This window comes from Pantoea sp. GD03673, from assembly GCF_029844725.1.
Classification (GTDB): domain Bacteria; phylum Pseudomonadota; class Gammaproteobacteria; order Enterobacterales; family Enterobacteriaceae; genus Pantoea.
This window is the reverse complement of sequence record NZ_JAOCKJ010000003.1, coordinates 170,817-228,140: the sequence shown is the minus strand read 5'-3', so window position 1 is coordinate 228,140 and position 57,324 is coordinate 170,817. Positions and strand designations below refer to the sequence as shown.

Annotated in this window: 51 protein-coding genes, 1 pseudogene and 1 riboswitch (1 of these 53 cut by a window edge); of the genes and pseudogenes, 26 read left to right on the top strand and 26 right to left on the bottom strand. The window is 56.8% G+C overall.

Annotated elements, in window-relative coordinates:
• Positions 1-541: the 3' end of a malate dehydrogenase (quinone) gene (mqo, locus tag N5J69_RS06985; RefSeq protein WP_279769090.1), read on the top strand. 1,109 nt of this gene lie to the left of the window's left edge; the window shows 541 of its 1,650 coding nt (coding positions 1,110-1,650); its start codon lies off the left edge, out of view; it ends in the stop codon at positions 539-541.
• Positions 542-609: 68 nt separating this feature from the next.
• Here mqo and N5J69_RS06980 read toward each other — a convergent pair whose 3' ends face one another.
• Entirely contained in the window at positions 610-921 is a 312-nt protein-coding gene (locus N5J69_RS06980; RefSeq protein WP_279769089.1) for a VF530 family protein, read from the bottom strand.
• 207 nt (positions 922-1,128) lie between these two features.
• On the opposite strand from N5J69_RS06980, the pseudogene N5J69_RS06975 reads away from it, so the two are divergent.
• A pseudogene (locus N5J69_RS06975) lies at positions 1,129-2,442 on the top strand (MFS transporter).
• A 182-nt stretch (positions 2,443-2,624) separates the two neighbouring features.
• On the opposite strand, the gene N5J69_RS06970 reads toward N5J69_RS06975, so the two are convergent.
• The 4 genes from N5J69_RS06970 to N5J69_RS06955 form a co-directional block, all read right to left on the bottom strand.
• Positions 2,625-2,759 (bottom strand): hypothetical protein, encoded by a 135-nt coding sequence (locus N5J69_RS06970; RefSeq protein WP_279769088.1) that lies wholly within the window; start codon positions 2,757-2,759, stop codon positions 2,625-2,627.
• Between the two features lie 346 nt (positions 2,760-3,105).
• The gene (locus tag N5J69_RS06965; RefSeq protein ID WP_279769087.1) at positions 3,106-4,572 is read right to left on the bottom strand and encodes an aspartate aminotransferase family protein; all 1,467 of its coding nucleotides are present in this window, start codon (positions 4,570-4,572) and stop codon (positions 3,106-3,108) included.
• Positions 4,573-4,586: 14 nt separating this feature from the next.
• Positions 4,587-5,972, bottom strand: coding sequence for a diaminobutyrate--2-oxoglutarate transaminase (locus tag N5J69_RS06960; protein ID WP_279769086.1), 1,386 nt, complete (start codon positions 5,970-5,972; stop codon positions 4,587-4,589).
• A gap of 474 nt (positions 5,973-6,446) precedes the next feature.
• Positions 6,447-7,022 (bottom strand): TetR/AcrR family transcriptional regulator, encoded by a 576-nt coding sequence (locus N5J69_RS06955; RefSeq protein WP_279769085.1) that lies wholly within the window; start codon positions 7,020-7,022, stop codon positions 6,447-6,449.
• 104 nt (positions 7,023-7,126) lie between these two features.
• On the opposite strand from N5J69_RS06955, the gene N5J69_RS06950 reads away from it, so the two are divergent.
• The 4 genes from N5J69_RS06950 (at position 7,127) to N5J69_RS06935 (ending at position 10,428) form a co-directional block, all read left to right on the top strand.
• On the top strand, positions 7,127-8,020 hold the full coding sequence (locus tag N5J69_RS06950; RefSeq protein ID WP_279769083.1) for an ABC transporter six-transmembrane domain-containing protein: 894 nt from the start codon (positions 7,127-7,129) through the stop codon (positions 8,018-8,020).
• Between the two features lie 214 nt (positions 8,021-8,234).
• Positions 8,235-9,431 (top strand): MFS transporter, encoded by a 1,197-nt coding sequence (locus N5J69_RS06945; protein ID WP_279769080.1) that lies wholly within the window; start codon positions 8,235-8,237, stop codon positions 9,429-9,431.
• A 422-nt stretch (positions 9,432-9,853) separates the two neighbouring features.
• On the top strand, positions 9,854-10,066 hold the full coding sequence (gene cspA / locus N5J69_RS06940) for an RNA chaperone/antiterminator CspA (protein ID WP_279769079.1): 213 nt from the start codon (positions 9,854-9,856) through the stop codon (positions 10,064-10,066).
• Positions 10,067-10,194: 128 nt separating this feature from the next.
• Complete coding sequence (locus N5J69_RS06935) at positions 10,195-10,428, top strand: hypothetical protein (protein WP_279769077.1); 234 nt, start codon at positions 10,195-10,197, stop codon at positions 10,426-10,428.
• Positions 10,429-10,607: 179 nt separating this feature from the next.
• On the opposite strand, the gene N5J69_RS06930 is transcribed toward N5J69_RS06935, so the two are convergent.
• Positions 10,608-10,745: a hypothetical protein gene (locus tag N5J69_RS06930; protein WP_279769076.1), complete on the bottom strand. Its 138-nt coding sequence runs from the start codon at positions 10,743-10,745 to the stop codon at positions 10,608-10,610.
• Between the two features lie 148 nt (positions 10,746-10,893).
• On the opposite strand from N5J69_RS06930, the gene N5J69_RS06925 reads away from it, so the two are divergent.
• The 5 genes from N5J69_RS06925 to N5J69_RS06905 all read left to right on the top strand — a co-directional run bounded on the left by N5J69_RS06925 (position 10,894) and on the right by N5J69_RS06905 (position 16,185).
• Positions 10,894-11,805 carry a DMT family transporter gene (locus tag N5J69_RS06925; protein WP_279769075.1) on the top strand — a complete coding sequence of 304 codons (912 nt, stop codon included), beginning with the start codon at positions 10,894-10,896 and terminating at the stop codon, positions 11,803-11,805.
• 145 nt (positions 11,806-11,950) lie between these two features.
• A complete protein-coding gene (locus N5J69_RS06920) occupies positions 11,951-13,177 on the top strand; it encodes an MFS transporter (RefSeq protein WP_279769073.1) in 1,227 nt (408 codons plus the stop codon).
• 25 nt (positions 13,178-13,202) lie between these two features.
• Positions 13,203-14,267, top strand: a complete 1,065-nt coding sequence (locus N5J69_RS06915) for a sugar phosphate isomerase/epimerase family protein (RefSeq protein ID WP_279769071.1) — start codon at positions 13,203-13,205, stop codon at positions 14,265-14,267.
• 64 nt (positions 14,268-14,331) lie between these two features.
• Positions 14,332-15,312 carry a LacI family DNA-binding transcriptional regulator gene (locus N5J69_RS06910; RefSeq protein WP_279769069.1) on the top strand — a complete coding sequence of 327 codons (981 nt, stop codon included), beginning with the start codon at positions 14,332-14,334 and terminating at the stop codon, positions 15,310-15,312.
• A 147-nt stretch (positions 15,313-15,459) separates the two neighbouring features.
• Positions 15,460-16,185, top strand: a complete 726-nt coding sequence (locus N5J69_RS06905; RefSeq protein WP_279769068.1) for a pirin family protein — start codon at positions 15,460-15,462, stop codon at positions 16,183-16,185.
• A gap of 58 nt (positions 16,186-16,243) precedes the next feature.
• On the opposite strand, the gene N5J69_RS06900 is transcribed toward N5J69_RS06905, so the two are convergent.
• Genes N5J69_RS06900 through N5J69_RS06885 form a run of 4 tightly spaced genes read right to left on the bottom strand, consistent with a single transcriptional unit; the run spans position 16,244 to position 21,033 of the window.
• On the bottom strand, positions 16,244-17,065 hold the full coding sequence (locus N5J69_RS06900; protein ID WP_279769066.1) for an alpha/beta hydrolase: 822 nt from the start codon (positions 17,063-17,065) through the stop codon (positions 16,244-16,246).
• Positions 17,066-17,115: 50 nt separating this feature from the next.
• A complete protein-coding gene (locus N5J69_RS06895) occupies positions 17,116-18,744 on the bottom strand; it encodes an MFS transporter (RefSeq protein WP_279769063.1) in 1,629 nt (542 codons plus the stop codon).
• Entirely contained in the window at positions 18,731-19,153 is a 423-nt protein-coding gene (locus N5J69_RS06890) for a DoxX family protein (protein WP_279769061.1), read from the bottom strand. The genes N5J69_RS06895 and N5J69_RS06890 overlap by 14 nt, the downstream gene beginning before the upstream one ends.
• Positions 19,154-19,155: 2 nt before the next feature.
• On the bottom strand, positions 19,156-21,033 hold the full coding sequence (locus N5J69_RS06885) for an amidohydrolase (protein ID WP_279769060.1): 1,878 nt from the start codon (positions 21,031-21,033) through the stop codon (positions 19,156-19,158).
• Between the two features lie 287 nt (positions 21,034-21,320).
• On the opposite strand from N5J69_RS06885, the gene N5J69_RS06880 reads away from it, so the two are divergent.
• From N5J69_RS06880 to N5J69_RS06860, 5 genes are all read left to right on the top strand, one after another.
• A complete protein-coding gene (locus tag N5J69_RS06880; RefSeq protein ID WP_279769059.1) occupies positions 21,321-22,013 on the top strand; it encodes a hydrolase in 693 nt (230 codons plus the stop codon).
• Between the two features lie 63 nt (positions 22,014-22,076).
• Entirely contained in the window at positions 22,077-22,298 is a 222-nt protein-coding gene (locus N5J69_RS06875; RefSeq protein ID WP_279769058.1) for a DUF1427 family protein, read from the top strand.
• A gap of 2 nt (positions 22,299-22,300) precedes the next feature.
• On the top strand, positions 22,301-22,555 hold the full coding sequence (locus N5J69_RS06870; protein ID WP_279769057.1) for a DUF1427 family protein: 255 nt from the start codon (positions 22,301-22,303) through the stop codon (positions 22,553-22,555).
• Positions 22,556-22,598: 43 nt separating this feature from the next.
• The gene (locus N5J69_RS06865) at positions 22,599-22,982 is read left to right on the top strand and encodes a response regulator (RefSeq protein ID WP_279769055.1); all 384 of its coding nucleotides are present in this window, start codon (positions 22,599-22,601) and stop codon (positions 22,980-22,982) included.
• Entirely contained in the window at positions 22,982-28,519 is a 5,538-nt protein-coding gene (locus tag N5J69_RS06860) for an AAA family ATPase (RefSeq protein ID WP_279769053.1), read from the top strand. The genes N5J69_RS06865 and N5J69_RS06860 overlap by 1 nt, the downstream gene beginning before the upstream one ends.
• Before the next feature lie 16 nt (positions 28,520-28,535).
• On the opposite strand, the gene N5J69_RS06855 is transcribed toward N5J69_RS06860, so the two are convergent.
• Positions 28,536-29,156 (bottom strand): response regulator, encoded by a 621-nt coding sequence (locus N5J69_RS06855; protein WP_279769050.1) that lies wholly within the window; start codon positions 29,154-29,156, stop codon positions 28,536-28,538.
• An 818-nt stretch (positions 29,157-29,974) separates the two neighbouring features.
• Between N5J69_RS06855 and fdhF the strand changes: the two genes are divergently transcribed.
• Together fdhF and N5J69_RS06845 are read left to right on the top strand one after the other, a co-directional pair.
• Positions 29,975-32,947, top strand: coding sequence for a formate dehydrogenase subunit alpha (gene fdhF, locus N5J69_RS06850; protein ID WP_279769048.1), 2,973 nt, complete (start codon positions 29,975-29,977; stop codon positions 32,945-32,947).
• Complete coding sequence (locus N5J69_RS06845) at positions 32,947-33,432, top strand: DUF1641 domain-containing protein (protein ID WP_279769046.1); 486 nt, start codon at positions 32,947-32,949, stop codon at positions 33,430-33,432. Before fdhF ends, N5J69_RS06845 begins: the two co-directional genes overlap by 1 nt.
• A gap of 1 nt (position 33,433) precedes the next feature.
• Here N5J69_RS06845 and N5J69_RS06840 read toward each other — a convergent pair whose 3' ends face one another.
• The gene (locus N5J69_RS06840) at positions 33,434-33,844 is read right to left on the bottom strand and encodes a GFA family protein (protein WP_279769044.1); all 411 of its coding nucleotides are present in this window, start codon (positions 33,842-33,844) and stop codon (positions 33,434-33,436) included.
• Between the two features lie 199 nt (positions 33,845-34,043).
• Here N5J69_RS06840 and N5J69_RS06835 point away from each other — a divergent pair, with 199 nt between their 5' ends.
• Positions 34,044-34,901: an alpha/beta fold hydrolase gene (locus tag N5J69_RS06835; protein WP_279769043.1), complete on the top strand. Its 858-nt coding sequence runs from the start codon at positions 34,044-34,046 to the stop codon at positions 34,899-34,901.
• A gap of 98 nt (positions 34,902-34,999) precedes the next feature.
• Here N5J69_RS06835 and N5J69_RS06830 read toward each other — a convergent pair whose 3' ends face one another.
• Positions 35,000-35,770 (bottom strand): DeoR/GlpR family DNA-binding transcription regulator, encoded by a 771-nt coding sequence (locus N5J69_RS06830; protein WP_279769041.1) that lies wholly within the window; start codon positions 35,768-35,770, stop codon positions 35,000-35,002.
• Between the two features lie 122 nt (positions 35,771-35,892).
• On the opposite strand from N5J69_RS06830, the gene N5J69_RS06825 reads away from it, so the two are divergent.
• The gene (locus N5J69_RS06825; RefSeq protein WP_279769040.1) at positions 35,893-37,041 is read left to right on the top strand and encodes an MFS transporter; all 1,149 of its coding nucleotides are present in this window, start codon (positions 35,893-35,895) and stop codon (positions 37,039-37,041) included.
• Positions 37,041-37,427: a VOC family protein gene (locus tag N5J69_RS06820; protein WP_279769038.1), complete on the top strand. Its 387-nt coding sequence runs from the start codon at positions 37,041-37,043 to the stop codon at positions 37,425-37,427. The genes N5J69_RS06825 and N5J69_RS06820 overlap by 1 nt, the downstream gene beginning before the upstream one ends.
• Positions 37,428-37,445: 18 nt before the next feature.
• On the opposite strand, the gene N5J69_RS06815 is transcribed toward N5J69_RS06820, so the two are convergent.
• From N5J69_RS06815 to N5J69_RS06800, 4 genes are all read right to left on the bottom strand, one after another.
• Positions 37,446-38,087, bottom strand: a complete 642-nt coding sequence (locus tag N5J69_RS06815) for a DUF1109 domain-containing protein (RefSeq protein WP_279769035.1) — start codon at positions 38,085-38,087, stop codon at positions 37,446-37,448.
• Positions 38,074-38,628, bottom strand: a complete 555-nt coding sequence (locus N5J69_RS06810) for a sigma-70 family RNA polymerase sigma factor (protein ID WP_279769033.1) — start codon at positions 38,626-38,628, stop codon at positions 38,074-38,076. The genes N5J69_RS06815 and N5J69_RS06810 overlap by 14 nt, the downstream gene beginning before the upstream one ends.
• 71 nt (positions 38,629-38,699) lie before the next feature.
• Positions 38,700-39,941 (bottom strand): thioredoxin family protein, encoded by a 1,242-nt coding sequence (locus tag N5J69_RS06805; RefSeq protein ID WP_279769031.1) that lies wholly within the window; start codon positions 39,939-39,941, stop codon positions 38,700-38,702.
• Positions 39,942-39,965: 24 nt separating this feature from the next.
• The gene (locus tag N5J69_RS06800; RefSeq protein WP_279769029.1) at positions 39,966-40,529 is read right to left on the bottom strand and encodes a peroxiredoxin; all 564 of its coding nucleotides are present in this window, start codon (positions 40,527-40,529) and stop codon (positions 39,966-39,968) included.
• Positions 40,530-40,888: 359 nt separating this feature from the next.
• Between N5J69_RS06800 and N5J69_RS06795 the strand changes: the two genes are divergently transcribed.
• The 3 genes from N5J69_RS06795 to N5J69_RS06785 all read left to right on the top strand — a co-directional run bounded on the left by N5J69_RS06795 (position 40,889) and on the right by N5J69_RS06785 (position 44,712).
• Entirely contained in the window at positions 40,889-42,097 is a 1,209-nt protein-coding gene (locus N5J69_RS06795) for an aldose 1-epimerase family protein (protein WP_279769435.1), read from the top strand.
• Positions 42,098-42,830: 733 nt separating this feature from the next.
• A complete protein-coding gene (locus tag N5J69_RS06790) occupies positions 42,831-43,601 on the top strand; it encodes an ABC transporter substrate-binding protein (protein WP_279769028.1) in 771 nt (256 codons plus the stop codon).
• A gap of 37 nt (positions 43,602-43,638) precedes the next feature.
• Entirely contained in the window at positions 43,639-44,712 is a 1,074-nt protein-coding gene (locus N5J69_RS06785) for a DUF2817 domain-containing protein (protein WP_279769027.1), read from the top strand.
• Positions 44,713-44,714: 2 nt separating this feature from the next.
• Here N5J69_RS06785 and N5J69_RS06780 read toward each other — a convergent pair whose 3' ends face one another.
• Positions 44,715-45,488, bottom strand: coding sequence for a 2OG-Fe(II) oxygenase family protein (locus tag N5J69_RS06780; protein WP_279769026.1), 774 nt, complete (start codon positions 45,486-45,488; stop codon positions 44,715-44,717).
• 99 nt (positions 45,489-45,587) lie between these two features.
• Between N5J69_RS06780 and N5J69_RS06775 the strand changes: the two genes are divergently transcribed.
• Entirely contained in the window at positions 45,588-46,496 is a 909-nt protein-coding gene (locus N5J69_RS06775) for a LysR substrate-binding domain-containing protein (RefSeq protein ID WP_279769025.1), read from the top strand.
• Between the two features lie 109 nt (positions 46,497-46,605).
• Here N5J69_RS06775 and uca read toward each other — a convergent pair whose 3' ends face one another.
• From uca to N5J69_RS06745, 6 genes are all read right to left on the bottom strand, one after another.
• Positions 46,606-50,214, bottom strand: a complete 3,609-nt coding sequence (uca, locus tag N5J69_RS06770) for an urea carboxylase (RefSeq protein ID WP_279769024.1) — start codon at positions 50,212-50,214, stop codon at positions 46,606-46,608.
• Between the two features lie 128 nt (positions 50,215-50,342).
• Positions 50,343-50,978: an urea amidolyase associated protein UAAP2 gene (locus tag N5J69_RS06765; protein ID WP_279769023.1), complete on the bottom strand. Its 636-nt coding sequence runs from the start codon at positions 50,976-50,978 to the stop codon at positions 50,343-50,345.
• Positions 50,979-50,988: 10 nt separating this feature from the next.
• Entirely contained in the window at positions 50,989-51,717 is a 729-nt protein-coding gene (locus N5J69_RS06760; RefSeq protein WP_279769022.1) for an urea amidolyase associated protein UAAP1, read from the bottom strand.
• Positions 51,714-52,499, bottom strand: coding sequence for an ABC transporter ATP-binding protein (locus N5J69_RS06755; RefSeq protein ID WP_279769021.1), 786 nt, complete (start codon positions 52,497-52,499; stop codon positions 51,714-51,716). Before N5J69_RS06755 ends, N5J69_RS06760 begins: the two co-directional genes overlap by 4 nt.
• Positions 52,496-53,311: an ABC transporter permease gene (locus N5J69_RS06750; RefSeq protein WP_279769019.1), complete on the bottom strand. Its 816-nt coding sequence runs from the start codon at positions 53,309-53,311 to the stop codon at positions 52,496-52,498. The genes N5J69_RS06755 and N5J69_RS06750 overlap by 4 nt, the downstream gene beginning before the upstream one ends.
• A 24-nt stretch (positions 53,312-53,335) precedes the next feature.
• A complete protein-coding gene (locus N5J69_RS06745; protein WP_279769017.1) occupies positions 53,336-54,391 on the bottom strand; it encodes a putative urea ABC transporter substrate-binding protein in 1,056 nt (351 codons plus the stop codon).
• Positions 54,392-54,451: 60 nt separating this feature from the next.
• Positions 54,452-54,550, bottom strand: a riboswitch (guanidine-I (ykkC/yxkD leader).
• A 293-nt stretch (positions 54,551-54,843) separates the two neighbouring features.
• On the opposite strand from N5J69_RS06745, the gene N5J69_RS06740 reads away from it, so the two are divergent.
• Complete coding sequence (locus tag N5J69_RS06740; protein ID WP_279769015.1) at positions 54,844-55,893, top strand: ABC transporter substrate-binding protein; 1,050 nt, start codon at positions 54,844-54,846, stop codon at positions 55,891-55,893.
• A gap of 74 nt (positions 55,894-55,967) precedes the next feature.
• Here the strand turns inward: N5J69_RS06740 and N5J69_RS06735 are convergent, their stop codons facing one another.
• Both N5J69_RS06735 and N5J69_RS06730 read right to left on the bottom strand, forming a co-directional pair.
• Positions 55,968-56,549 (bottom strand): DJ-1/PfpI family protein, encoded by a 582-nt coding sequence (locus N5J69_RS06735; RefSeq protein WP_279769013.1) that lies wholly within the window; start codon positions 56,547-56,549, stop codon positions 55,968-55,970.
• 166 nt (positions 56,550-56,715) lie between these two features.
• On the bottom strand, positions 56,716-57,099 hold the full coding sequence (locus N5J69_RS06730; protein WP_279769011.1) for a cupin domain-containing protein: 384 nt from the start codon (positions 57,097-57,099) through the stop codon (positions 56,716-56,718).
• Positions 57,100-57,324 lie beyond the last annotated feature (225 nt).

Genomic DNA, 57,324 nt, shown 5'->3' with positions numbered 1-57,324 from the left:
GACCGATGTCGGTATGGATAACTTCGACCTGGTGAAATACCTGATCGGACAGGTGATGCTGAGTGATGAAGATCGCTTTGAATCGCTGAAAGAGTACTATCCTGACGCGAAGAAAGAGGACTGGAAACTGATTCAGGCCGGTCAGCGTGTGCAGATCATCAAGAAAGATGCTGAAAAAGGTGGCGTGCTGAAACTGGGTACAGAAATTGTGACCGATCAGCAGAAAACTGTGGCCGCCCTGCTGGGTGCTTCTCCTGGTGCATCGACCGCCGCGCCTATTGCGTTGAGCGTGATGCAGAAACTGTTCCCGGAAGAGTTCAAGTCCGCGGAATGGCAGGCCAAGATCCATAAGATGATCCCAGGCTACGGTCAGAAACTGAATGACAACGTGCCGTTGCTGCAGCAGGTCTGGAATGAAACCGCTGCTACCCTGCAGCTGACCACACCGCCTGTCATCAACATGGAAGGTAAAGCCACAGACGCGCCAGCCGCACAGCCGCAGCAGGCCGCGCCTTCAGCGAAACACGACATGGCGCTGTAATGACAGCCTGACGTAAAAAAAGCCCGCACAGGTTAGCCTGCGCGGGCTTTTTTAGTGCCTGTTCAGCGTTACTGCGGTGTGTTACCGCGCCAGTTGCCCCACGGATCGCAAGCGGGTGGCTGTTCGGCCTCTTCAGCCGATGCGTCGCGTGATGCCGGATGCGCGTTTAACGAGGCCAGGTAGAGTGCTTCGACTTCAGCCCGCGCCCACGGGGTACGGCGTAAAAACTTCAGGCTCGACTTCACGCTGGGATCGCTTTTAAAGCAGTTAATGTTGATCCGTTTTCCCAGCTCCGCCCAGCCATACTGCGCCACCAGACTGTTTATCTGCATTTCCAGCGTAACGCCATGCAGCGGATCTTTTGAGGTGTGTGCGTTCATTATCTCTTCGCCTGATTCATTCAATGCCGCACATCCTGACAACCGTAAAGCGGTTGTGCAAGGACTCAGGATGAAAAAGGGCGTGTAAGGGCGCACAACCCTGAATTTTTGTGTCGGCGTTAACGCGACCGGCAGAAGTTTGCGCAGTTATTCAGCGATTGTGCTAATCATAAGCAACTGATGAGGCGTTAAAAAGGATCGCCTGCCATGACGTTACCCGCCGAAACTCTGCTCTCCTCCGCCAGCCGAAAACGTGCCCTGCTTGCCGGGTCGGTGGGTAATTTCATTGAATGGTATGAGTTTGCGGTCTACGGCTTTCTTGCCACGGTAATTGCGCAGAATTTTTTCCGGCTGGAGGGCGAATCCGCGCTGACCGGGCTGCTCCTGACCTATGCGTCGTTCGCCATCGCCTTTTTCTTTCGTCCTCTGGGTGCGATTATTTTTGGCAGGATGGGGGATCGCATCGGGCGTAAACCCACGCTGATTTTTGTGTTGATCATGATGACCCTGGCGACAGCAGCTATCGGGCTGGTGCCTACTTACGCCAGCATAGGTATTCTGGCCCCGCTCATCATTACCGGTCTGCGTATCCTGCAGGGGCTGTTCGCGGGAGGCGAGTATGGCGGGGCGGTTTCGCTGATGACCGAGTTTGCACCGCGTGGCAGGCGTGGCCTGTATGGTGCCTGGCAATCCTTTACCGTGGCGCTGGGTTTGCTGGCAGGCGCGGGCATCGTGGCGCTGCTCCCGGTGCTGCTCACGCCGGTTCAGATGCTGAGCTGGGGCTGACGCATCCCGTTCTTTATTGCGCTTCCCCTGGGCGCACTGGCGCTCTGGCTGCGGGTTCAGATGGAAGAGACCCCTGCGTTTGTTCAGCAGCAGGCGCAGACCCCGGCAAAAGTGGACGCCAGCCTGGGTGACACGCTGAAAACGATTCTGCTCGGTATCTGCCGCCTGATGGTGTGGTCAGCAGCAGGTTACACCTGGCTGGTGATCATGCCCACCTACCTGCAGGCATCGCTGCATACCGGTTTTAATCAGGCACTGCTGATTGCGGTGATATCGAACCTTGGCTTTGCCGCGACCATCATCCCGGCTGGCATGCTGAGCGACAGAATTGGCCGCCGTGCGGTCATGGTCTCTGCGGCGGTGCTGTTACTGGTGCTTTCTCTGCCGCTGTTAAACATATTGCAGGCAGAGAACACCGGCCTGCTGCTTAAAGCGCTGGTGGTCTTTGTCGCCGGTGGCGTGGTCGGCTTGCTGGCGGGGCCAGGGCCCGCAATGCTGGCCGAGATGTTTCCCACGCGCGTTCGTTACACCGGGTTGGGTCTGGCCTATTCGCTTTCTAACGCGGTGTTTTCCGGCTGCGCCGGATTGATCATTACCAGCCTGATTAAAGAGACCGGCAACCCGGATATTCCCGCCTGGTATGTGATGGCGACTGCGCAGGTCAGTATTATTGCACTGATGACGCTGAATAAAGATGACCACCTGCGGCTGCTGGATGAGCCACCGTCGCGCTGAGTTCAGGATAAAGGAATGACGTCCGGCAGGCTGCATGTCGGTTATGCGGCCCTTGATATTATTTGCCTGACCCGAATGACACGCGACAGCCATTATTAAGTGAGGATTAAACCACTGCTTCCACGGCAACAGGAACAGGGCAGCATCCTGCGTGAGTGCGGTCGGGCATGCGCTAGGGCAGATCAGTGGTCCTGCGATGAAAATAAACTGAAAATATGATCACGGGAATGCACTTTATGAGCGTGGTTGTCGGCAATAATAATGACCACCGCCATAATCAGACCCAGAATAATGATAATTAATTTACGCAGCAGCATAAGCAATAACTCCTGTGGAATTTATAAACCCTGATGACTTGCCGTAATTAACGGCTAATCAATACGTTAATTTGAGTATTATGACTGAAAAAGAGGTGTTATTTTTTGATCGTGATGCGGTTAATTAATATCAGATAAAAAGGTAATGCGGGTTCACGATTAAACGCGCTTAATAAGCAGATTTATCACGCGTGATGTTGACGGAACACAACGTCACGTATTGGGGGCGCTGTGATGGGTAAAGCCGGGCAGGTGCGCGTGGTAAAGGTGCCTGGGTTATCCGTAGCGGCAGAGAAAGAAAAAGGCGCCCGAAGGCGCCTTTAGGGGTGTAGTCAGACGCGCTGAATTACACCAGCTGCTGTGCCGTGGTTTCCACCAGGGTCAGCAACACTTTGATATCGTCCAGCGTTACTGTCGGGTTCAGCAGGGTCATCTTCAGGCAGGTGACACCGTCGTGCTCGGTCACACCCACGTTGGCGCGGCCTGACTCCAGCAGGGCATCGCCGATACGCTGGTTCAGCAAGGCGATATCCGCGCTGCTGAGGTGCGCCAGGTGTGCCGGACGATAGCGGAACAGCACGCTGGCGAGCTGCGGTTTCATCACCAGCTCCAGCGCGGGCTGCTCATCAACGTACCCGGCAACCTGCTGCGCCAGCGTCACGCCGTGATCGATGATTTCGGCATACTGCTTCTGACCCAGCGCTTCCAGACCCATCCACAGTTTCAGTGCATCAAAACGGCGGGTGGTCTGAAGAGACTTCGATACCAGATTCGGCACGCCCTGCGCTTCATCAAACTCAGAGTTCAGGTAGGCCGCCTGATAACGCATCAGCTCATAGTGACGCGCTTCCTTCAGCAGGAAAGCACCACAGCTGATGGTCTGGAAGAACTGCTTGTGGAAGTCCAGTGTGATGGAATCGACCAGCTCAATGCCGTCCAGATAGTCACGGTACTTTTCAGAAAGCAGCAGCGCGCCGCCCCATGCCGCATCAACGTGAACCCAGATGTTCTCTTCAGCTGCCAGCGCCACGATGTCGCGCAGCGGATCGATCGCACCAGCATCAGTCGTACCTGCGGTGGCAACAATCGCCAGAATGTTTTCACCGTTGGCTTTGGATGCCGCCAGCTTGTGGCGCAGGTCATCCATATCCATACGGGCAAAACTATCGCATTTCACCTGCGTGACAGACTGATAGCCCAGACCCAGCAGCGCCATGTTCTTCTGCACTGAGAAGTGCGCGTTCTCTGAGCAGAAGACTTTGATCTTCTTCAGATCGCCGGTTAAGCCATCCTGCTGTACAGAATGACCCTGACGGGCAAACCAGGCGTCACGCGCCAGCATCAGACCCATCAGGTTGCTCTGGGTGCCGCCGCTGGTGAAGACGCCCGCGTCGCCGGGCTGATAACCCACCTGCGTACGCAGCCACTCAATCAGCTTCATTTCAATCAGGGTGGCAGAGGGTGCCTGATCCCATGAATCCATGCTCTGGTTGGTGGCGTTGATCAGGACTTCTGCCGCCTGGCTAATCACCAGGCTCGGACAGTGCAGGTGCGCCACACACTGTGGGTGATGCACCGACAGGCTGTCTTTGAGAAAGTACTCGATGGCGCGTTCAATCGCGGCCTGGTTACCCAGGCCCTGAGGATTGAAGTCCAGCGTGATGCGCTCGCGCAGCTCTGCGACGGTTTTTCCCTGATACATCTCAGGTTGTTCCAGCCACTTAACGACGGCCGCGCTACTCTGGGCAATCGCCTGCTGGTAGGCCTCGGTACTCTGTGCTGAGGCCGCCAGAATCGGGTTTAACCGGGACATTGCATTCACTCCACTCAAACTGCTTTCACGCCAGCGGACAGCAGGGCGTTTTCAAATTTATCCATGAAGACGTCCAGTTCTGCATCTGTGATCAGCAGGGAAGGCAGCAGACGTAAAACGCTGCCGTGACGTCCGCCACGCTCCAGAATCAGGCCGTTCTCAAAACATTTTTTCTGTACCAGAGCAGAAAGCTCACCGTCTGCCGGGAAGCTGCCCATATGGTCAGCAGGCTCGTCAGGTTTCACCAGCTCAATACCGATCATCAGACCCAGACCGCGCACGTTGCCGATGACCGGGTAGCGCTGCTGCAGCTCGCCCAGTTTGCCTTTCAGCCATTCGCCCTGTGCGGCGACTTTGTCTGCGATATTGTTCTCTTTCAGCAGCTTCAGCGTCGTCAGGCCGGTAGCCATGGCGAGCTGGTTGCCACGGAAGGTGCCGGTGTGGTGGCCAGGAGACCAGGCATCGAACTCTTTCTTAATACCCAGTACCGCCAGTGGCAGACCGCCGCCGACCGCTTTGGACATCACGATGATGTCTGGCTCAATACCCGCGTGCTCAAAGGCGAAGAATTTACCGGTACGGGCAATACCCGCCTGGACTTCGTCGATGATCAGCAGAATGCCATGCTCTTTGGTCACTTTGCGGATGCGCTGCAGCCATTCAGCCGGTGCCGGGTTAACCCCGCCTTCACCCTGAACCGCTTCCAGAATCACTGCTGCCGGTTTGCGGACGCCGCTTTCAACGTCGTTGATCAGGTTTTCGAAGTAGTAAGTCAGTGCTTTTACGCCTGCTTCACCGCCAATGCCCAGCGGGCAGCGATAAAGGTGCGGGTAAGGCATGAACTGCACTTCCGGCATCATGCCGTCTACGGCTTCTTTCGGAGACAGGTTGCCCGTGACCGACAGTGCGCCGTGGGTCATACCGTGATACGCACCCGAGAAGCTGATGATACCGGAGCGACCGGTGTGCTTTTTCGCCAGTTTCAGCGCCGCTTCAACGGCATCTGCGCCGGACGGACCGGTAAACTGCAGGCAGTACTCTTTGCCCTGGCCCGGTAATAAAGAGAGCAGGTACTCAGAGAACGCATCTTTTAACGGCGTAGTTAAATCGAGCGTATGTAACGGCAAGCCGCTGGTAATGACATGTTGAATGCTCTGCAGAACGTCTGGATGGTTATGACCCAATGCCAGCGTTCCCGCACCCGCAAGACAGTCGAGATACTGATTGTTCTCAACGTCGGTGATCCAGACACCCTGAGCTTTCGCAATCGCGAACGGCAATTTACGAGGATAACTTCGAACGTTTGATTCAAATTCAGCCTGACGGGCTAAATACGTTGCGTTGGTTGCGTCTAAGTTCTGTGCATTCAAACTATCAATACGGACTTTATCCGTCATCATATCTCTCCTACAACCGGGACGGGGGCGTAGCGTCACAGTTGAATAAATGAATTAAAATGGGTGGCTATGTGAAAAGCGCGGCCAATATAGGTGTTTTTCAGGTCCGACTCAATGATTAATTTTATCGGGCGATAACAGATTCTTTGCTATATGAATCAATCAGTTGGTGGGTTTGTGACCGCATGCATTATTGCCGCTTCGGTAACGGCTTTCTAATAAATGGCGTAAAAACACCAGCTTACCTGTCTTAACATGCGCTAAGTCAATGATAATAATCTGTGTAAATAGCTGTTTCCGGCTAAAAACGCTATCAAAAAGGGGGCTTCTCAGACATAAAAAGCATAAGTCAGTTTTACTGACGAAGCTGCATTAATAGCCACTGAAAACCGCAGACCAATTAAAATAATAAACCTTTCTTTAACATTTAATTAATATATGGCCACAGGCTGAGGGTTAATAAGCAGGTAACCGGCATCATGAGAGGACACACTCAATAAACTGGTTCAGGTCTGCCAATGCTTCGCGAGCTTTGGACGCCGAAGGATTTATTGTCAGTAAATCCGCATAGCCATTAAGCATGGCGCTGATTTGCCTGGCGGTGCGGGGCACATTCTCACACCGCAGCGTGCCGTCAGTGACGCCGTCACGAATTATCCCCTCTACCAGTGCCTGCCACACGTCTGTCATCTCTTCTGCCAGCGCCGCATAAGCGTCATTGTGCGCTGCCATCTGCCAGAACGAGGCATAGAGTTGCCAGGTGGCATCCGGCGCATCCGGCAGATGGCTTTCAAACAGGGTATGCAGCCGCTGACGGGGCGTGAGCACGGCCAGTTCAGCGGCAAAATCTTCAAAATCGACCCGCATAAAGCGTTCCAGCGCCGCCAGGCAGAGCGTCTGCCAGTTACTGAAGTAGTGGTAAATGTGGCTGCGTGAAATACCCACGGACTCGGTGAGCTCCCGGGTGGTGACTTTTTCAATCCCTTTCTCAATAAACAACGCAATCGCTGCATCCAGGATTCGGGTTCTCAATGCTTCCGCTGACTCTTTCATTATTCTCTCTATCACCGTCGTGTTGACTTTGAGCAATTGCTCAAATAGACTGCTTTTCGTACTTGAGCAACCGCTCAAGAATCACTATATCAGAAACAGAAACTATGCTTCCCCTGAAAACGATCCTGCCGGTCGCACAACCCCGCAGCGCCATTCTGACATTAAAAATGCTTGGCCGCCGCCATAGCCGCAAGCTGTTCTTCACGCTGCTGCTGGTGGTGGCTGAAAACGTCATGTATCTGCTTTATCCGCTGCTGGCGGGCTTTGCGATCAATGCCATCCTCTCCGGCAAAACCTGGCATGCGGTACTCTATGCGGCCATGGTCTTTACCATGTGGGCCATTGGCGCGGCACGGCGCAGCGTCGATACCCGCACTTTTGCCCGCATTTACGCAGAACTGGCTGTGCCGGTGATTGTGGCACAACGCAGCGAAAAACAGAGTGCGTCTACGATTGCCGCGCGGGTAGCTTTATCCCGCGAGTTCGTGGACTTTTTTGAAAAGCATCTGCCGGTGCTGATTACCTCGCTGGCCTCCATGACCGGTGCCGCAGTAATGTTGCTGGCTATTGAGTTCTGGACGGGCGTGGGATGTCTGGCGATCCTGCTGTTCTTCGCCTGTTTCCTGCCGGGCTTTACCCGCAAAAACGATGCGCTGTTTGGCCGCCTGAACAACCGGCTGGAGAAAGAGGTGCGTTTTGTCAGCAACGCAAACGCCGCGTCACTCAGCCGTCACTACGGCGTGCTCGCCAGTCTGCGGATTCGCCTGTCGGATCGGGAAGCGTGCGGTTATCTGGCTATCGGTAGCGTGGCAGCGCTGCTCTTTGCGGTCACCATCGCGGTGATGTCGAACCGGAGCGGCCTGAGTGCGGGTCACATCTATTCGGTGATGACCTATATGTGGATGTTTGCCATGAGCCTGGATGATGGCCCTCAGCTGCTGGAGAAATATTCGCAGCTGAAAGACATTGGCCGCCGGGTAAGCACCGGCGCACACTGATTTGCCCGCATCCGCGCCCTGAGTCCGGGATGCCGTCTCTGGGGTTACTCACGCGTCACAACCTGCAAACGAAGGTGTGCGCCAGATCACAAAATGGGTTGCTTACTGCGGCCTGACTTTCTATAGTCTGGCCGCTTCATCCGGACGGGAACCTGTTCTGCTTTCTCCCGCCGGCTCACGTCCGCTTTTCAGTTCAGGTCATTGGGAATCAATTTTGTTAAAAAATAAGCATAAAACCGACGATGCCGGTTTTGTCCGCTGGGCGTTAATGGCGCTTGCGCTGGGCGGGTTTGGTATCGGGACGGGTGAGTTCATCATGATGGGCCTGCTGCCCGATGTTTCACGCTCTCTGGCGATTACTGAACCGCAGGCGGGCAACGCCATCGCCAGTTACGCGCTGGGTGTCGTGGTGGGCGCACCGGTGATTGCCGTGCTGGCGGCACGGATGGCGCGTAAATCCCTGCTGCTGATCCTGATGGCGCTGTTCAGCATCGGCAATGTCGCCAGCGCACTGGCCGACAGCTATCACGGCCTGCTGGTGGCGCGCTTTCTCACGGGCCTGCCGCATGGCGCTTACTTTGGCGTGGCATCGCTGGTGGCGGCATCACTGGTGCCGCCTGAACGACGCGGTCGTGCGCTGGCGTCGCTGATGCTGGGACTGACGGTAGCGACCCTGATAGGTGTGCCGCTCGGCTCCTGGATTGGGCAGCTCTTCAGCTGGCACGTGGTGTTCACCTTTGTGGGCGCGATTGGTCTGCTGACCTGCCTGCTGATTGGGCGCTATGTGCCTTATACCCCCGGCGATGCGGATGCACATCCGCTGCGCGAGCTGGGCGCACTGAAAAACGTACAGGTGCTGCTGACCCTGCTGGTCGGCGCGGTCGGCTTTGGCGGCATGTTCGCCATCTTCAGCTATATCGCACCGACGCTGATCAATATCGCTGGCATCTCTCCTTCGCTGATCCCCTGGGCGATGGTGGCGTTTGGACTGGGGATGATCATCGGTAATCTGGCGGGTGGCCGACTGGCAGAGGGTGCGGTGCTGAATATCATTGGCTGGACGCTGTTATGGAACGTGCTGGTGATGCTGGCCTTCCCGGTGCTGGTTCAGCATGTGGCGACCGGACTGCTGGCGACCTTCCTGATTGGCACCTGCTCGGTACTGCTGCCGTCGTTGCAGATTCGCCTGATGGATGTCGCCAATGATTCGCAAACGCTGGCGGCGGCGATGAACCACTCGGCGCTGAATATCGCCAATGCGATGGGCGCTTATCTGGGTGGGCTGACGGTGTCGCTGGGCTATGGCTGGATCTCCACTGCCTGGGTCGGTGTGGCGCTGGGTGTAGCCGGTCTGATGGTGTTTGTGATGACGGCGCGTCACGCTGCCCGTCAGCAGGTTCAGCCAGTCTGACCGAACCCTTACAGGGCGTAGCGACAGGGATGATCGCTGCGCCTCATTTGCCCGGATCTGTCGTAACATTTTCTGCGACGCTAATAAGTTCGTTTTAAATAATCTGACCGTTCAGCAATCATTATCCATCCGACAGCCCTGAAAACTGAAAAGACGTTAAAAATCAATCAGGTCGCTCCGGGCGTCTGGATGTTAAAATTAAATTAAAATAATGTTTGCTTAAGTTGTTCAGGCATGACTTAATAGCGACCTCGGTTTGGAACACAGACCTTATCAAAGCAGTTTTAGTCAAGCAGTCCTCAGTGCAAGCGATATCTCAAGATACCCCTTCTTCATGAGTCTCCTCCTAAAATCCTGGTAAGTAACCTTCTGGAAGACAGGCCATCTCTGCCACTTGTGGCTCATAAATTAAGGAAATATCGATGTCTGGTAAAATGACTGGTTTAGTAAAATGGTTTGACGCGGGTAAAGGCTTCGGTTTTATCTCTCCTCAGGACGGCAGCAAAGATGTATTCGTACATTTCTCTGCCATCCAGAGCAACGATTATAAAACTCTGGACGAAGGCCAGCAGGTCGAATTCACTATTGAAAACGGCGCGAAAGGTCCTTCAGCGGCAAACGTCGTACCTATGTAAGCCTCTGTTATCAATAACGCTTACGATCGCGATGACGGTAACAGCCTGAGCAGTTAAGCCTGAATTGATAATAAAAGAACCCGCCTTGTGCGGGTTTTTTGCGTTGCAATAATATGCAGGCCGGAATAATGATTAAAAAGAATCGTAACGCATCACGCATGAAAAACGTTTTTTCACTTTTGCTTATTGAGGGGGGCTTTCTTTTGCTCTGTATTCCTCTGGGGATCATGTGTGGAAGGCTGGATGTATCTGAAGGATCCCTGTACAGCCTCATCGTTGCCTATGTTTTTTTAACAATGGCGATCGTGCCTGTCATTCACAAGCGCTTTATTTTAAAGCAAAAAATTGAGAGCGGGACTTAAGTGAAATGAGCAGGGCATCTGGTGGTCATGCGAATTCGCACTTTGAGCGAGGCTGTCCTTCTTGCGTATCGCACGATGCAGCGCGTGGTGCATGCCAGCGCAGGTGCCGTAAGGGAGGCGTTTTCAGGGATGGGCAGGTGGCCCTGAAGGTGTAGCAGCCGGTGCGGCTCCTGGTGGCATCAAAGGCGCTGCAACAGGCGCTGCAACAGGTTCTGCCATTGCAGGCGCAGCATCATCGGTGACTCCCGTTCCTTATGAGACGCGGCCCGTAAACCGGGCAGCACGCAGAGTCTGCCAGCATGGACAGGGACCCACATGCCTCTTCATGCCGAACTGCGGCGCTAAAAAAAGATAATCTGCCGTCTGCGGCGCAACCACGGCAGATTGCTGCACAGCATTATGCCAGTATGGAGTCTGAGTCTGCTGATTTTGCTGCTTATTTCCCCCACTGAGATTAAAAACCGTATGAACGCGTCCGCTGGCATAGCGATGAAGATCACAGCTGCGTTGAGCTCCACGCTGATGCTGGCCTGTGTTAAAGGACTGGATGGGGCCATTCCGGTCGGTGAAGTAATTTTTTTCCGCTCGCTGCTGGCTCTGGTCCCGCTGATAATCTGGCTGCGCATTCAGGGCAGCGTGCTGGATGGCATCCGCACCCGCAATATTCGCGGTCACTTCGTGCGCGGCCTGGCCGGAACCGGCGGCCTTTATTTCAGTTATCTGTCGCTGCTCTACATTTCCCTGACCGATGCCACCGCCATTAACTATGCCGCGCCGCTGTTTACCGTGCTGCTGGCGGCGCTGCTGCTGCGTGAAAAAGTGCGTCATTCTCGCTGGGTGGCGGTCTTTACGGGGTTCAGCGGCATTCTGGTGATGTTTTCCGGGCACCTTTCGCTGACGAGTCAGGTCACGTTTTCACTCTCTGCCTCGGCGGGCATTCTGCTGGCGCTGATGGCGGCCTTCTGTACCGCCTGCGCGCTGGTCCAGATTCGGTTTCTTAACGGCAAAGAGAAGCCGGGCGCTATCGCCTTCTGGTTCGCCGTGACCACCGCGTTAACGTCGCTGGTCACGCTGCCGGGCGGCTGGAAAATGCCGCACGGAAATCAGATAGCGCTGCTCGTTGGGTGCGGGCTGCTGGGGGGCATCACGCAGATTCTGATGACCCTGAGCCTGCGCTATGCCGAAGCCTCGTTGCTGGCCCCGTTCGACTATACGACGCTTATCTGGTCCGTCGCGGTGGGATACCTGTTGCTGGGTAACCTGCCGACCACTACCACGGTCATCGGCGCGGTGCTGGTGGTGACGGGCGGCCTCTATTCGGTGCTGTATGAGCGTTACCGCTTTCGTAAAGCGCGGGTAGGGGACATGACGACCTGATCCTGTCGCGGCATCCCGACTCTGGCATTTAAAAGATGATAACGCAGGGTTAACAATCTGTGATCGCGGCGAAAGAAAGCCCGGTTGTAATCGATTACTTTTGACTCATCCAGAAAGTAATCGATTACTTATTCGTGAGGTTCCCATGATTGCAACGGTGCAGGAGAGTGCAGGTCAGCGGGTGCAGCATAAGCTACTGGTGCCGCGTCTTTCTCTGATGATGTTTATGCAGTTCTTTATCTGGGGCAGCTGGTCGGTCACGCTGGGGCTGGTGATGACCCGTCACAACATGCCGTTGCTGATTGGGGATGCGTTTTCGGCCGGTCCTGTCGCGTCCATCCTCTCGCCGTTTGTGCTCGGCATGCTGGTGGATCGCTTTTTTGCCTCGCAGAAAGTCATGGCGGTGATGAATCTGGCGGGCGCAGCGATGCTCTGGTTTGTGCCTCAGGCGCTGATCCCAGAAAATGGGGCGCTGCTGATTGCGCTGTTATTTGGCTATACGCTCTGCTTTATGCCGACGCTGGCGCTTTCGAATAATATCGCTTTTCACAGCCTTGCCAGCAGACTGAGTTTTCCCATCGTCAGGGTCTTCGGCACCATCGGCTGGATTGTGGCGGGAATCTTTATCGGCGTCACCGGCATTGCAGACAGCGTGGCGGTGTTCCAGCTGGCGGCACTCTGTTCGGTCCTGCTTGCCCTCTACAGCCTGACGCTGCCACACACCCCGGCACCGGCTAAGGGCTCGCCGTTAAAACTCCGCGATCTCTTCTGTGCCGACGCCTTCGCGCTGCTGCGCCTGCGGCATTTCATGATCTTTGCGCTGTGTGCCACCCTGATCTCAATACCCCTCGGCACCTATTACGCCTTTACGGCCTCCTGGCTGGCCGATGCCGGTATCCGCGAAGTGAGTACGCTGATGTCGCTGGGTCAGATGTCTGAAATTGCCTTTATGCTGATTATCCCGCTGCTGTTTCGCCGTCTGGGCGTGAAGTACATGCTGCTGACTGGCATGACGGCGTGGTTTGTCCGCTATGCCCTGTTTGCGCTGGGCATGAGTGATGAGACGCGCACGCTAATCTACCTCGGCATTCTGCTGCATGGCATCTGCTATGACTTTTTCTTTGTGGTGGGCTTTATCTACACCGATCGCGTTGCCGGTGAAAAGGTAAAAGGTCAGGCACAGAGCATGGTGGTGATGTTCACCTACGGCGTGGGCATGCTGCTGGGATCGCAAATCTCCGGGGCGCTCTATAACCAGCTGGTAGCCGGTCAGGTCAGCGCGCAGAGCTGGGCACTGTTCTGGTGGATCCCCGCCGTTGCGGCCGCGCTGATTGCGATGCTTTTCTTCTTCTCGTTTAAATACCGTGATTAACGGTTGCGGAACCCCGGAGTTACTGATGAAAACAGTTAAGGGACCAGGCATCTTTCTGTCGCAGTTTATCACCACCGAGCCGCCTTTTAACACGCTGGCAGGTCTGGCGGAATGGGCCACAGGACTGGGATACCGGGCACTGCAAGTCCCCTGTCACCAGCCCGCTATTTTCGACCTGGAAAAGGCCGCGGTCAGCCAGACTTACTGCGACGAGGTGCGGGGCACCCTGGCCGGTTTCGGGCTGGAGATCAGCGAACTGTCCACCCATCTTGAAGGTCAGCTGGTGGCGGTGAACCCGGCGTACGACCTCGCATTTGATAATTTTGCCCCGGCGGCCTTGCGAGGCGATCCCGCCCGGCGCACCGACTGGGCTATCGCCACGTTGAAGCGGGCGGCAGCGGCCTCGGAAAAACTCGGTCTGCGCGCACACGCCACTTTTTCCGGCTCGCTCGCGTGGCCCTGGTTTTACCCCTGGCCCCCGCATCATGAAGCGATGTTCCGTGAGGCATTTACCACGCTGGCACGGCGCTGGCTGCCGGTTCTGGACGTGTTTGATCATCACGGCGTTGACCTCTGCTATGAGATTCACCCCGGCGAAGACCTGCATGACGGTGTCACGTTTGAGCGTTTTCTGACGGAGGTGAATGACCATCCGCGCTGCAATATCCTGTTTGATCCCAGCCACCTGCTGCTGCAACACATCGATTATCTGCAGTTCATCGACCTCTATCATTCCCGCATCAAAGCCTTTCACGTTAAGGATGCCGAATATCAGATGAACGGGCGCAGCGGCGTGTATGGCGGTTATCAGCCCTGGCTGGCACGTGCCGGACGCTTTCGCTCACCGGGCGACGGGCAGATCGACTTCAGCCGCATCTTCAGCAAGCTGGCGCAGTATGACTTTGACGGCTGGGCGGTGCTGGAGTGGGAGTGCTGCCTGAAGGAGGGCGAAACGGGGGCGCGTGAGGGCGCAGAATTTATCCGTCGGCATATCATCCCGGTGGCCGATCGCGCTTTTGATGATTTTGCTGCGTCAACAGAGAACGCCCCATCAGTACGCCGTCAGCTGGGTCTGGAGTGCGACGCCTGAGGGACAGCGTGGAATCAGCGGAACGCTGTGTGGGCTTCACAGGAATTAAAACAGAGGGATCGTTATGTCAATTCAGAACATCGCCCGGATGGCGGGTGTTTCAGTTGCCACAGTTTCACGGGTGTTGAATAACAGCGACAGCGTAAAACCGGCTAACCGTCAGAAGGTGCTCGCGGCAATTGAAGAGAGCCACTATCAGCCCAACCTGCTGGCACGCCAGCTTCGTACGGCGCGCAGCTCGATGATTCTGGTGCTGGTTTCAGATATCTCCAACCCCTTTTGCGCCGAGGTGGTTAAGGGCATTGAGGCCCACGCTGAGAAAAATGGCTATCGCATCCTGTTGTGTAATTCGGGGGCGGATACAGAACGTTCCCGCTCCAGCCTGCAACTGCTTTCCGGCAAAATGGTGGATGGCATTATTACGATGGATGCCTTCAGCAAACTGCCGGAGCTGAGCCAGCGGATAGGTGCAGCCCCCTGGGTTCAGTGTGCCGAACATGATGACACTGGCCAGGTCTCCTGCGTTGGCATTGATGATGACGCAGCTGCACAGTCAGTGGTGCAGTATCTGGCCGGGCGGGGACGTCAGCGTATCGCCCTGATCAATCACGATCTCAGCTACCGGTATGCCCGCCTGCGTCAGGCGGGCTATGCACAACAGCTTACAGCACAGCGCCTGGCGTGGCAGGCGATTGCGTATGCCAGTGAGCTGAGCTTCAGCGCTGGTAAAGCCGCCATGAATCAGCTGCTGGCGGGCGAGCAGCGGCCTGACGCGGTGTTTGCCGTTTCCGATACGCTGGCAGCCGGTGCGATGGCGGCGATTCAGCAGGCGAATCTGCGGATTCCTGAGGATATTGCCGTGGTGGGATTCGACGGCAGTGAACTGGCTGAGATGGTATCGCCCCCGCTGACAACCCTGGCGCAGCCCTCAAAAGAGATAGGCCGCCGGGCCTGTGAACTGGTCCTGCAAAAAATTGCCCGGCCCGACGCCCCTTCCCAGTGCGTGATCATGCCGGGTGAGCTGGTGGTGCGTGCCAGCAGCTGACAGTGTAATCCCCCATCCCGCGCTTAATTGTCTACCAGAATGCGACAGTGATTGCCTTTTCGCGGCATTGTGTGGCTGTCAGGTTTACTTATATGCTGTTTCCATCGAAGGGCATTCGCACTTCCCGAATCAACGAAGGGGCAGAATATGATTGAGCAAAGATTGTCAGAGCAACGCGGCGTGGGCGATCACGGCTGGCTGCATTCACGTCACACCTTCTCTTTTGCAAACTACTGGGACCCAGACCAGGCAGGCTTTTCCGATCTGCTGGTGATCAATGATGATCGTGTCGCCAAAGGGCGGGGTTTTGGGGCTCACCCGCACAGCAATATGGAGATTATCTCCTATGTGCTGGCGGGGGCGCTGGAGCACAAAGACTCAATGGGAACCGGCTCGGTGATTGTTCCCGGCGATGTGCAGCTGATGAGTGCGGGCAGCGGTGTTACCCACAGCGAGTTCAACCACTCCGGCACGGAGGGCGTTCATTTCCTGCAAATCTGGGTGGTGCCCGCCGAGAAAAATACGCCTCCCGGCTACCAGCAGATCTCCGTCAGCGAAGCGGATAAACGCGGTAATCTGCGACTGATTATTTCGCCGGAAGGGGAAAACGGCGCATTGCGGGTGCGTCAGGATATTCGCATTTATGCGGGCCTGTTCCAGGGTGATGAGCAGCAGACAATCACTCTGCCGGACGATCGCTATGCGTATATTCATGTGGCGCGGGGCAGTGTCAGCGTCAACGGCCTGCAATTTAATGCCGGAGACGGTGCGCGGGTGCGCGATGAGAAAACGCTGTCATTCAGTCACGGTGACGGGGCAGAGGTGCTGTTGTTCGACCTGCGGCCAAATGAAGTGAATCATCCTACCCGCTAAAATGAAAACGGCGCGGTTTCCACCGCGCCATTTTTGTTCAGGGCCGTTTCCGCGCGCATCACTGCGCGTTTAAGAACGCCAGCAGATCCTGATTCAGCTGATCCTGATGCGTGACGGCGAAACCATGCGGCGCATTGTCATAAACCTTCAGCTCAGCCCCTTCAATCATCTCTGCCGCCACTTTGCCGGTGGATTCAAACGGCACGATCTGGTCGTTACTGCCATGAATCACCAGCGTCGGCACGTTCACTTTCGCGACGTCCGCACGGAAATCGGTCTCCGCGAAGGCGGTAACACAATCGACCGTGCTCTTCAGGGAAGCCAGCAGCGCGATATTCAGCGTCTGCGTCATCACGCCATCTGAAACGGTCTGACCGGCATTGGTGCCATAAAACGGCGTGGCAAACTCTTTAATAAACTGCGCACGATCCTTAAGCAGACCATCACGAATGCCCTCGAACACCGACATATCGACACCCTGCGGGTAGTCTGCCGTCTTACCAAAGATAGGCGTGACGGCACCGAGCAGCACCAGCGCCGCGACGCGATCGCTGCCGTAGCTGCCGATGTAGCGCGTGACGTCGCCGCCACCCATCGAAAACCCGACCAGCGTGACGTTCTGCAGGTCGAGGTGCGTGATCAAATCGTTGATATCCGACGCGAAGGTATCGTAGTTATTACCGATCCAGGGCTGATCAGAGCGACCAAATCCGCGACGGTCAAATGCAATGACCCGATAGCCGTTATCGGCCAGGAATTTCATCTGGCTGTCCCACATATCGGCATCCAGCGGCCAGCCGTGGCTGAACAACACAGGTTTACCGGTGCCCCAGTCTTTGAAGTAGATCTGTGTGCCGTCGGTCGTTTTAAAGGTGCTCATAGTATTGCCCTCTGTATGACGTGATGGATGTAAAGATGGTATTGCGCCAGTCACACTGGCGCCACCAGATAGCGAACCTCAGGTAAATTCTCGCCCTGATGGAAGGCGAAAACCCGCTGCTCTATTTTTTTGTCGTTAATGGTATAGCGTTCTATCTGACGCAGATGCCCGACCCAGGAATCAACCACAAACGTCTCAACGAAGATGCCGGGCTGCATAATATCTTCATAAAGTGACCAGTTAATGGCACCCCCACGGCGTCTGACCCGCCGCATATCCTGCATACACACCGTAAAGGCATGTGCATCATCAAGCATAATCCGATATTCGTAATTTACCCGGACCGGCCCGCGTTCGTGACGGATAGCCAGCGCAGGCACGCTGAGGCCATCACCGATCATGTCAAGATTGAGATCGGGGTCCTGATCGAGCCGCCAGCGCCAGACGGTGCTGCTGGCCAGCACCATACCCAGCGCTGCGATGCAGAGCGACAGCGGAATGCTGAAATGCGAAGCGACCTGTCCCCAGAGCGCACTGCCTGCGGTCATGGAGCCAAAAAACACCGTCAGATATACCGCCAGCGCACGCGCTTTTACCCACTTTGCGGCACTGCGCTGTGCGCCAAGGTTGAGGGTTGAGAGCACCGCGATCCAGGAAAAACCGGTCAGGAATTGACACGCATTCAGCAGCCAGAAGTGCCGTACAAAGGCCAGCGACAGCATGGTCAGGGCAAAGATGAGACTGGCGAGCACCATCAGGCGATCGGAACTCAGGCGACGACGCAGGCGCGGCAGCAGCACCGCGCCGGTTATCGCGCCGACGCCGATGCAGGCCAGCATAATGCCATACCCGCCTGGGCCCAGACCGAGCTCCCGACGCGCTACCAGCGGCAGCAGTGCCCAGCCCGCGCTGCCGAACAGGAAGAATGCGAAGGTCCGCACCAGGACGTTACGCAATACCGGTGCCGCGTGTACATAGCGCAGTCCGGCACGGACTGCCGGAAAGAAATGCTCGGGCGGAAGTCGCTGTATGCCCGGCTCTGCTTTCCAGCGGTAGAGCACCCAGGTGACGCCCAGCACCGACAACGCATTGAGCAGGAAGACCATCCAGGGGCCGGTGAATGAGAGGATCAGGCCACCCAGCGCCGGTCCGATGGCACGGCTGATATTAATGCCAAGCGAGTTAAGCGCGATGGCAGGACCCAGCTCCGGTTTCGTCACCAGATCCGGCACGATCGCCTGGAAGGGGGGCGAACTCATGGCCGCACCCGCACTCAGCAAAAAGGCGGCGATGAGCAGCACGTCGGGTGTGACATGGCCGGTCCAGGCCAGCACCGTCAGCCCGCTGGCGGCGATAAACGTCCAGAGCTGAGAAAACAGCAGATATTTGCGCCGGTCAACAATATCCGCCATCACGCCGGACGGCAGTGCAAACAGAAACATCGGCAGACTGCTGGCTGCCTGCACCAGCGCCACGGCCAGCGGATCGGCACTTAACGTCAGCATGCTCCAGTTCACGCCCACATCGTTCATCCATGAACCGATATTGGAGACCACCGTGGCAATCCACAGCATGCGAAACACCGGCTGGCGCAGGGGCTGCAGCGGCGAAACCTCCTGAGCGGAGCGCGCTTCGGGCTGCTCCTGCTCCAGCTGGTGGATATCATTAACCTGCGCCATGCCGAACCTCCTGAGCGTGTGCCGCGCCGATTCGCCAGCCGCCCGGCCCGGTGATCGCCAGCGTGGTAAAGATAATCAGCAGCAGCCAGCCGAACTGGGCTTCTGCCAGTGTCCAGCCAGGGTGGACCACCAGCATCGCCACCAGTAACACCGCAATGATCGGCAGGCAGGCGACCCGGCTCCCCCAGCCGGTCAGAATAAACACCGGACAGATAACTTCCGCGACGATCGCGGGCAGCAGGCTCATCATTGGTCCCAGTCCGAAGGGGTCTTCAATACGCGTCAGTTCCTCACTGAAATGCAGAATTTTCGGCAACCCATGCACCTGTAACAGCAGCATGCTGCCGGTCAGCCGCAGGAAGAACAGCCCCGCGCTGATGCGGGGCGAAAGAGCGGTAGCCATATTCATGATTAAAACGCGAAGCAGCTGCAGCCGAGCGCGCCCCAGAAGGCGTTGTCTTCGGCGACCGGTACGCTGGCACCCCGGGCGATCTCATGGGAATGGCGATGCACCCCACACGGGCCGCTGCAGTGGTGGACAGCAGGCATCATCCCTGCACGGTGCTGCGCAACCGGCGGGGCGCTGCGATAGTGACCCGGCACATTTACCACTGGCGACCACGCGGGCAGAACCGGAATCGCGGGCGGCGCATCCGCGCTGAATGATCCGGCGGCGTAGACGATATTGCCATCCACCACGGTCAGCACCGACTCGATGCCTTTGATTTCTTCTTCCGGCACGCTGAAAAAGTCTTTGCTCAGCACGGCCAGATCGGCCAGTTGTCCGATCTTAATCTGCCCTTTTTTACCCTGTTCGCTGGAGAACCAGGCGCTGCCCTGGGTCCAGAGCATCAGCGCCGTTTCACGATCGAGGCGGGCATTGACGTCATACATCTGCATACCGCCCACCGTGCGGCCCGAAACCAGCCAGTAGAGCGCGGTCCAGGGGTTGTAGCTGGCGACGCGGGTTGCGTCAGTGCCGAGCCCGACCGGGACGCCGGTTTCCAGCATTTTCTGAACCGGCGGGGTGTGACGGGTGGCTTCAATGCCGTAGCGCTCAGCAAAGTACTCCCCCTGAAAGGCCATACGATGCTGCACCGCAATGCCGCCGCCCAGTTCTTTAATCCGATCGATATTGCGCTGCGTGACGGTCTCCGCATGATCAAAGAACCAGTGCAGGCCATTAAACGGAATGTCGCGATTCACTTTTTCAAACACGTCCAGCATCCGGCTGATCGACGCGTCATAGGTTGCATGCAGACGGAAAGGCCAGCGGTGTTCCACCAGATGACGCACCACGCGCTCCAGCTCGTCCTCCATACCGGGCGCTAAGTCGGGACGCGGCTCCAGGAAATCTTCGAAGTCAGCAGCCGAGAAGACCAGCATTTCACCTGCACCGTTGTGACGGAAATAGTCGCTGCCCTGGCCTGGGGTCAGCATGTCCGTCCACTTTTCAAAATCTTCCAGTTCGTGCCCCGGCCGCTGCGTGAAGAGGTTATAGGCGATACGCAGCGTCATCTGCTTTTTCTGATGCAGCTCAGCAATCACCTCGTAATCTTCGGGATAGTTCTGGAAGCCGCCGCCCGCATCAATTGCGCTGGTCAGACCCAGACGGTTCAGCTCCCGCATAAACTGGCGGGTGGAGTTGATCTGCTGTTCCAGCGGCAGCTTAGGGCCTTTGGCCAGGGTGGCGTAGAGGATCATGGCATTGGGACGGGCGATCAGCAGGCCGGTGGGATTCCCCTTGCTGTCGCGCTGAATTTCCCCGCCCGGCGGATTCGGCGTCTCTCTGGTGTAACCCACCACCTCTAATGCTGCGCGGTTGAGCAGGGCGCGGTCATAAAGGTGCAGCAGGAAAACCGGTGTGTCGGGTGCTGCGTCGTTGATCTCGTCCAGCGTCGGCATCCGGCGCTCGGCAAACTGGAACTCGGTCCAGCCGCCCACCACACGCACCCACTGGGGTGACGGGGTACGCAGCGCCTGCTCTTTCAGCATCCTCAGCGCATCGGCAACCGACGGCACGCCTTCCCAGCGCAGTTCAAGGTTGTAGTTCAGCCCTCCGCGTATCAGGTGAAGATGCGAGTCGTTCAGCCCCGGCACGACGGTGTGACCTTTAAGGTCGATCACTTTCGTATCGTCGCAGTGAAACGCCATGGCCTCTGCCAGCGTGCCCACCGCCACAAATTTACCGTCACGAATCGCGACGGCTTCTGCCAGCGGATTGCTGCGGTCAACAGTATGAAATTTGCCATGGGTCAGTATCAGTTCAGCGTTACCCAGCGTAACCATAGATCCTCCAGAACGGGGTTGTCCGGCGCATGGCAGGACAGGAAATGCCGCAGACAACAGGGCACGAATAGGGCGGATTATGGTGAGGGGCCTGGCAGAGCGTCTAGTTATACGAAGGGATACCTATACGTTCGTATAGTTATACGCAGAGATAATAGTTTGCCCCAGCACGTCGCCCTACACTGCGACCAGACAGCCAGCAGCAGGTCAGCAAACCTGCCCTGACCGTCTTTTTGCTCCGCGCCGGTTGGCGGAAATTCCGTTACTTAACCTCTATGGGTGAACGTATGTCCAACGCTAAGCTTGAAGTCCTCACGCCACATAACAGCCAGATTATCTTCATCGACCAGCAGCCACAGATGGCCTTTGGTGTGCAGTCCATTGACCGCCAGGTGCTGAAAAACAACGTCGTTGCGCTGGCGAAGGCGGCGAAAGTCTTCAATATCCCCACCCTCATTACCACGGTCGAAACGGAAAGCTTCTCCGGTCATACCTACCCGGAGCTGCTGGATGTGTTTCCGGGGCTGGATATTCTGGAGCGCAGCTCGATGAACTCCTGGGACGATCAGAAAGTGCGTGATGCGCTGGCGGCGAACGGTAAGAAAAAAGTGGTGGTGTCGGGACTGTGGACCGAAGTCTGTAATAACAGCTTCGCACTGTGTGCAATGCTGGAAGGCGGTTACGAAATTTACATGGTGGCGGACGCCTCAGGCGGCACGACCAAAGAAGCGCACGACTATGCAATGCAGCGCATGATTCAGGCGGGTGTGGTGCCGGTCACCTGGCAGCAGGTGATGCTGGAGTGGCAGCGTGACTGGGCCAACCGTGATACCTACGATGCGGTGATGAACATTGCCAAAGAGCATTCCGGTGCCTATGGCATAGGTGTGGACTACGCCTACACCATGGTACACAAAGCGCCGTCACGTCAGAAAAGCGAACACCGGACTCTGGCACCGGTTCACGCGCCGGTGCGCTAAGCGGCGTCCTGCTGATCGGCACCGCACCGCCGGTCAGCAGCGTGGTACAACAGGAGTCCGGTCATGAACCCCTTACTTCAATCCCTGGCGGCCGGGGTGCTGATTGGCCTGCTTTATGGTCTGCTCAGGGTTCGTTCACCCGCGCCGCCCGCCATTGCGCTGGTGGGGCTGCTGGGAATGTTGCTGGGCGGGGCGCTGGTGCATGCGGTTTTGCCTGCGGCACAGGCGACCGTCCCGCAGTATCTGAATGTTCAGCCTGTTACACCCCTGTTACGGATGAACTGAACATGTTGAAATCCTGTGTTATTTCTCTCACGGCAGGCCTGCTTGCCGGGGTAATCTATGCGCTGATTGACGTTAACGCTCCGGCACCGCCCGTTATTGCGTTGCTGGGCCTGTCTGGCATGCTGGTGGGCGAACAGATCATTCCGCTGGTTAAGCGGCTGTGGTGCCGACAGCCGATGACACGGAAAGCGTTTTGCGAGGCGTGTCTGCCAAAAATCACGGGCACACCGCCGCGCGATGGCGATAACCCCCCTTAAGTCCTCGCCTGCCGCACGGTGAGGCGTCCCGGAGGATAACTGCATGGCGCTGTCACAGCGTGTTGTCATTGTTGATGATGAATGCGCAGTCCGCAGTGGACTGAGCAATCTGTTGCACTCAGACGGCTACTTAACCCGATTATTTGAATCCGGTGAGGCACTGCTGAGCGATGACGATGCGCTCTCGGAGGCGGGAATGCTGATAATTGATGTCGGACTCAGGGGGATGTCCGGCTTTGAGCTGTTTAAGCGCCTGAAACAGCGGACAGATCTTCCCCCGGTCATTTTTATCTCGGCGGACCCGGACGACACCACCCTGTGGTATGCCATCGCCCTGGGGGCGGTTACGTTTTTACGAAAGCCCATTGATGTTGATACGCTGCTGACACTGGTCCGGTGTGCGTTATCCAGGGGAGAAGCGCGCTGATGAGCATTCTTTCGGTTACGCTTCAGGAAGATGACGCAGGGATTGTGATTGAGGACGTCGACTCGCTGACACCGCTGGCGCAGGATGGCTGCCTGCTCTGGCTGCAGGCCCGTTCCTGCACGGGTGAGCCCCTGATTATCGCCACCCCTCAAAGTGACGATGTCACCTTTCAGGCAACGCAGCGGCTAAAAAATGAGCGGGCGCTGGCAGGGTATCTCTCACCGCGCTGGGCGATTACCGCAACCGGCACCGGCCGGTATCTTAACCGTTATGCCCTGATTTACCCTGCGTTTCCCTTTCGCACCCTGGCGCATATGCTTGCCACCCCGCCCGACAGCCTCACCGACTTCCTGCAGGTTGCGTTGCAGCTTTGCGTCACGCTGGGGCAGGCGCATCATCAGGGCATCGTGCATGGTGATATCAAGCCGGGTCACTTCTTTGTCACGGACGAGGGGCGCTTCCGGCTGGGCGGCTTTGGACTCGCCTCGCTGGCGGCACAGTCAGCGGAAAAAAACGGTCTTCGCGCCTCAGGCGGTACGCTGGCCTACATGTCTCCTGAACACACCGGTCGCACGCCGCACCCGGTCAGCAGCCTCAGCGATCTCTACAGCCTGGGGGTGGTGTTGTATGAATACCTGACCGGCAGGCTGCCGTTTGGATCACCCGACGCGGGCGAGGCAGAGTGGATCCATCATCATATCGCCAGCGCTCCCCGGCCCGCCGATCAGGTCAGAAAAGATGTGCCGCCGATGCTCTCGGTGATTCTGTTGCGCCTGCTGGCAAAGTCACCCGCAGAGGGATACCAGACCGTGCAGGGCTTAATGGCCGATCTGCGCCGCTGTCAGGCAACCCTCACAGCGGAAAACACCATTGCGCTGTTTACGCCGGGTCTTCAGGAGCGGTTCAGCAGCAGTTTCCGGCCCGAAACCCTGTTTTTGCAGCATCCGCAGGCCCGCGCAATCCTGACCGCGCTGGAGGGCGTTAACCGCAGCGGCACACAAACCCTGGTGATGCTGAGCGGTGCGCCCGGATCGGGAAAGTCTGCCCTTATCGCCTCCGCCCTGAAAACCCTGCAGCACCGTCAGATTCTGCTGGCAGCCAGCAAGGCCGAGCACCCTTCGCCCGCCGTCCCCTATGCCTCCATTGCCTCCGCGTTTCGCACGGTCACGCTTTATCTGCTGGGATTGTCCGCCCCGGAAGTCAGCAAATGGCGCGGGCGGCTGTTGCGCCTCCTGGCGGAGTACACCGATTTAGCGATTGAGCTGGTGCCGGAATTAAAACAGCTGCTGAATGTCCGCTCCCTGACGCCCGTGGTGCGCCATGCCCCGGACGCCCGCGAGCAGTTTAACCAGATGGCTTGTGCGCTTATTGCGGCTTTTGCCACGCCGGGCCGCCCGCTGGTGATGCTCATTGATGATGTTCACCGGGCCGATAATGCCACGCTGCAGCTGCTGGAAACCCTGATTATGCGTAATGAGCATCAGCCGTTCATGCTGGTGCTCGCTTTCCGTGAGGGCGACGCAATGCCCTGTCCGATGATGGCCGGTTTCCTGCTGCGGATCAGAGCGTCAGCGGCGCGGGTCGTGGCGCTGACGCCACAGCCGCTCAGCGTAAAACGTATCAGCCGCTGGCTGGCAGGGATGCTGCACACCCGTCCCGGCGGCAATCGTGACCTCGCTCAGATTATCTATGACAAAACCGGCGGCAATCCGCTCTCGGTACAGGATTTCTTTCGGCAGGCGGTGGACGATGGCGTGATTTTCTGTCGGCAGAACCCACCGAAATGGCATTACGACAGCCAGGCTTTGATTGCGCGTCAGTACACCGACAATGTGGCGACGCTGGTGCTGAATCAGCTGGTGCGGATGCCGGTGTTAACACGCCAGCTGCTGGGGGATCTGGCCTGCCTGGGGGCCAGCGGCGAGCTGTCGCTGATAAGTCACATCAGCGGAACGCCTGTCGCACAGCTTCAGCAGCAGCTTGAACCGGCGGTCAGTGGCCGTTTCATTACCCTGACGGGCGGCCACTACGCTTTTACCCACGACCGGGTGCATAACGCGGCGTTTTTACTGCCCGACCTCCGTCAGCAACAGCATCTTCATCAGCAGGCTGCGGCATGGCTGTCGGCAGCGGTGGGAGCGGCGGATCACGGTGAGACACTGTACCGTGCGGTTTATCACATTGGCATGATTGCGGAATTGCCGCTGAGTGTGGCAGATCGTGAGCGGTATTATCAGCTCTGCCTGCACGCTGCACAGGGGGCGAAGCGTGCCGGGGACTACCTCTCGGCGCTGCGCTATCTGCGTACCGCTCAGCGATTAAGCCTGCGGATAGAAACCGGCAACGACTTCATGCTGGGTCTTGATGAGGCGGAGTGCGAGTTTCTGCACGGTAATCTCAGCCGCGCGCAAACGCTGTGTACCCGGCTGCTTAGTGCGCCGGGAACGCTCAGTGAAAAATCCAGGGCCGCCTGTCTCTCTGCGGAGATTCATATGCGCCAGTCTGACAATCATCTGGCGCTGGAAACCGCACTCGCGTGGCTGGCAGTCTTTGGTGAGCATTTCAACCGTAATCCCGATGACGCGGAGATTGATGCGGCCTGGCTGTCGCTCAGGGCGCGCATCGGCGACGCTCCGCAAACCGCTTTTTTGCCGCTGCCGCTGAACAGCGATGCCGAAATTGAGTCGGTGCTGAACCTGATGGCCAGCACCATTTTTGTTTCCGCTTACGACTGTCCTCAGCTGCATCTTTTGCTGGTCTGCCGGATGCTGGAGATGACGCTGGACCACGGCATGACCGGGGCTTCTGCGTTTGGTCTCTCCTGGTTCAGCGTGCTGACAGGCGAGCGCTATCGGGCCTGGCCACTGAGTTATGCCTGCGGTCGGGTGGCACGTGAGCTGGTGGAACAGCATAACTTCATCCGCTACAAAGCACGCACGCTGCTGCCGCTGGACCAGGTGGGGATCTGGACGCAGCCGCTGGATGTTGCCGTAGAGTGCGCCCGTGAAAGTTTCCGTGTTGCGGTAATGCATGGCGATCGCTCGTTTGCCTGCCTTTCGCTGCGTCATCAGATTATGAACACGCTGACGCGCGGCGATCACCTGGAGTCGGTGCTGACCTCCATTGAGCGCGGTCTCGCCTTTACCCGGAAAACCTATTATCCCGATGTTGAAAACGTACTGGTGATGCAGAAGCAACTGGTGATGCAGCTGCGAAACAGCAACGGATTCAGGGCAGGCAATCGCGACGCGTCTTTACCGATGGTGGCGGGCAGCGAGCCGGGGCTGATCTCCGGCCCGAAAGCGATGGTGCGGTTCTGGGCCGGTTTATATCGCGGTATGGCCCTCTTTTTTGCGGCTGAATACCGTGATGCGCTGCACTGTTTTGCGGAAATCAATCTGCTGACCAGCGCAGTGCCCGCGTATATCTACCTCATGGATATGCACTTCTACACTGCGTTATCGCTAAGCCAGCAGCATCCCGCCGCTGACAGCGAGGCGCTGCATTGCCATCTTGCTAAATTTGCTGACTGGGCCGCCCTTAACCCCGGCCTGTTTGCAGACAAATATGCCCTGCTCAGGGCAGAACATGCCCGCCTGAAAGGCGACACGGGCGAAGCCCTGAAGCAGTATGAACAGGCCATTCGCCTTTCCCGGCAGGCGGGCTATCTGCACATTCATGCGCTGGCAAATCAGCTGGCGGGTCGCTGCTGCAAGGCTTTGCAGCTGGATACCGCAGCAGATGCCTACATCAAAGCAGCAACAGGAAGCTGGGAAAACTGGGGGGCGATGGCGATGGTGCGCCAGCTTGAGCAGCACTATCCGCATCTTTCTGCGCCGGTGCAAAACAGCGCGCTGGCCACCATACCCTTTACCCAGGATGCCGCTTTCTATGACATGGAAAGCGTGCTCACCGCCGTGCGCGCTCTGACGGAGGAGATCAATCTTGACCGGTTGATACACACCCTGATGCGGATGCTGCTGGAGCGGGCCGGTGCTCAGCGCTGTCGGCTCATCCGCATTCTTGATGGCAATCTCCCTGAGACGCAGGCCTGGGCAGAAAGTACGGCCGACGGCGTGCGGGTGCAGATTGTCAAAGAGCGACCTCTCGCAACGGATCTGCCCCTGTCCGTGCTGTCCGCGGTGATCCGTACCGGTCAGGAAATACGCACCGGCAAACCCGAGGCGTTCAGTCCGTTCAGTCAGGACCCTTATCTGGTGGCTTCGGGTGCCGCGGTGCTGTGTGTTCCGATGTTCAGACAGGCCAACATGGTGGGCGTGCTCTATCTGGAAAACCGCCTGATGCCCGATGCGTTCACGGCTGAGCACTCCCACATCGTGAAAACCCTGAGTGCGCAGGCGGCCGTTTCACTGGAGACGGCGCGACTCTATGCCGAGTTACTGGCAGAGAACAATCATCGGCGACGGGTTGAGAAACAGCTGCGTGCCAGCAAAACCTCGCTGATGCTCGGTGAAAAGATCAGCCACACCGGCACCTGGCGCTGGGAAGTCACAGAGGACATGATGATGGTCTCTGACGAATATGGCCGTATTCTTGGCCTGCCCGCCGATCAAAAAGGGCTGTCGATGGCAGACTTTCTCACCCGCGTTCATCCGGATGATTATGCGTGCATCAGTGAACTGGTCACGCTGAGCGTCAGCCAGGGGCGCAGTATGCAGGCTGAGTTCCGTGTGCTCAGGCCGGACGGGGAGTGCCGCTATATCAAGGGTATCGGTGAACCGGTTGACAACTTCCCCGAAGTGAAAGAGTACTTCGGCACCATTTCTGACATTACCTTACAGCGACAGGCAGAAGACACCGCGCGTATGGCACAGGCAGACCTGGCGCGGGTTACACGCGCAACTACGGTCGGGCAGCTTACGGCGTCCATCGCCCACGAAATTAATCAGCCACTGATGTCCATCGTGGCTAATGCAGGGGCCAGCCTGCGCTGGTTAAAGCGTGAACCGCTGATGCTGGAAAATGCCAGTAACAGCCTGAATGAGATCATCAAAGAGGGTAAACGCGCCGGAGAAATCATTCGTGGCCTGCAGGCGCTGACCCGCAATCATGAACCGAGCTTTGCGCCGGAGAACCTTCATCTGATCGCCCGGGATATTCTGGCGCTCTCCCGGATAGAGCTGGAACGGCGGGGCATTTCGCTGGAGCTACAGTTTCGGGCCACCAGGGCGGATATTTTCTGCGATCGCGTGCAGATTCAGCAGGTGCTGCTCAATCTGGTCGTCAATGCTATTGATGCCATGTCCGATGATCTACCGCGTGCGGCGCTGCTGCGCCTCACCTCCGAGAATCCCACCAGTGACACCCTGCGATTTGAGGTGCTGGACAGCGGTTGCGGCTTGCCTGACGGCGTTCGTGAACGGATCTTCGAGTCGTTCTACACCACGAAGAAAAATGGCATGGGCATGGGATTAACGATCATTAAAGGGATCATCAAAAAGCATTGTGGCGAGTCAGGTGCCGAGAACCGGCCAGAAGGGGGCAGCCGTTTCTGGTTTACGCTGCCATTAGGGTAAGACTGCAGGCCCGGCCTTAGCGGCGTCGGGTATGGGTAATATTGAGCCGCTCAGCCGCACGCACCAGATCGGTCAGCGAGCGCGCATTCATCTTCTCCATCACCCGCCGCTTGTGGACTTTAGCCGTGATCTCACTGACGCCCATTTCGGCAGCAATCTGTTTGTTCAGCAGGCCGCTGATTGCCAGCAGCATGACTTCGCTTTCACGCGGCGTCAGGGTCTGGTGCCGCTGGAATATCTCCCGGCGCTCCTCAGAAGACGCCCTGTTCTGTTCAGCAATGCGTATCGCTTCCGCGACCGCCTGCAAAATACGATCGGGATCAACCGGTTTAGTCAGAAACTCATAAGCGCCGGTTTTCATCGCCCGCACCGTGACCGGAATGGTGCCGAACCCGGTTAAAAAGATGGTGGGAATGGTGTAACCGCGATCCAGTAAAGCCTGTGCAACGTCGAATCCATCTGCGCCGGGCAGATTAATATCCAGAATCAGGCAACAGGGCAGGGAAGTAATAGCGTGCGCCAGGAAATCATCCGCCGAAGAAAAAGAGCTTACCGTGTAATCGTCGGCGGTGAGCAGATTACGCAGTGCAGAAGTTACAGCAGCGTCGTCGTCAACAATATATACGATGGGGTTCATGCAGACCTCATTCCAGCCAGGGTTTCACTGATAATGTAATTAAACATGACGCGTTAAAGGGCCCTGAATGACATCTCTGGGCAGGGTTAACAGGATATTACCATAACAGTTATCATTATCATCTTATAATTAACAGCCTGTTAAAATTCGAATAAATTACTGATTGATATGGTTAAATCCTGAGCATAAGGCAGGGTGGTATAACGCTATTCTGGCTGTAAATGCTGAGTGTCTTTGTTTAATCGTACCATGCCGTAATGATTTACCGTGGCACAGGAGAATTGTGCTGTTCAGGCGCGGAATGCGCCCATAAGCCCGTTAACCGGAATAAATCCTTTCAGTGACTTTTATCCGTAATAAGAGAATGCCGGATCCACATTCATTCAGATATTAAGCGGAACGGTAACAGAGGTATGGTTTTAATTATTCATCTGCAGATTTCAGGGAATTCCAGCGTCGCTGAAGGGCGCGATTCCTGTTAATTCACGCCAATTAATAAAAGACCCCCGCACTTATCATAGTTACAACATACCTTTTATTTGTTAACCAGATAGCGGCCTGAACAACCGTGCGTTCATTGCTCAGTAACACAAAACATTCCGGTAATGCTCTCGCTGATGCCCCGATAAATACGCCCCGCTTCACGTGGTAAAAAGTCATTACATTTAAAAAACCCTTACCTGTCAGCCATTAACCTTATTAAGCGTAGCGGTATTCATGGCGCTGCGGCTAATCCTCACTAAGCTTGTGAAGCAACCCTTTAAATACAGGGCTTTTTTTCCAGCCGGATGCTTTCGCACTGTCGTCATGAGGCTTATATGAGTGAAAATTACTGCACCATTCATTTTAATGGTGAACGGTTGGACGGATTAGCGGATCAACCGCTGATCGACTTTCTTGATGCTCACGGGAAAAAATTACCTCATGTCTGCTACCACCCGGCGTTGCCGCCGCTGCAAAGCTGCGATGTCTGCTGGGTGGACGTAAATGGAGAGCGGGTTCGCGGCTGCACGCTGCGTACCGAAGAGGGGATGAAGGTGCAGAGTAAGGGCAGTGCGCTGGAAGACGCGCAGCAGGAGGGAATGGATCGCCTGCTTAACCGTCATGAACTTTACTGCACCGTCTGTGAACACAATACCGGTGACTGCACGCTGCATAATGCCGTGGCCGATATGCACATTCCGATTCAGTACTACCCGCATCAGCCCAAGCCTTATGCTAAAGACCATTCGAATCCGTTTTACACCTACGACCCTGACCAGTGCATCTTATGCGGTCGCTGCGTAGAGGCGTGCCAGAATATCGAGGTCAATGAGACGCTCTCGATTGATTACACCCAGGCGCATCCCCGCGTGTTATGGGATGGCGGAACGGAAATTGCCGGTTCCAGCTGCGTCAGCTGTGGGCACTGCGTCACGGTTTGTCCGTGCAATGCTCTGCTGGAAAAAACCATGCAGCCCGACGCAGGCCCGTTTACCGCAATGGACGAGGGGCTGAAACGCCCGCTCATCGACGTTGTGAAAGCGCTGGAAAACAGCATCGGCATGGAACCTATCACCGGCGTGTCAAAAATTGACGTCGCTCTGCGTCAGTCGGAGATCAAACGCACCAAAACGGTCTGTACCTATTGCGGCGTGGGCTGCAGCTTTGAAATCTGGACCCGCGATCGTCATATCCTGAAAGTGCAGCCGGTCGCCGACGCGCCAGCTAATGGCATTTCCACCTGCGTTAAAGGCAAGTTCGGCTGGGATTTCGTCAACAGCCCGGAACGCCTGACCACGCCGCTGATTCGTGAGAATGGCCGTTTCCGGCCCGCGAGCTGGGATGAAGCATTGCAGCGGGTGGCCGAGGGGCTGCGTGGCGTCGCGCAAAACTATGGCGGTGACGCCATTGGCTTTATCGGCTCCAGCAAGGCCAGTAATGAAGAAGCCTATCTGACCCAGAAAATCGCCCGCTTAATTTTTGGCACCAATAACGTCGATAACTCCTCGCGCTATTGTCAGAACCCGGCCACCGAAGGGCTGTTCCGCACCGTCGGCTACGGTGGCGATGCCGGGACGATTGAGGATTTGCAGCAGACCGATTTGATCGTGCTGGTCGGGAGCAACCTCTCCGAAAACCATCCGGTGATCGCTTCGCATATTAAACAGAGCCACAAACATCGCGGCCAGAAACTGCTGGTTGTGGACCCACGCCGTCATGAAATGGCGGAGCGGGCTGACTGCTATCTGCGCATCCGGCCTGGCACCGATCTTGTCTGGGCCTCGGCGATGGCGAAATACCTGTTCGATCACGGTTATGCCGATGACGCCTTCCTGGCGCAGCGGGTAAATCACGTTGATGCGTATCGCGCCTCTCTCGACGCCTTTACGCTGGACTACGCCAGCGGGATCTGCGGCCTGAGCGAAGCCGAACTCACAGCGTCGGCGGAGATGATCGGCAAGGCGGGCAGCGTCTGTATATTGTGGGCCATGGGCATTACGCAGCACAGTCACGGCGCAGACACCAGCACGGCGCTGTCGAACCTGCTGCTGGTGACGGGCAACTATGGGCGGCCCGGCACCGGCGGCTTCCCGATGCGTGGACACAACAACGTGCAGGGTGCCAGCGATTTCGGCTGCCTGAGCAATCTCTATCCCGGCTATGAAAAAGTCACGGATGACGCAGTGCGGGAAAAGTGGGCCCGCGCATGGGGTGTTTCCCCTGATGCACTGTCCGACAAGCCCGGTGCTGACAACTTCAAAATGGTGCAGGAGGCGGGAGAAGGCAAAATTCGGGCGATGTACATCACCGGCGAAGAGACCGCGTTTGCGGATGCTGACTCACATAACGTTCATGCTGCCTTCAGCAAGCTGGAATTTATGGTGGTGCAGGACATTTTCATGTCACGCACGGCTGAATTCGCCGATGTGGTGCTGCCCGGTGCGCCAAGCGTGGAGAAAGAGGGCACGTTTGTGAACACCGAGCGGCGTATCCAGCACTTTTCGCCCGCCATGAAGCCGCTGGGCAACTGTCGTCCCGACTGGGAAATCTTCACTGATCTCGCTGCCCGCCTGGGCCACCCCTGGCATTACCCGAATCCGGGCGCGATCATGGCGGAAGCCGCCAGCATTGCAGAGATTTTCGCTGGCGTCAGCTATGAGCAGCTGGTTGGCTGGCAGTCGCAACTCTGGCCGGTCAGCGCCGAAGGCGAAAGCACGCCGCGCCTCTATACGGAGCGCTTTAATTTCCCGGATGGTAAAGCGCGTCTTTATCCGCTGAGCTGGCAGCCACCTGCGGAACAGGAGGATGCAGAATACAATCTGCTGCTGAACAATGGCCGGATGCTGGAACATTTCCAGTCAATGAATCAGACCGGGCAGGGGGGCCGCATCATGTCGCTGTCGCCTAATGCCTTTGTTGAAATCTCACCCGAGCTGGCTGCCACGCGTGCGCTGAACGAGGGCGAATGGGTGCGCATTACCTCACGGCGCGGATCGATGGATGTCCCGGTTGTCATCACAGAACGCGTGGCGGGCAACGTGCTGTTTATGCCGATTCATCATGGTAAGGATGGGGTCAACGCGCTGACCGGCGAACATCACGATCCCGACGTCAACACACCGGCTTATAAAGAGCTTGCCGTGAACATGAAGCGAATCGAACGCCGCACGCAGCCTAATCCATTGCCGTTACATAACTTCCGCCACGGGAGCCGAACCCCGCTGGATCACCTGCCGATTGAAGAGAAATGGCAGCAGGCAGGCTATCGTGAACCGCCTGAACATGTTGAAAAACCGGAGAAATTCTGATGGCAGAACGGATGAAATATCAGGTCACGCCCACACGTACTGAGCCAACCGCACGCGAAGCGATGGATGAACTGATTGAGAATCTCCACCAGCATGGCTTTCTGCGGCTGGCGAACGATCTGGTTAAGTCAAACAGTGAGGTCGGAAAAATTCTGGTCTCCGGGCTTAACCAGCCCGGCACCCAGAACGCACTTCAGAACCTTTCGCTACTGATGATGACGCTGGGCAGCGTGCCGCCAGAGCGCTTCAATCATCTGCTGCTGGCGGTTCGCGATGCGGCGATGGCGGTTAAACCCGCGCGCGATGAGGCGCGTCAGGATAAAGCCGCACCGGGCATCCGTGGCATCATCCGGTTGCTTAACGATGAGGATCTGTGGCGCGGACTGCGCCCGATCTTCGCCGCACTAGAGGTCTTCTCACAACAGATTGGCCGTGAGGAGCAGAAGCCGATTACCCGTTTCAGTGGCAAAACCAGCCGGGAATAGGTCAGGACTGCAAGGGCGTGTAGATCAGATGACCGGCTACACCGCCCGCGCCCCCATCTTTGGGATGATTGATGCCATCGGAGACCGGTACATCGGTGAAGTCGAAGGGTGAAACACCCTGAAGACACGCGACGTTAACCCCAAACTGATCGGGCTGCGAGCGGCTCTGATGGAAAGTGTAAATACCGCAAACGGAACAGAAGTAGTGGCCCACCTGTTTGCTGTTAAAGCGATATTCCGTGAGCTGCGCTTCACCCTGCGTCAGCTCAACGCTGGTCGCAAACACCACCACCGCGCCACGCATCCGGCAAAACGAGCAGTTGCAGCGGCGCACGGTGTTGAATCCATCCTTTAGCGTTACCCGATATGCCACCGCGCCGCAGTGGCATTGTCCTGTCATTTCATTTTGCATTGTGACCTCGTTATTTAACCCGCCCGCTTTCAGCCTACGCCAAAGCCAGAGATTTGGCAGTATCGGGTGCGGCATTGTCGCCGTTCAGACAGAAACTCACCTGCATCTGATCTGGATCGCGGTAAAAACGGTTCGGTTGTGAAAAGGTGCGGGCGGGCTAATTCTGCCTTTAACCACTAAACAAGGAGCATTAACACTCATGGAGTCATCAACCCACCAGCTTGCTGAAGGTATCGTGCTGACGTTGCGTCAGCCCAAAGCCACCCCATCCCCGGTAATTGTTCTGTGTCACGGCTTTTGCGGCATCCGCGAGATTTTGTTACCTGCGTTCGCAGAAGCCTTTACCCAGGCGGGCTACGCCACCGTCACCTTTGATTATCGCGGTTTTGGTGACAGTGACGGCGAGCGAGGCCGTCTTGTGCCGTCAATGCAGATTGCTGACATTCTCTCCGTCATTGCGTGGGCTAAACAACAACCGGCGCTGGACCCGAACAGGATCGGCTTATGGGGCACCTCATTCGGTGGTTGTCATGTCTTTGGTGCGGCAGCGAACAACCCGGATGTGAAGTGCATCGTCAGTCAGCTGGCTTTTGCAGACGGCGAAAAGATTGTAACCGGCCAACTGGATGCGACAGAAAAGCCCGGCTTTATTGCCACGCTGGAGAAAATGGATCAAAAGCGCCAGCGCAGTGGCAAAGAGATGTTTGTTGCTATCACCCGCGTGCTGAATGATGAAGAATCGAAAGCGTTCTTTGAGGAGAACCGGCATCAGCACCCTAAAATGGACATCAAAATCCCGTTTTTAACCGTCAGAGAAACCCTGCTCTATAAGCCAGCCGTAAATGCCGCAAAGGTGACCTGCCCGACACTGGTCGTCGTGGCGGGTCAGGATAGCGTCAATCCGCCAGAACAGGGGCGCGACCTGTTTGATGCCGTTGCGGCAACGGACAAACAGTTTTTGGTGGCCGAAGACGCCCGCCATTACGATATCTACCATGGTCAGCATTTCGCTGCTGTGATTAACGCGCAGACTGCGTGGTTCGCAACGCATCTGTAATCTGAGGCTCGCTTCTGCGTGGTGGTCGCTGACGGGAAAGCGGAAGGTATTAGCGAGCCTGATTATCCTAAGGCTCGCTTCATTGCCATGTCTATGGATCAGACCGTGATAAGCGTAATCTCTTCAGCCGCAAAGGCATCAAGCAGGGCTTTATCGAGCTTCTCTTCCACCACCAGCGTTGAAATGTCACGGCATTTCGCCACGCTGAACCGAGCCACAGCGGGAATTTTATCTGCCGTCAGCCCGACGATAACCTGATTGCTCTGTGCCATGGCGACTTTTTTGAATTCACAATCCGCATAGTTAAACCCGGTCAGCCCGGCTTCAGGGCTCATGGCGCAGCCGCCAATAAAGACCTGATCGAACAGTATTCCCTGGATCTGGTTAATTGCGGTTTGCCCGACTGCGCCGCCGGTGCTCTTTTGTATCTGCCCGCCCAGCATGATGACCTCTGCGACAGGATGATTGATCAACAGCGCAGCAATATCGGGCGCATTCGTGACGACCGTAAGACTCAGCTCAGGCGGGATTGCCTGTGCCAGTGCCAGATGGGTAGTACCGGCATCGATAAAAATGCAGCTGCTGGCTTTCACAAGACTGGCACAGCGCTGCGCGATCAGGGCTTTTGCTGCGTGATCGTGCTCTTTCCGGCTGATGAAACTGCCTGCGTCCTGCAACTGTAATACCGCACCCCCGTAAACCTTTTTGCACAATCCTTCTTTGCTGAGCTCATGCAGATCGCGCCGGATAGTGTGCTCAGACACCGACAATTGCCGGGCCAGATCCGCGCAAACTACACGACCGTTCTGCTGCAGGATCTCACGAATCAGTGCTTGCCGCTGCTGGGGGAAAGCTGCATAATCGAGCATGTAAACTCCACATTGTTCATAATCGAGCTATAGTGAGCATGATCGTTCACTGACCGGCTGGGTGTCAATAGCTGTTGATTGATACTCTTGCTTTGTCTGTCCAGCACCTAAAAAGGATCGTAATGGCTAATAACGTCTCTGCCGCTCAGGCAACACGCATCATCTTTTTTCTGGCCGGATTTGTTACCGCGACCTGGGCCGTGATGGTACCTTTTGCACGTGCGAATACCGGGGTTAATGAGGCACAGCTGGGCACATTGCTGCTCTGTCTGGGCGTGGGCGCGCTGATAGCGATGCCGGTAACGGGCTGGCTCACCAGCCGCTTTGGCTGCCGTCGGGTGATTCTGGTTGCCGTTGCGCTGATTATCATCAGCACGCCCTGGCTGTCGGTGCTCAGCGATCCGCTGCTGCTGGCGCTGGCGCTACTGCTGTTTGGCGTCGGCATCGGCGTCACCGACTGCGCCATGAACATTCAGGCGATTCTGGTGGAGAAACAGGCTTCGACGCCGGTGATGTCGGGTTTTCACGGCATGTACAGTGTGGGAGGAATTGCTGGTGCTGGCTTTATGACGCTGCTGCTGGCGATGGGGTTCAGCGTGCTGACCGGTTGCCTGCTGGCGGTGGCGGCGGTGATGATCATGTCACTGATCAGTGCGCCGGGTTTGCTGACCTACGCTAACCCCGCTGAAGGCCCGGTGTTTGCGGTTCCGCGCGGTAGCGTATTGATTATCGGCATCATCTGTTTCGCCGTCTTCCTGACGGAAGGCACCGTCCTGGACTGGAGTGCCGTCTATCTGACCGATGTACGGAATATTCCGGCGTCACTGGGCGGCCTGGGTTACACCTGCTTCGCTGTTGCGATGACGGTGGCACGTCTGACGGGCGATCGCGTCATCTCATCGCTGGGCCGTCTGCCTGTGGTGCTGGGTGGCGCATTGATTGCCGCAGCAGGCATGGCGATGGTGACTTTTATCGCCGCCTGGCCGCTGGCATTACTGGGTTACACCCTGGTTGGCGCAGGGTGCGCCAATATCGTGCCGGTCATGTTCACCGCAGCCGGACGTCAGACGGCTATGCCACAGGCAGTGGCCGTACCGGCCATTACCACACTGGGTTATCTGGGGGTTCTGAGCGGCCCCGCCGTTATTGGTTATGTGGCGCATTACACCCACTTGGGTTTCTCATTTTCATTGATTATGGCGCTGATGCTGGTCGTCGGCGCGGTTTCTCTTACCCTTAATCTGGGCCATAACACCGCGAAGGAAAACTGATGAAAATTGCCCACGTTGCACTCTGGACGCACCATCCTGAAACACAGCAGCAATTCTGGCGCGAGTGGTTTAACGCGAAGAGCAATGCGCTCTATCAGAGCCGGAACCGTCCCGGCTTCGCCTCATACTTTATGCGACTGGAGCAGGGTGCGACCATTGAGCTGATGACCCTGCCAGACCTGGCCGCCGGTCAGCCGGGCAGGGAAGTGACAGGCTGGGCGCATATTGCGATTAGCGTCGGTAATGAGCAGCAGGTGGAGAGGCTGGCCGCCAGAGCGGCAGAAGCGGGCATTCTGGTGGCGGCCCCACGCCGCACAGGCGACGGCTTCTATGAGGCGATTATTCGCGACCCGGATGGAAACCTGATTGAACTGGTCGCAGAGTGATTCGCAAGCGGCGAGCCATTACGCGCCCAGCCGGACCCAGCGGCGTCCGGCCACAACCGTCAGCGCCACGATGGTGATGCCCGCCGCCAGATGCATGGAGAAATCGATGATATGCAGATGGGTTTCATGACATAACGACAGCAGCATGGAGGAGGTAAAGGCACTGCCGCAGCCGCTCAGTGCCAGACTTTGTGCGGGATAGAGTGACCGGGTGCGTTTCAGGGCGAGCACGGACATCAGTATCATTGGCAGGCTGGCCGACAGCATAAACAGATAGCAGTGAATCCCTTCGCCAAACCGGCTCGCGCCCGCAGCCGGGGTCGAGGATGACATGTTGATCATATTCAGCACCAGCCACATTATCGCCAGCAGCAGCGGCCAGCGCAGGCTGACAGGTTTTCTTCCGGCAATACTCAGCGTAAAAGCGGCCGCCAGCGTGCTGCCCGCAATCACCAGTGAGAGCAGCACGGCAATAAGCGTCAGTAATGCACCCGGCTGAGACCAGTCAGTAAACCTGCTGTGGAATGCCCAGCTTGTCAGGGCACCACAAGGCAGGGCAAGCGCGATCCAGCCCGCAACACGCCACGCGGTAGGCCAGATGCGCTGCACCGGCTTCGCCGTGGCGCTGAGCTGATTAATTAACTGGTCATGATTTCTCATGATGACCCCGTCCATATTTACGAAGGTTAACCATTGCGCGATGCAACAGAGATTTAACGGCAGAAAGAGACTGATTGGTTTCAGCAGCTGCCTGCGCCAGGCTCTGCTCACGCAAATGCACGGATTCGACGATCTCCCGCTGACGCTGCGGCAGGGTGTCCAGACAGCCGGACAGGATATCGGGATCGGCTGAGGCGTCGGCACTGTCGGCGGGCCGTTGTTGCAGCGCCTCATCGTCCTGGACTTCCTGACGACGGCCATGCTGACGCAGTGCATCAATGGTCCGGGCTGACGCGATAGCGGCCACCCACGGCAATATCGGGCGCTTTGGATCGTAGGTATGCCGCACGCGATGGATGGCCAGCAGCGTCTCCTGAATCACATCCTCAACCAGAACCTCGTCACGGATTTTTTTGCATACCAGTGCCCGGATGGCCGGAACCATCGCTTTCAGTAACTGGTTATAGGCAGCTCTGTCACCTGCCTGCGCCCTGGCCATTAACGCTGGCCAGTGCTGCGCGCGTTGATCAGTCTCTGGCATCAGTCATCAGCAGGTCAGCACACGGTCGTCGTGCGCTGACCACGCAGCAGAAGATGGTTTCATCAATCGTCTCAGGTTTTCTTTCCTTTTTCCGTTGCCTGATCCAGCGCTGAAATCACAATGCCTGGCGTCAGGACCTGCGGCAGTACCACCGGTTTACCGCCGTCAGCCGGGTAGACCACATAGAGCGGTAAGCCACCGCGCCCGAAATCACTCAGCGCCTGTTCAACATCGGGATTGTATTTCGTTGAGTCAGCGACCATGTAAATGGTGCTGGTACGCGCCATTGCTGCTTTCACCGCCTGCGTCGAAAGCGAGGTGCGGTCGTTAACCTGGCAGGTAATACACCAGGACGCGGTAAAGTTCACGAGAATCGGCTTACCCTGACCTTTGATCGCGTCAACGTTCTGGGGCGACCAGGCGACGGCAGCAGCAGCAGGAGAGGCGTTTTCCGTCTCAGCCGGTGCTGTGGCAAAACGGTTCAGATTAAATAACGGCACCACGACCAGCGCAAGGAAGAACACGGTTGCAACATGCATTGCACCATGACGCTGTCCCATCATACGGCGTTTCTGCGCCATGCCGTAGAGCCAGGCAGCAAAACTAAGCAACAAACAGCAGGCCAGAATCGCAGCCAGCGCCGCCGATCCCGCCTGACGTTCCAGTACCCAGATCAGCCAGCCCACCGCCCCCAGCATCGGAAACGCCAGACCCTGTTTTAACGTGACCATCCATGCACCTGGCTTTGGCAATATCCGCGCCAGCACCGGGAAGAACGAGATCAGCGTAAACGGGGCCGCAAAACCCAGTGCCAGCGAAATAAAAATCACCAGACTGACCAGCGGAGGCTGGGTCAGGGCATAGCCTACCGCGCTGGCCATAAACGGCGCGCTACAGGGCGTGGCGACAATGATCGCCAGCGCGCCGGTCAGTGCTGAACCGACCAGACCACCGCGATCGCCGCCCACTTCGCCCACTCGCTGGATTGACAAGCCGACTTCAAACAGACCGAGCAGGTTCAGTGCTGAGCCGAGCATTACCAGAATCAGCGCGGCGATGACCAGCGGCGATTGCAGCTGAAATCCCCAGCCCACCGATGCGCCCCCCGCCCTGGCCAGCAGCAACACTGCGGTCAGGGCGACCATCGTCACCACAACGCCGAGCAAAAAGGCCAGGCCCTCTGCACGGGCGTGTGATGGCGATTCATGATGGCGGATCAGGCTCAGTGCTTTCAGTGAGATCACCGGAAACACACAGGGCATGAGGTTAAGAATAATGCCGCCAAGGAAGGCGGCTGCAATCGCAGTCAGCATGATGTACCTGCTCAGAAGATGAAGTTATGCCGGATTGGCCTGACGGTATTTTTTCACGGCATCCATCGCTTTCTGGATGTGGGTATCCGGGTTTTTATCGGTAAAGCTCAGCAGGATTTTGCCGTCCGGCGCAATCACGTACGACGTGCGGTCTGAGACTTTCTGCCCCTTCATTTCCATGGTGCTTTTATATTCTTCGGCCACTTTGGCACCCGGATCGGCTGCAACGGTAAATTTGTCACGGCACTCAAGCTGCGAGAATTTCGCAATCTGATCGGTATTGCCTGCGGTGACGCCAATCACGGTCGCACCCTGTTTTTTGAATTCATCGCTCGCTTCAGCAAAATCGTGTGCTTCCAGCGTACAGCCTGCACTGAATGCCGCCGGGAAGAAGTAGAGAACAACCGGGCCTTTCTTCAGGGCTTCCTGCAAAGAGAAGGTGGTTGATTTGCCCGCCAGCGCGGCGTCGAGTTTAAAATCCGGGGCTTTTTCACCAGCCTGTAACGCCGCAAACGCAGATGTTGCCGGAACACTCAGTGCCAGCAGCGTAGCGACGGCCAGGGTTTTCAGGGTGTTTTTCATTGGCATGACTCTCTCCATTGGCCATCAGACGGGGTTGTCTGACGTCTCTGCTTAAAGGTTCGTTCAAAAACGGAAAAAGTTGCGGGCGTTTGAATTTTTTTAAGGTTTTTTTTATGTCGCGTTATCAGCAGGTTGATTTTCAGTCAAAAATCGCGGGCTGAATCGAATACAGCTCATGCCGTGCTAACTCACATAATTCGTCGCCATTATTCCTTAGCGTCCGTGTTTTATGTGATTTGCGCCGCAATAATGCCGCTAAAAGACGCCGATTTACCGGCAGGTGAGCATCGTCACGTTTCTCGTCAGCCTCAACCAGTAAATTCCGCTTAAGGAATGAAAAAACGATTCAGCAAATGGGGTGTATGATGAAGATTAAACTGGCGTTAACGGTACTGGCGGTTCTGGTTTCAGGTTCTGCAGCAGCGAAAACCTGGGTGCTGACGAGTGCTGAACAGGGCACAGAGAAGGGCAACTGGCAGATTTCCAGCAGTGAGCTGAAGCTGTCAGGTCAGCCGTTCAGCATCGAGCAAAAAGTGCTTCACGGCGGCAAGCAGGAAGGCAGTAAAATCCTCACCCTCCACAGTCAGAATGGCCTGACCATCACGCTCAGTCCGACCCGGGGTATGAACCTGCTGCGCGTTGAAGGCTTTGGCAGCCGTATGGGCTGGGATTCACCGGTAAAAGAGGTGGTCAACCCTGCTTACATTAACCTTGAGAGCCGCAACGGTCTGGGCTGGCTGGACGGCTTCAATGAGATGATGGTGCGCTGCGGCTACGAATGGACCGGTCATCCGGTAACCGATCAGGGCCGAATCTACACGCTGCACGGTAAAGCGGGCAACACACCGGTTTCACAGCTGGAAGTTGAGGTGGCCGATGCGGCTCCCCATGAAATCCGCATTCGCGGGCTGATTAAAGAAAGCACCTTCAAGAAAACAGATCTGCAGACGATGACCGAACTGCGCTACGTGCCGGGCAGTAACAGTTTCAGCCTGCATGATGTGTTAACTAACCATGCTGACTATCCGCACGATTACCAGATCATCTATCACAGCAACTTCGGCAAACCGATTCTGGAAGAGGGCGCACGCTTCCTGGCCCCGATGTCCGGCATCAGCCCGTTCAATGACTACGCAAAAGCCGGATTAAAAGAGTGGCAGACTTACAAAGGTCCGACCAAAGACTTTGATGAGATGGTGTTCAACATCAAGCCACTTTCCGACAGTCAGCATCAGACCGTCGCTGCGATGATAAACAAAGCCGGAAACAGCGGCGCATCGATTCAGTTTGATACCCGTCAGCTCCCGATGCTGACCTTGTGGAAAAATACTGACACGCTGAAACAGGGCTATGTGACCGGTATTGAACCCGGCACCAGTTACGCCTATCCGGTGACTATTGAACGCGAGCAAAAGCGCGTGAAGCAGCTGCAACCGGGTGCCAGCACCACATTTGATCTGACTTACACCTTACTGCACAGCAGCGAGCAGGTGAATGACGTTGAGAAACGCATTAAAACCATTCAGGGTGAGACGAAGATTGATGTGAGCGAGACGCCGATAGCGAAGGAGTAAAAAGGGCAGACAACACCCCAGCGACTAAGCTGGGGTGTTGATTCGCATTGGAAGGAGGTATCTGGCGAGCGTAATAACAAATTCCGGTTATTTAACATAAGATAGATTGTGCGTATTAACCGGTTTGAGGGCTGACACCGATTTTCCTTTTCAGCGCAGCTCATCTGGCCGCACGAGCCGTCTCCGCATAAGCAACAATGACTCACTCACTATCAGTCCTGTGGCAGAATATTTACGCCCTTTACCCGAATACGCGTCATATGCCAGAACAGATTTCCTCCATGCGCGTTTAGCCTTCACGAAAAAGATTTAAGCACAATGGTTAATCCGGATTCAAAATAACGCCGGACCAGAATTTAATTTTAGCGGATCTTTTGATTAAATTTCCGGTCAGGTAATAAGGAACACCTGATTTAGTTTATAAAGCAGGAACCTGTTTAATTTCCCGCCCCGGCTGAATCCGCTGCTGTTCGATAACAACCTGACCCTGCCTGCCCACCTGATTTCGGGATGTATCCCTCAGCCGCGCCTCCTGCCTGAAGCCTGTTTCTTACCCCCATTAATCCGCTGGCATTAAGTAAAAATTAATGGCGTATAAATAATTTGCATCGTCATGTAATAACATAAGATTTTACTCTGGAAGAATGCCGTTTATTTGCTGGCAGGAAGAGGATCCGCATGTTATTAAATTTGAATGTCATGCTTAACCTCACCTTTATCCGGGGAATATAATATGAAAAAGCGCTTCGCCCTTGCGTTACTGTTTTCGTTCTCAGCATTCTCCCAGGGCGCTCTGGCGCAGCAGACACTGCGCTTTGGTGTGGACCCTACGTTCCCGCCGTTTGAATCCAAAGCGGCTGATGGATCGTTGCAGGGCTTTGATATCGATCTGGGCAATGCGGTCTGTGCGCAGGCAAAAGTAAAGTGCCAGTGGGTGCAGATGGGGTTTGACAGCAGCATCCCTGCCCTTCAGGCAAAGAAATTTGATGCCATCCTGTCAGCGATGTCGATGACTGATAAGCGCCGTCAGCAGGTAGCGTTTAGCGACATGTTGTACAACACGCCCAGTGCCTTACTGGCTCCCAAAGCCAGCACGCTGACCACCGACGTAGCCTCATTGCGCGGTAAAACGATCGGCGTGGCGCAGGGCACCATTCAGGAAACCTACGCCAAAACGAAATGGGAACCCGAGGGCGTCAAAGTCATCTCTTATCCTAACCAGATGGAAGTCTATCCCGATCTCGTGGCCGGGCGTCTTGACGGTAGCCTGGCGAATGCTGTCTCTGCTGAACAGGGATTTCTTACCTCACCTGAAGGCAAGCCGTACGCCATCAAAGGCACCCTGGTGGATAAAGTCATCTTTGGGGATGGCGTGGGTATCGCGCTACGCAAAGGCGATGAGGCAAACCTGAAGATGATCAACACGGCGCTGGCGGAGATTCACAAAAACGGCACCTACGATGCGTTGACCAAAAAATACTTCAAATTCAGGGTCTATCCCTGATTTATAGCGCCTGACGAATTGCAGGAGTTTGGAAAATATGGCACTGCCTGAATACCGCGCTCAGCGCGCACGTTTTCTGGCCGCTGCGCAGAATAAAGGCGCAGAAATCACCACGTACCCGCATCCTCTGCCGGGTCCGCAGGGAGAAACGCTGTATACGGATGTGGCACGGTCAGGGCCGGCCAACGCATCACGTCTGATGGTAGTTGTCTCCGGCACACACGGCGTTGAAGGCTATTATGGTTCAGAATGTCAGATAGCCTGGCTGAATACGCTGGATGAGAACGCATTGCCTGCTGACACTGCGCTGTTTCTGGTTCATCTGCTCAATCCCTGGGGAACGGCCCACCTGCGGCGTGTCAACGAAGACAACGTTGACCTCAACCGTAATTTTATTGACTTCAGCCAGCCGGTTCCTGCGAATCCGGATTATGCGGCGTGGCACGGTATCTATCATGGCGACCGTGCCAGCGCCGATCGGCAACTGACAGACGCGCTGGCGAGTACAGGCTGGCAGGGGCTGAAACGTGTGACAGAAGCGGGTCAGTATGCTTTTGCGGATGGTTTCTTTTTCGGCGGGCATCAGCCCGGCTGGTCTCACCTTACGATGAAGGCGATCATCGAACAGCATCTCTCCGTCGCGAAAACCATCATTAGCTTTGATCTTCACACCGGTGCTGGCGCATGGGGCCATCCGATGCTGCTCGCGATCGCGGAGCGGCATTATGCTGCGCATGACTGGGGAAAATCGCTTTATGGTGAGTGGCTGACCCTGTTATTTACCGGTGCCGAACGTGACAGCGTAACAGGCGTGACCGCCACGGCAACGGGCTACCTGTCGCAATACCTGCTGAGTGCATTAACCGGGACGACGATTTTGCCCCTTGTGGTGGAGTGCGGGACGTACGCGGGGGAAGACATGCACAGGCGGGTGCGTGATGATCACTGGCTGCATCTGTATGGCGACCCGGCGAGTGCGCAAGGTCAGGCGCTTAAGCAGCAACTGGTCGAGGGATTCTGGCCCGCTGATGCGGACTGGCGAGCACTCGTCGCTTTCCGCACGCAGCAGATATTTCAGCGCGGCTGGCGTGCCCTTGCGGACACGCCCTGATGTCACAGTCTGCCGTAAAAAGTCATCCGCGCGGTTTCTGACAACGCAATGCCAGGCTGAGTATTGTAAGCCAGCACCGCCAGCATCCGGGTGACCTCGCCTTCGGTTGGCGTCACCCGGTGAAGGGCGTTACGGCCACGAAACAGCACCAGATCCCCGGCATCGATTTCCAGGTCGTCAACCGGCTGGCATGCGTCCAGCACCGCCCCGACACCGGCAAAGTTCATCTCACCGGCATCCGCATCCCGCAAATCTTTCACATACTGAAACACCCCGCCCGCCAGCGGTTTTTGAACCAGTAAGGTGATAGCAAACGAGGAGTTGTCGAAGTGCCAGCCCAGCTCCTGGCCGTGAGGCGCGTAGTGCAGGTTGATCGAGGAAAGCGGATCGGCGTAAGGATAAAGCGCTTCCTCACCCAGCACATCGCACAGGAAGCGCTTAAACAGATCATCATTATAAAGCTGACGCAGTGGCGATTCGGCAGCGATAACATCGTCGGTAATGCAGCCTTTGGTGCTGAGCACAGCCCGGTTACGCGGGTGCTCCGCGCTGAAAGCGTCATCAGGTTTCATCAGATAAACATTGTGTTTGCTGTGAGTATGATAAGCCAGATGACGCTTTGCATTGCCCTCTGCAATGATCGCCGCTAAGGCTGTGCTCTGTAAGAACTGGCGCAGGACCAGCGCGCCGGACTGATTTAATTGCTCACGACAGCGCTGACGCCAGCCATGATCGGCCAGCGGATGAAGATCGAGACGAACCAGGGAGTCAGACATAGCAACAATTCTCACAATAAGCAGGTGTGATGCTACTCTACCTGTCGCCTGCCACGCTGCGTAACGATAAAAACTTACTGCCCTGATAAGGAAGAGTTAATGCCCGCCCAACTGCCAAGGTTGCCAAAAATCAGCGTTATACAGTCATTCAAAGTGGCCGCCGAACTGGGCAGTCTGGCAAAAGCAGCCGCCCAGCTGGCCCTGACACCGGCGGCGGTCAGTCAGCAGATCCGTCAGCTGGAGGCGCAACTTGGCAGCGCTCTGTTTCTGCGCACCCAGAGTGGCGTGATGCTGACCGAAACCGGCAAAGCGTATCTGCGTTATGTCACCGAAGCGTTTGATATTCTGCACCTGGGCCAGCAAAACATTCGTCATGCGGCCAGTGCGCCCACCCTCACGCTGTATGCTTTACCGGCGCTGGCGTCGAAATGGTTGTTGCCACAGCTGGCGAGCTGGCGCGATCATTGCCCGACGGTCAATATTGCGTTACACGGCACCCATTCACAGGTTGATTTCACGGCGATGCCCGCCGATTTCGTCATCTGTTTTGGGGACGATCGCTACCCGCAGTTAAATAAGCTGATGCTGTTTCATGATGACGTGCTGCCAGTGGCCAGCCCCGCGTTATTGCAACGATTCACCCCGGACACGATCTTAAGCCAGGCTCCTCTGATCCACCTCGACTGGGGTCATGAAGGCCGATTTCTGCCTGACTGGCAAAGCTGGTTTCAGGCCAAAGGCATGGATGAACCTTTGCCGCAGCCTGCATTCAGCTTTAACCTGACCTCGCTGGCGATTGATGCGGCGGTCGCGGGTGCCGGACTGCTGCTGGGACAACGACGCCTTATCGCACCGGAACTGGCGCGTGGCGATCTGGTAATAGTGGATGAACTCTGCCTGCCGCTCAGCAAGCCCTACTACCTTGCCTGGCCGCAACGCACGCTGAGCCAGCCTGGCAGTGAAGCGATGATCGGCTGGTTACGCGAACGGGGCGCGAACTGCACATAGCCCGTGGCCCCGATGTGGGCCGCCTGTGGCCGCCGGTGTGAAATTGCCAGCGGGCACCGTGCAGATTGCCACTACGGCACAGCTGTACCCGGCGGGTCAGCTGTCATCATCATGACCTGTTATCCTCAACGATGACCGCGACGCGTTGCCCGGCACGGACTGCGCTGCCCGGCTGGACGCTGATCTGCTGAATGATCCCGTCGCACGGGGCCAGAAGCGGGATCTCCATTTTCATCGACTCCAGTACCACCAGCGTATCGCCTTCCCGCACCCGGCTGCCTGCTGTGACCTGCACCTGCCATAAATTACCGGAAACCGGGCTTTCAACCCCCTGCTCTCCCGGCTGGAGCGGCGTGTCACCGCCTTCATCCGCCACGCTTTCCTGACTGTCAAAATGGGCCTGGCCGCTGGCTATCCAGCGGTCACGTTCGGCATTGAACGCGCTCTGCTGGTGATTGCGGAAGGCACCGATACTTTCCGCTTCACGCGCCAGGAAATCCTGATACTCCGCCAGCCGCAGCGTGCTGTGCTCAATACGCAGCGGATAGCGACCCAGAGGAAAATCGCGGCGAATCTGCACCAGCTCACTGGCTGAAACCGGATAAAAACGGATCTGATCGAAAAAGCGCAGCAGCCAGGGTTTGCCGCCAAAGTCGGGCACGTCATGATACCGATTCCACATCTGCAGCGTGCGGCCCACAAACTGATAGCCGCCGGGCCCCTCCATGCCATAAACGCACAGATAAGCGCCGCCGATCCCCACCGAGTTTTCTGCCGTCCAGGTGCGGGCCGGGTTATATTTCGTCGTCACCAGCCGATGACGCGGGTCCAGCGGTGTGGCGACCGGCGCGCCGAGATAGACATCGCCCAGCCCCATCACCAGATAGCTGGCGTCAAACACCGTGTTCCAGACGGCCTGCTCATCCGGCAGATCGTTTATCCGGCGGATAAACTCAAGATTGCTCGGGCACCAGGGCGCATCCTGCCGCACGGTGGTCATATATTTTTCGATAGCCTTCTGGCAGGCCGGGTCGTCCCAGGAGAGCGGCAGATGCACCACACGTGTGGGCACCTGAAGGTCATCACTCATGCAGACCGTCTCCCACTCACCGCGCACCCAACTCAGCAGCACCTCCGGCGTCAGCGTTTCCGGCTGGAAGTGGATTTGCAGCGAGCGGATCCCCGGCGTGATATCAATAATGCCCTTACGGGACTGCGCTTCAAGCGCCTGCATCAGGGCGTGAATGCGGAAACGCAGCACCAGATCCAGCTCCGGCTCACCAGCCTCCAGCAACAGATGCGTATCACCGGAGAGACGCGCCACCAGACGTTTATCCGCTTCGCCGCAGGTCATGACAACGGGCGAAACCCAGGGCGCAGGCTGCCACGCTGTTTCCTGTGGCTGTAAGGTGGTCAGCTCGGTGCGACGGCCCAGGGCCAGTCGCCGGGCGGTCGGGATATCCACCGCCACAAACTGGACTTTGTCACCGGCTTTGAGTTGCCCCAGCTGCCAGAGATCGGCTTCGATTACCGTCACCGGGCAGACGAACCCGCCGAGACTCGGGCCATCCGGTCCCAGAATGACCGGCATATCGCCGGTGAAATCAACTGCGCCGATGGCGTAAGGGTTGTCATGAATATTCGAGGGATGCAGCCCCGCTTCGCCACCACTGTCGCGGGCCCAGATCGGCTTTGGCCCAATCAGGCGCACGCCGGTGCGGCTGGAGTTAAAATGGACTTCCCAGTGAGTGGCAAAGAACGTCGTCATAAAGGCCGGCGCAAAAAACTCCGGCGCACCGTGAGGACCATAAATGACCCGCAGCGTGCGCACGGCGGCAAGGTCAGTGCGCAGTCCGGCAGGCAGTTCTGTTCCGGTCGCGCCCGGGGTACGCGGCGCAAGATGCAGCACGTCACCGCTGCGGAGTGCGCGTCCGGCGTGTCCGCCAAATTCGCCGAGGGTAAAGGTACTCTTACTGCCGGAATAATCCGGCACCTGAACGCCCCCGCTCAGGCAGAGATAGCTTCTGACGCCCGCGCCACGCATTGCACCCAGCTTCAGCAGGGACCCGGCCGGGACGGTAAACACGGTGTCCATCGCCTGCTCAACCCCATCCAGCGTGACATGAAGCGGCGCGCCACAGATCACCGCCTCTGTTTCGGTATTAAATTTCAGGGTGGGTCCGTTCAGGGTGATTTCCAGCGCGGCCTCACCCTCTGCATTCCCCAGCAGACGGTTGCCCAGACGCAGTGCGCGATCATCCATCGGCCCTGACGGCGGCACGCCTACCGCCCAGTACCCCAGACGGCCGGGATAATCCTGAACGCTGGTCTGGGTCCCGGGACTCAGCACCTCAACGGTAGCCGCCTGATAGCGGAGTTGCTCCAGACAGCGGGTCCAGGGTTCACCCGCCGTAAAGGGCGTAAAGGCTAAAATCTGTAACAGATAGAGGCGATTGGTTTCGACGCCGTAAAGACGGGTCTCTGCCAGCGCCTGCGTCAGGGCGGCGATCGCCTCTTCACGCGTGGGCCGGAAGGTAATCGCCTTTGCCAGCATCGGGTCAAAAAATGGCGGGACTTCACACCCCGCTTCCACCCAGCGGTCGATGCGAAGCGTTTTACCGTCGGCTGCCGGGAAGAAAACGTCGGTCAGTAAGCCCGGCGAAGGCTGGAACTGTCGCCCCGGATCTTCCGCGTAGATGCGTGCCTGCACGGCATGGCCCTGAGGATTCAGCGTGGCGGCTAGGGAGGCAAGTGGCGGGAGGTCGCCTGCCGCCAGTGCAATCATCCACTGCACCAGATCCACGCCCCACACCTGCTCCGTCACGCCATGTTCAACCTGAAGCCGGGTGTTCACTTCGAGAAAATAGAAGTGCTGCGTCACGCTGTCATAAACAAACTCCACCGTTCCGGCACTGCGGTAGTTCACCGCTTTACCCAGGGCGACAGCCGCTGCACACAGCGCGTCGGCCATACCTGCGGGCAGGTTGGGCGCGGGTGTCTCTTCAATGACTTTCTGGTTACGTCGCTGCACCGAGCAGTCGCGCACACCCAGAGCGATGACGTCCCCCTGACCGTCACCGAAAATCTGCACTTCAAGATGGCGGGCGCGTTCAATATATTTTTCCAGAAACACCCCGGCGTCGCTGAAGTTGTTCTGACCCAGGCGTTGCACCGTTTCAAACGCCTCTGACAGCGCCTGGGCGTCATGACAGACGCGCATACCAATGCCGCCACCGCCCGCAGTGCTTTTGAGCATCACCGGATAGCCAACACTCTCTGCGGCGAGGCGGGCTTCGCTGACATCCGCCAGCAATTCACTGCCTTCCAGTAACGGCACCCCTTCGGCTTTCGCCAGCGCCCGGGCCGTGTGTTTCAGGCCAAAAGTCCGTAACTGTTGCGGCGTGGGTCCGACAAAGATCAGACCGGCAGCCTCACACGCCTCGGCAAAGGCAGCGTTTTCCGAGAGAAAACCGTAGCCAGGGTGAATTGCCTGGGCACCGCTCTGCTGTGCGGCGGCAAGGATTTTTTCCGTCGCCAGATAGGTCTGTGCGGCTGGCCCCTCGCCAAGGCTTAGCGCTTCGTCCGCCTCACGGACATGTAAACTGCTCAGGTCAGCTTCGGCGTAAACGGCGACCCCTTTCACCTGCATCGCACGCAGCGTGCGCAGGATGCGACAGGCGATCGCGCCACGGTTGGCAATCAGTAAGGTATCAAACATAAGCGAACTCTCAGGGATGCGGGCCGTCCCGCAAAATTCGATAGTCCCTGGGGCCGTCCCCGGGGCTGACCGGCACGTCAGCGGCGTGCGTCGGTGAAAGGTTCAGAGAATCAGTGTGCGTGACGGTCTCAGTTCCACACCAGCACTTCGGCAGGTGTCGGATTCCAGCCATTACAGGGGTTATTCAGCTGCGGGCAGTTGGAGATCAGCACCATTACGTTGCATTCGGCCACCAGCTCAACATATTTACCGGGTGCAGATAACCCGTCCTCGAACGTCAGACCGCCTTCAGGTGTGACCGGAACGTTCATGAAAAAGTTGATGTTGGCCCCGATATCCCGCTTATGAAGGCGACCATCGTGCAGGCAGGCACAAAGAAAGTTATCCCGGCAGCTGTGCATGTACCGCTTATCCTGGGCATAGCGCACGGTGTTGCTCTCCTGCGAGCAGGCCCCGCCCAGCGTGTCGTGACGACCACAGGTGTCAGCCACGATAGTCAGCAGCGGATGACCGAGATTTGAATAGAGCACGCTGCCGGTAGTCAGGTAGACCTTGCCCTGACGGCGCAGCGTGCGCTGGGGATCGTAGCGTTCCCGTGGGTTGTCGGTGTTGTAGAACAGCGTATCAATGGCCTGATTGCCTTCAAGGTCGTGCAGGCGCAGCGTTTGCCCTTTCTTCACTTCAAACAGCCACGGCTCTCCTGCCGGAATCACGTGGCGATAAACAGCATCTTCGGGACGACGATCGGAATGGGTCAGGGTCATCGTAGCCTCCTTACAGGGCAAAAAGTTGGGTGTTATCAAATGCGCGCTGGTTTTCACCGCGGGTAATCATCGCTTCGCTGACTCTCTGCCTGTCATCGGCCTGATACCAGCTCAGCTGCACCGGCTTCGGAAGGTAGTCAGTGGCGGGATCCTGAGGGTGCTGCAGCGCAGTCAGCACCAGCAGCACGTCCATCGGGGCGTACAGCTCAATAAAATCGCCCGCACGGCTGTTGTCCACGCTGAACGCGAAGCGGCCCTGCTCATCGACCGTCACTTTGCTGAAAAAGTTGACGACCATCAGTAAATCCTCCAGACCCAGATCCCATTTGCCCATCTCAACCAGCAGATTGTCCACGCCGTTGCGGTAGAAGCCGTTGCGCAACGCCTGATAAGGTCCTGAGCCGTACCTGTCTCGCGTTTCTTCCGCGTTAAGTACGCCGCCAAACGGGTCGTGCCAGCCGCAGCTATCCGCCACTATCGCGGCCAGTACGCGCCCCATGTCGGAGTAAAAACAGTGGCCGGTGGTCAGCCGGGCGGTGTGCTGGCCTTTCAGGGTATCCGGCAGATTCAGCCGTTCACTTTTCTCGTGAGGATTGAGCATCATCATGCTGACGTTCGCACCGCCTTCGATGTCTGTCAGGCGCAGGATCTGCCCTTTACGCAGAATCAGCGAGGTATGCGCGCCGCCAGGCAGTTGCTCTTCGCGCAGGCTCGGGGCTGAATGAAACAGTGCTGTCATTGAGCGATCTCCTTAAAGGGGTAAACATTGTTATTGCTGCCGGTTGCCAGCTGAGACAGCCGCGTCTCATTTAGCGGGATGTCGTAGGTGATACGCGCACCCCACGCACCCGGTGCCTGAGGATCGAGGCGCACTTTGTCGAACACCAGCAGCCGCGTGCCAAGATTGAAACCTTCTGCCAGGTCGTGAGTGACCATGAACACCGTCATGCGGGTTTCGCTCCACAACTGGAGCAGCAGCGCATGCATATCTTTGCGAATGCCGGGGTCCAGCGCGCCAAACGGCTCATCCAGCAGCAGCACGCGTGGCTGCATCACAAATGCCTGCGCAATTGCCAGCCGCTGCTGCATTCCGCCGGAAAGCTGCGCCGGGTATTTATCCAGCGAATGACCCAGTCCGACCTTCTCCAGCATCTGTCTGGCCTGCTCACGGGCCTGGCGTTTTCTGGCACCAAACAGCCGGCCCGTAAAGGGTGACGCCGGGAGTTCGAGGCCAATGGCGACGTTATCCAGCACGCTGAGATGGGGAAAAACGGAGTAACGCTGAAAAACCACGCCACGGCTGCGATCCGGCTCAGCGGGCAGCGGCTTGCCCTCCAGCGTGATGGTTCCCCGCGTCGGCCTCTCCTGACCGAGCAGCAGCCGCAGAAATGTCGACTTACCGCAGCCGGATGCGCCTACCAGCGAGCAGAATTCGCCCTCCCTGACCTGCAGGCTGATGCGTTCCAGCACTACGTGGTCGCCATACTCCTGCCAGATATTTTTGATATCGATAAAACTCATTCCCGGCCTCCTTCCGCCCAGGGGAAACAGGCTTTGTGCAGCTGACGCAGCGCAAGGTCCATCAGCCACGCCAGCAGCGTTATCCAGATGACATACGGAATGATGACATCCATCGCCATGTAGCGGCGCACAAGGAAAATGCGATATCCCAGCCCGGCGGTGGCGGAGATGGCTTCTGCGGAGATCAGAAAGAGCCATGCCGATCCCAGCAGCAGGCGCAGCGAGGTAATCAGCCGGGATAAGAGCGGAGGAAGCACGACACGCAGCACCACCGTCCAGCTGTTCGCGCCCAGCGTTTGCGCTTTGATAAACAGCTCAGTGGGGATCTCCCGCGCCCGATGTTCCAGATCCCGTGCCAGCATCGGCGTAATGCCAATAACAATCAGCATCACTTTTGACAGCTCATCCAGCCCGAAGACGATAAACAGCATCGGCAGCAGCGCCAGCGGGGGGATCATCGACACGACGGTCATGAAGGGTGACAGCGCCGCTCGGGTCACCGGGAAGACGCCCGCCGCAATGCCAATGCAAAGCCCCATCACCGAAGAGATCGCCAGACCGGTCAGCAGACGGGTTAAGCTAACCCACGTATCGGCCCAGAGCAGATACTCCCCGCTGCGCTTATCCGGCGTGAACGCCATCCGGTCTATGGCCGCAATCATCTGCGACAGACCCGGCAGCAGTTTGTCGTGAGGATTCGCCTCCAGACGCACCGCGGAACTGATAAACCACGCAGCGATTAGCAGCACAAAGGGTAACAGCATCAGCGTCAGGCGCATTCCCTGCCGGGGATAGCGGTTGATGTGGCGCATGGCAAAAACTCCTGAGATCGGTGATTAGAGCTTGCCCGCAGCGGCCAGCTTCAGATAGCTGTCATCAAAGCGCAGTTTGATGTTTGCGGTATCACCGGCAGTAATGTTGCCAGGGAAGCTCATGCCGATGAAATCAGCGCTTTGTGCGCCCTCGCCCAGCAATCCTTTATCAAAGGAGAAGGCCGCGACGCGCTGCATGGTTTTAGCCAGATCGGGGGAAGAGACAAAGGCCTGGGTTTCAGCAGGGGTCCAGAAAAGGTGCGTGGTTTTAAGCTGCGCCTTGTAACCGGCGAGGTCAGTACCGGAGTCGGCAGCCATGGCACTCAGTGCCTGCGTGTCACCGGCCTGCATTTTCGCCATCATTTCAAACCAGGCCCCGGTCAGCGCTTTACCCAGTGCCGGGTTATCTTTCAGGTTGTCGGTATTCACCACCATCATGTCAATCAACTCACCCGGTACGGCGGAGGAGCTGAACACTTCCGTGGTTTGCGGGGTCTTTTTGATAACAGAAAGCTGCGGGTTCCAGGCCACGGCGGCCCTGACGTTGCGGGTGCCAAACGCTGAAACGATATCGGCATCGGAGGTGTTCACGACTTTGACATCTTTTTCCTGCAATCCGGCCTTCTCCAGACCGCGCACCAGCAGATAGTGCGACACTGACAGCGCAGGCAGATAGACCGACATCCCTTTCAGATCGCTGAGTTTTTTATTTTCGCCTTTCAGCACCACACCGTCGTTGCCTTCGGAATAGCTGCCGGTAATCAGCGCTGTGCTGTCGACGCCGCCTGCTGCGGGGATGGTCAGGGCGTCCATATTGGTCATGGTGCAACCGTCAAACTGCCCTGCGGTGTACTGGTTGATCGATTCGATATAATCGTTGAGCTGAACGATATGGATTTTGATGCCATATTTGTTGGCCCATTTATCAATGATCTTCTCGTTGCTGAGGGTGCCCCAGGGCATCCAGCCCGCGTAAATGGTCCAGCAGATGTTGAACTCTTTTTTGACCGCGGCGAAAGACGGCGTGCTGACCAGCAGCGCCAGCGACACAATCAGCGTCAGGAGTGGTGATTTCTTCATGGTTAACCTCTGGTTGGCACAAAAAAATGGGAGCAGCGCAGGACACCAGATGGTGCCGCTGTCTCCCGGGCTTTTGTCCCGCCGTGTAACCTCGCAGAGGTCGCCAGCTCTCGGACCAGACATTCACCTGCGTGAACCGGAACCCTAGCCAGCTATTTGTTATCAACATGTCATACGCTGCTTACTGCTGAGGATTCAGCAAATGGCGTGCCAGAAATTAACGCACTACAAATCAGCAGGATACGCGCATTCCGGCCCGCAAGGCACCGGGATGGTGAACCAGCAATGGGCATTGCACATAATCAGTGCCGTGCGGGTTGATGAGGCTGAAACGCCCGGATAATTTCTTCTCTTGCCTGCTGCCCTGCCGTCATAACGACGCAAACCGTGACGCATATCACTCATCGTTATATAATCCATTGCATAACGAATGTTGATTTTTAAGGACAGTAATGAAACGCTTCTGGCAGGCATGCACACTCGGCTTACTGATACTTCTTCCGCTCTCTTCCCAGGCCTCGCGTCAGATTACCGACCAGATTGGCCGTCAGGTCACGATTCCCGACCACGTTGACCGTGTTGTGGTGCTTCAGCATCAGACGCTGAACCTGCTGGTGCAGATGAACGCCACCGATAAAATTGTGGGGGTGATGGCGAACTGGAAGCAGCAGCTCGGCGACGGCTATGCCCGTCTTGCGCCTGAACTGAATCATATGGCCACGCTGGGGGATCTGACGCATGTTGATCCCGAAAAACTGGTGGCGCTGCACCCGCAGGTGGTGTTTGTTACCAACTATGCGCCGCATGAAATGATCGACAGCATCACCGCGCTGGGCATTCCGGTGGTCGCCATCTCGCTGCGTCATGACCAGCCGGGTGAAAAGGCGAAAATGAACCCCACCCTCACTGACGAGGAGATGGCCTATGACCAAGGACTGCGCGAAGGGATTACGCTGATAGGCGAGATTGTGAACCAGCCCGCAGAAGCGAAAGCGCTGATCGCGGCCACCGATCAGGGCCGCCAGATTGTCCGCGATCGCCTCAGTGACATTCCGGCGGAGAAACGCATTCGCGCCTATATGGCAAACCCGGAACTGACCACCTACGGCTCGGGGAAATATACCGGGCTGATGATGCAGCATGCGGGCGCGGTCAACGTCGCTGCAACGACCCTCAAAGGGTTTAAAACCGTGTCGATGGAGCAGGTGATCGCCTGGGATCCCCAGGTGATTTTTGTGCAGGATCGCTATCCTTCTGTCGTAGATGAAATCACCCGTTCCCCGCAATGGCAGGCGATCGACGCGGTCAAAAATCATCGCGTGTATCTGATGCCGGACTACGCCAAAGCCTGGGGCTATCCGATGCCGGAAGCAATGGGGTTAGGGGAATTGTGGATGGCAAAAAAACTCTATCCGCAGAAGTTTCAGGATATTGATATGAACACGCTGGCTAATCGCTGGTATCAGCGTTTTTATCGCACCACTTATCAGGGACCTGAGTGATGCAGGTGCTGGTGGTAAGTAAAACGCCGTCTTTTGTTTTGCGCCCCGGACGCATCAGGGGCGCAAAAGCCGCATTACAACTGCGCGAAATCCACGTTAAGCGTGTGGCTGATGTGTTCTGCCTGGTCGATGGCTTTGTCGCCCTCACCTGTCAGAATAAAAGCGATGGCGAAGGCAAAATCAAATGCCGCACCCAGGTCCTGTCCGCTCAGCAGATTGCCATCTTTAACGACTGACGCGTTAACGTACACGCCGTCGGTCACCCCCTCTGATGAGGTGCCGGAACTGACATAACGCCGCCCTTTTAAAAGAGCGTGAGGGGCCAGTACTCTGGCCGAAGCGGAACAGATGGGGCAGACCAGACGGCCCGCGTCGTCGTGCCGGCGAATAAAATCAATCACCGCAGCATTCGCAGACAGATTTTTGCTGCCGTCCGGGCCGCCTGGCACAATCACCGCATCAAAGAGCCGCGCGCGATTCTCTTCCAGCAGCTCATCAGCCACGACCTTTACCTGATGGTAACTGGTCACTTCCCTGAATGGCTGACAGGCCAGCGTGGTCACGCGAACGCCCAGGCGAGAAAGAATATCGAGCGTGATAATAGCTTCAGCTTCTTCAAAGCCGGGAGCGAGTAGCAGGGCAACGTTCTTATCCATAAAAAATCCTTTTTACAGTGAGGGTGTGGATGGAGCAAAGAACGTTATCCTGGTCTGTGCAGGCGCACGTTTTACTGATCCATATCAAATCCGGCTGGGGTTTATTTCCGGGGTAAACGGCGGCAGCGGTTAACGCTGCCGCCATTGGTTACGGCAAAGCAGCCGCTTAAAATTCTTCAGGTTCTCCCGGTAGCGGCTCGGTCAGTTCCTGCCCTTTTACACCGGCATAGGTAATCACCAGTTCAGCGGGTTCATCGAGGGTGTAACCGCGATGTGCGCTGTTAACGGTTTCATTCAGGGCTTCTCCCGCAGTGAACGTGCGCTGTTCGCCGCTCTCTTTATCCTCGACAATCAGGGTGCCGGACAGAATAAACGCCGCATTGGGCATGGGATGGGTGTGCCAGGGCAACGACGTGTGGGCAGGCAGCGACAGACGCATCACTGTCAGTTCGGGTTCACCAGTGGGATAAGCATCGATCACCTCACCGTTCCAGGCCTGGCTGCTGCGCATCACTTCGACCGCGTTGATTTCGTTATCCTGCTTTGACATGGTTAATCCCTGTTAATTTTCAATGGAATGCCGGTTGTGACTGAGCAATAAGCGTAGAAGAAAATGGCGCTGATGCCTGCCTGCGGTAGAACGCGTGTTCTGTCTGGAAATTGCAGAGAGCCAATGCCGGAAAATACCGGAGATGATGGGATCAACAGAGCGGATGGTTAATTAATATCCGGAATGTGCATTGTAGTTATAAGATATATTCCGGCGTCAGTACGC

Excerpts from the sequence above, each read along its gene's own strand:
- N5J69_RS06880 (WP_279769059.1), top strand. The coding sequence starts at position 21,321 with ATGTCCAACGCTAAGCTTGAAGTCCTCACGCCACATAACAGCCAGATT.
- N5J69_RS06795 (WP_279769435.1), top strand. The coding sequence starts at position 40,889 with ATGAAGATTAAACTGGCGTTAACGGTACTGGCGGTTCTGGTTTCAGGT.
- N5J69_RS06910 (WP_279769069.1), top strand. The coding sequence starts at position 14,332 with ATGTCAATTCAGAACATCGCCCGGATGGCGGGTGTTTCAGTTGCCACA.
- N5J69_RS06735 (WP_279769013.1), bottom strand. The coding sequence starts at position 56,549 with ATGGATAAGAACGTTGCCCTGCTACTCGCTCCCGGCTTTGAAGAAGCT.
- N5J69_RS06925 (WP_279769075.1), top strand. The coding sequence starts at position 10,894 with ATGAACGCGTCCGCTGGCATAGCGATGAAGATCACAGCTGCGTTGAGC.
- N5J69_RS06970 (WP_279769088.1), bottom strand. The coding sequence starts at position 2,759 with ATGCTGCTGCGTAAATTAATTATCATTATTCTGGGTCTGATTATGGCG.
- N5J69_RS06840 (WP_279769044.1), bottom strand. The coding sequence starts at position 33,844 with ATGCAAAATGAAATGACAGGACAATGCCACTGCGGCGCGGTGGCATAT.
- N5J69_RS06800 (WP_279769029.1), bottom strand. The coding sequence starts at position 40,529 with ATGCCAATGAAAAACACCCTGAAAACCCTGGCCGTCGCTACGCTGCTG.
- N5J69_RS06785 (WP_279769027.1), top strand. The coding sequence starts at position 43,639 with ATGGCACTGCCTGAATACCGCGCTCAGCGCGCACGTTTTCTGGCCGCT.
- N5J69_RS06780 (WP_279769026.1), bottom strand. The coding sequence starts at position 45,488 with ATGTCTGACTCCCTGGTTCGTCTCGATCTTCATCCGCTGGCCGATCAT.
- N5J69_RS06820 (WP_279769038.1), top strand. The coding sequence starts at position 37,041 with ATGAAAATTGCCCACGTTGCACTCTGGACGCACCATCCTGAAACACAG.
- N5J69_RS06730 (WP_279769011.1), bottom strand. The coding sequence starts at position 57,099 with ATGTCAAAGCAGGATAACGAAATCAACGCGGTCGAAGTGATGCGCAGC.
- fdhF (WP_279769048.1), top strand. The coding sequence starts at position 29,975 with ATGAGTGAAAATTACTGCACCATTCATTTTAATGGTGAACGGTTGGAC.
- N5J69_RS06790 (WP_279769028.1), top strand. The coding sequence starts at position 42,831 with ATGAAAAAGCGCTTCGCCCTTGCGTTACTGTTTTCGTTCTCAGCATTC.
- N5J69_RS06865 (WP_279769055.1), top strand. The coding sequence starts at position 22,599 with ATGGCGCTGTCACAGCGTGTTGTCATTGTTGATGATGAATGCGCAGTC.
- N5J69_RS06815 (WP_279769035.1), bottom strand. The coding sequence starts at position 38,087 with ATGAGAAATCATGACCAGTTAATTAATCAGCTCAGCGCCACGGCGAAG.
- N5J69_RS06830 (WP_279769041.1), bottom strand. The coding sequence starts at position 35,770 with ATGCTCGATTATGCAGCTTTCCCCCAGCAGCGGCAAGCACTGATTCGT.
- N5J69_RS06960 (WP_279769086.1), bottom strand. The coding sequence starts at position 5,972 with ATGATGACGGATAAAGTCCGTATTGATAGTTTGAATGCACAGAACTTA.
- N5J69_RS06920 (WP_279769073.1), top strand. The coding sequence starts at position 11,951 with ATGATTGCAACGGTGCAGGAGAGTGCAGGTCAGCGGGTGCAGCATAAG.
- N5J69_RS06870 (WP_279769057.1), top strand. The coding sequence starts at position 22,301 with ATGTTGAAATCCTGTGTTATTTCTCTCACGGCAGGCCTGCTTGCCGGG.
- N5J69_RS06900 (WP_279769066.1), bottom strand. The coding sequence starts at position 17,065 with ATGAGCACCTTTAAAACGACCGACGGCACACAGATCTACTTCAAAGAC.
- N5J69_RS06760 (WP_279769022.1), bottom strand. The coding sequence starts at position 51,717 with ATGACAGCACTGTTTCATTCAGCCCCGAGCCTGCGCGAAGAGCAACTG.
- uca (WP_279769024.1), bottom strand. The coding sequence starts at position 50,214 with ATGTTTGATACCTTACTGATTGCCAACCGTGGCGCGATCGCCTGTCGC.
- N5J69_RS06875 (WP_279769058.1), top strand. The coding sequence starts at position 22,077 with ATGAACCCCTTACTTCAATCCCTGGCGGCCGGGGTGCTGATTGGCCTG.
- N5J69_RS06835 (WP_279769043.1), top strand. The coding sequence starts at position 34,044 with ATGGAGTCATCAACCCACCAGCTTGCTGAAGGTATCGTGCTGACGTTG.
- N5J69_RS06885 (WP_279769060.1), bottom strand. The coding sequence starts at position 21,033 with ATGGTTACGCTGGGTAACGCTGAACTGATACTGACCCATGGCAAATTT.
- N5J69_RS06755 (WP_279769021.1), bottom strand. The coding sequence starts at position 52,499 with ATGAGTTTTATCGATATCAAAAATATCTGGCAGGAGTATGGCGACCAC.
- N5J69_RS06765 (WP_279769023.1), bottom strand. The coding sequence starts at position 50,978 with ATGACCCTGACCCATTCCGATCGTCGTCCCGAAGATGCTGTTTATCGC.
- N5J69_RS06810 (WP_279769033.1), bottom strand. The coding sequence starts at position 38,628 with ATGCCAGAGACTGATCAACGCGCGCAGCACTGGCCAGCGTTAATGGCC.
- N5J69_RS06935 (WP_279769077.1), top strand. The coding sequence starts at position 10,195 with ATGATTAAAAAGAATCGTAACGCATCACGCATGAAAAACGTTTTTTCA.
- N5J69_RS06805 (WP_279769031.1), bottom strand. The coding sequence starts at position 39,941 with ATGCTGACTGCGATTGCAGCCGCCTTCCTTGGCGGCATTATTCTTAAC.
- N5J69_RS06980 (WP_279769089.1), bottom strand. The coding sequence starts at position 921 with ATGAACGCACACACCTCAAAAGATCCGCTGCATGGCGTTACGCTGGAA.
- N5J69_RS06750 (WP_279769019.1), bottom strand. The coding sequence starts at position 53,311 with ATGCGCCACATCAACCGCTATCCCCGGCAGGGAATGCGCCTGACGCTG.
- N5J69_RS06950 (WP_279769083.1), top strand. The coding sequence starts at position 7,127 with ATGCTTCCCCTGAAAACGATCCTGCCGGTCGCACAACCCCGCAGCGCC.
- cspA (WP_279769079.1), top strand. The coding sequence starts at position 9,854 with ATGTCTGGTAAAATGACTGGTTTAGTAAAATGGTTTGACGCGGGTAAA.
- N5J69_RS06860 (WP_279769053.1), top strand. The coding sequence starts at position 22,982 with ATGAGCATTCTTTCGGTTACGCTTCAGGAAGATGACGCAGGGATTGTG.
- N5J69_RS06965 (WP_279769087.1), bottom strand. The coding sequence starts at position 4,572 with ATGTCCCGGTTAAACCCGATTCTGGCGGCCTCAGCACAGAGTACCGAG.
- N5J69_RS06745 (WP_279769017.1), bottom strand. The coding sequence starts at position 54,391 with ATGAAGAAATCACCACTCCTGACGCTGATTGTGTCGCTGGCGCTGCTG.
- N5J69_RS06855 (WP_279769050.1), bottom strand. The coding sequence starts at position 29,156 with ATGAACCCCATCGTATATATTGTTGACGACGACGCTGCTGTAACTTCT.
- N5J69_RS06905 (WP_279769068.1), top strand. The coding sequence starts at position 15,460 with ATGATTGAGCAAAGATTGTCAGAGCAACGCGGCGTGGGCGATCACGGC.
- N5J69_RS06955 (WP_279769085.1), bottom strand. The coding sequence starts at position 7,022 with ATGAAAGAGTCAGCGGAAGCATTGAGAACCCGAATCCTGGATGCAGCG.
- N5J69_RS06775 (WP_279769025.1), top strand. The coding sequence starts at position 45,588 with ATGCCCGCCCAACTGCCAAGGTTGCCAAAAATCAGCGTTATACAGTCA.
- N5J69_RS06895 (WP_279769063.1), bottom strand. The coding sequence starts at position 18,744 with ATGGCGCAGGTTAATGATATCCACCAGCTGGAGCAGGAGCAGCCCGAA.
- N5J69_RS06740 (WP_279769015.1), top strand. The coding sequence starts at position 54,844 with ATGAAACGCTTCTGGCAGGCATGCACACTCGGCTTACTGATACTTCTT.
- N5J69_RS06930 (WP_279769076.1), bottom strand. The coding sequence starts at position 10,745 with ATGTGGGTCCCTGTCCATGCTGGCAGACTCTGCGTGCTGCCCGGTTTA.
- N5J69_RS06915 (WP_279769071.1), top strand. The coding sequence starts at position 13,203 with ATGAAAACAGTTAAGGGACCAGGCATCTTTCTGTCGCAGTTTATCACC.
- N5J69_RS06845 (WP_279769046.1), top strand. The coding sequence starts at position 32,947 with ATGGCAGAACGGATGAAATATCAGGTCACGCCCACACGTACTGAGCCA.
- N5J69_RS06890 (WP_279769061.1), bottom strand. The coding sequence starts at position 19,153 with ATGAATATGGCTACCGCTCTTTCGCCCCGCATCAGCGCGGGGCTGTTC.
- N5J69_RS06825 (WP_279769040.1), top strand. The coding sequence starts at position 35,893 with ATGGCTAATAACGTCTCTGCCGCTCAGGCAACACGCATCATCTTTTTT.